The 55,575-nt window shown below is 56.7% G+C and carries 58 protein-coding genes, 1 tRNA gene and 1 pseudogene (1 of these 60 running past the window's edge); 29 read left to right on the plus strand and 31 right to left on the minus strand.

Going from position 1 to position 55,575, the window contains the following annotated elements:
* A protein-coding gene (locus PFY00_RS03865; RefSeq protein ID WP_271431185.1) for a peptidylprolyl isomerase crosses the window boundary here: on the minus strand, positions 1–793 show its 5' portion. Its footprint begins 59 nt before the window's first position; 793 of the gene's 852 nt are visible here — the first part of the coding sequence; its start codon is at positions 791–793; the stop codon falls past the left edge of the window.
* A 174-nt stretch (positions 794–967) separates the two neighbouring features.
* Between PFY00_RS03865 and secA the strand changes: the two genes are divergently transcribed.
* The 3 genes and pseudogenes from secA to PFY00_RS03880 all read left to right on the plus strand — a co-directional run bounded on the left by secA (position 968) and on the right by PFY00_RS03880 (position 6,387).
* Positions 968–3,685 (plus strand): preprotein translocase subunit SecA, encoded by a 2,718-nt coding sequence (secA, locus tag PFY00_RS03870; protein WP_271431186.1) that lies wholly within the window; start codon positions 968–970, stop codon positions 3,683–3,685.
* Positions 3,686–3,833: 148 nt separating this feature from the next.
* Positions 3,834–4,805 carry a translocase gene (locus PFY00_RS03875; RefSeq protein WP_271431187.1) on the plus strand — a complete coding sequence of 324 codons (972 nt, stop codon included), beginning with the start codon at positions 3,834–3,836 and terminating at the stop codon, positions 4,803–4,805.
* A gap of 20 nt (positions 4,806–4,825) precedes the next feature.
* Positions 4,826–6,387, plus strand: a pseudogene (locus tag PFY00_RS03880) (phosphate ABC transporter substrate-binding/OmpA family protein).
* An 11-nt stretch (positions 6,388–6,398) separates the two neighbouring features.
* Here the strand turns inward: PFY00_RS03880 and radC are convergent.
* The 3 genes from radC to dnaK all read right to left on the minus strand — a co-directional run bounded on the left by radC (position 6,399) and on the right by dnaK (position 10,475).
* A complete protein-coding gene (gene radC, locus PFY00_RS03885; RefSeq protein WP_271431188.1) occupies positions 6,399–7,169 on the minus strand; it encodes a RadC family protein in 771 nt (256 codons plus the stop codon).
* A gap of 147 nt (positions 7,170–7,316) precedes the next feature.
* A complete protein-coding gene (dnaJ, locus tag PFY00_RS03890) occupies positions 7,317–8,471 on the minus strand; it encodes a molecular chaperone DnaJ (protein WP_271431189.1) in 1,155 nt (384 codons plus the stop codon).
* 78 nt (positions 8,472–8,549) lie between these two features.
* Positions 8,550–10,475, minus strand: a complete 1,926-nt coding sequence (gene dnaK, locus PFY00_RS03895) for a molecular chaperone DnaK (RefSeq protein ID WP_271431190.1) — start codon at positions 10,473–10,475, stop codon at positions 8,550–8,552.
* A 203-nt stretch (positions 10,476–10,678) separates the two neighbouring features.
* Here dnaK and PFY00_RS03900 point away from each other — a divergent pair, with 203 nt between their 5' ends.
* Complete coding sequence (locus PFY00_RS03900; protein WP_271431456.1) at positions 10,679–11,272, plus strand: alpha-ketoglutarate-dependent dioxygenase AlkB family protein; 594 nt, start codon at positions 10,679–10,681, stop codon at positions 11,270–11,272.
* A gap of 230 nt (positions 11,273–11,502) precedes the next feature.
* Here the strand turns inward: PFY00_RS03900 and PFY00_RS03905 are convergent, their stop codons facing one another.
* Both PFY00_RS03905 and PFY00_RS03910 read right to left on the minus strand, forming a co-directional pair.
* The gene (locus tag PFY00_RS03905; RefSeq protein WP_271431191.1) at positions 11,503–12,132 is read right to left on the minus strand and encodes an SH3 domain-containing protein; all 630 of its coding nucleotides are present in this window, start codon (positions 12,130–12,132) and stop codon (positions 11,503–11,505) included.
* 107 nt (positions 12,133–12,239) lie between these two features.
* Positions 12,240–13,070, minus strand: a complete 831-nt coding sequence (locus PFY00_RS03910; RefSeq protein WP_271431192.1) for an ABC transporter permease — start codon at positions 13,068–13,070, stop codon at positions 12,240–12,242.
* Positions 13,071–13,201: 131 nt separating this feature from the next.
* Between PFY00_RS03910 and cysQ the strand changes: the two genes are divergently transcribed.
* The 8 genes from cysQ to PFY00_RS03950 all read left to right on the plus strand — a co-directional run bounded on the left by cysQ (position 13,202) and on the right by PFY00_RS03950 (position 22,644).
* Positions 13,202–13,999 (plus strand): 3'(2'),5'-bisphosphate nucleotidase CysQ, encoded by a 798-nt coding sequence (cysQ, locus tag PFY00_RS03915; RefSeq protein ID WP_271431193.1) that lies wholly within the window; start codon positions 13,202–13,204, stop codon positions 13,997–13,999.
* 3 nt (positions 14,000–14,002) lie between these two features.
* Positions 14,003–15,250, plus strand: coding sequence for a glycosyltransferase family 2 protein (locus PFY00_RS03920; protein WP_271431194.1), 1,248 nt, complete (start codon positions 14,003–14,005; stop codon positions 15,248–15,250).
* A 124-nt stretch (positions 15,251–15,374) separates the two neighbouring features.
* Positions 15,375–16,271 carry a UTP--glucose-1-phosphate uridylyltransferase GalU gene (gene galU / locus PFY00_RS03925; RefSeq protein ID WP_271431195.1) on the plus strand — a complete coding sequence of 299 codons (897 nt, stop codon included), beginning with the start codon at positions 15,375–15,377 and terminating at the stop codon, positions 16,269–16,271.
* Between the two features lie 5 nt (positions 16,272–16,276).
* Positions 16,277–17,260, plus strand: a complete 984-nt coding sequence (gene galE / locus PFY00_RS03930) for a UDP-glucose 4-epimerase GalE (protein WP_271431196.1) — start codon at positions 16,277–16,279, stop codon at positions 17,258–17,260.
* A 64-nt stretch (positions 17,261–17,324) separates the two neighbouring features.
* Positions 17,325–18,446: a glycosyltransferase family 4 protein gene (locus PFY00_RS03935; RefSeq protein ID WP_271431197.1), complete on the plus strand. Its 1,122-nt coding sequence runs from the start codon at positions 17,325–17,327 to the stop codon at positions 18,444–18,446.
* Positions 18,447–18,496: 50 nt separating this feature from the next.
* Entirely contained in the window at positions 18,497–19,507 is a 1,011-nt protein-coding gene (locus tag PFY00_RS03940; protein ID WP_271431198.1) for a glycosyltransferase family 2 protein, read from the plus strand.
* Positions 19,504–21,204, plus strand: a complete 1,701-nt coding sequence (locus PFY00_RS03945; protein WP_271431199.1) for a DUF5927 domain-containing protein — start codon at positions 19,504–19,506, stop codon at positions 21,202–21,204. Before PFY00_RS03940 ends, PFY00_RS03945 begins: the two co-directional genes overlap by 4 nt.
* Positions 21,205–21,213: 9 nt before the next feature.
* Positions 21,214–22,644 carry a sulfotransferase family 2 domain-containing protein gene (locus PFY00_RS03950; protein ID WP_271431200.1) on the plus strand — a complete coding sequence of 477 codons (1,431 nt, stop codon included), beginning with the start codon at positions 21,214–21,216 and terminating at the stop codon, positions 22,642–22,644.
* A gap of 75 nt (positions 22,645–22,719) precedes the next feature.
* On the opposite strand, the gene PFY00_RS03955 is transcribed toward PFY00_RS03950, so the two are convergent.
* The 6 genes from PFY00_RS03955 to PFY00_RS03980 form a co-directional block, all read right to left on the minus strand.
* Entirely contained in the window at positions 22,720–23,184 is a 465-nt protein-coding gene (locus tag PFY00_RS03955) for a PTS sugar transporter subunit IIA (RefSeq protein WP_271431201.1), read from the minus strand.
* Between the two features lie 49 nt (positions 23,185–23,233).
* Positions 23,234–23,797 (minus strand): ribosome hibernation-promoting factor, HPF/YfiA family, encoded by a 564-nt coding sequence (hpf, locus tag PFY00_RS03960; protein WP_271431202.1) that lies wholly within the window; start codon positions 23,795–23,797, stop codon positions 23,234–23,236.
* Between the two features lie 258 nt (positions 23,798–24,055).
* Positions 24,056–24,814: an LPS export ABC transporter ATP-binding protein gene (gene lptB / locus PFY00_RS03965; protein ID WP_271431203.1), complete on the minus strand. Its 759-nt coding sequence runs from the start codon at positions 24,812–24,814 to the stop codon at positions 24,056–24,058.
* A gap of 2 nt (positions 24,815–24,816) precedes the next feature.
* Positions 24,817–25,329: a lipopolysaccharide transport periplasmic protein LptA gene (gene lptA, locus PFY00_RS03970; protein WP_271431204.1), complete on the minus strand. Its 513-nt coding sequence runs from the start codon at positions 25,327–25,329 to the stop codon at positions 24,817–24,819.
* A 6-nt stretch (positions 25,330–25,335) separates the two neighbouring features.
* Positions 25,336–25,941 carry an LPS export ABC transporter periplasmic protein LptC gene (lptC, locus tag PFY00_RS03975; protein ID WP_271431205.1) on the minus strand — a complete coding sequence of 202 codons (606 nt, stop codon included), beginning with the start codon at positions 25,939–25,941 and terminating at the stop codon, positions 25,336–25,338.
* Between the two features lie 31 nt (positions 25,942–25,972).
* Positions 25,973–26,587 carry a ribonuclease D gene (locus PFY00_RS03980; protein ID WP_271431206.1) on the minus strand — a complete coding sequence of 205 codons (615 nt, stop codon included), beginning with the start codon at positions 26,585–26,587 and terminating at the stop codon, positions 25,973–25,975.
* Positions 26,588–27,569: 982 nt separating this feature from the next.
* Here PFY00_RS03980 and PFY00_RS03985 point away from each other — a divergent pair.
* A complete protein-coding gene (locus PFY00_RS03985; protein ID WP_271431207.1) occupies positions 27,570–28,259 on the plus strand; it encodes a sugar transferase in 690 nt (229 codons plus the stop codon).
* Positions 28,260–28,395: 136 nt separating this feature from the next.
* Entirely contained in the window at positions 28,396–28,797 is a 402-nt protein-coding gene (locus PFY00_RS03990; RefSeq protein ID WP_271431208.1) for a VOC family protein, read from the plus strand.
* An 18-nt stretch (positions 28,798–28,815) separates the two neighbouring features.
* On the opposite strand, the gene PFY00_RS03995 is transcribed toward PFY00_RS03990, so the two are convergent.
* From PFY00_RS03995 to PFY00_RS04010, 4 genes are all read right to left on the minus strand, one after another.
* A complete protein-coding gene (locus PFY00_RS03995) occupies positions 28,816–29,358 on the minus strand; it encodes an NADPH-dependent FMN reductase (RefSeq protein WP_271431209.1) in 543 nt (180 codons plus the stop codon).
* A 145-nt stretch (positions 29,359–29,503) separates the two neighbouring features.
* On the minus strand, positions 29,504–30,184 hold the full coding sequence (locus tag PFY00_RS04000) for an OmpA family protein (protein WP_271431210.1): 681 nt from the start codon (positions 30,182–30,184) through the stop codon (positions 29,504–29,506).
* A gap of 122 nt (positions 30,185–30,306) precedes the next feature.
* Entirely contained in the window at positions 30,307–31,143 is an 837-nt protein-coding gene (locus PFY00_RS04005) for a bifunctional helix-turn-helix domain-containing protein/methylated-DNA--[protein]-cysteine S-methyltransferase (protein ID WP_271431211.1), read from the minus strand.
* 45 nt (positions 31,144–31,188) lie between these two features.
* Positions 31,189–32,181, minus strand: coding sequence for a Hint domain-containing protein (locus PFY00_RS04010; protein ID WP_271431212.1), 993 nt, complete (start codon positions 32,179–32,181; stop codon positions 31,189–31,191).
* A 100-nt stretch (positions 32,182–32,281) separates the two neighbouring features.
* Here PFY00_RS04010 and nth point away from each other — a divergent pair, with 100 nt between their 5' ends.
* The gene (gene nth, locus PFY00_RS04015) at positions 32,282–32,935 is read left to right on the plus strand and encodes an endonuclease III (RefSeq protein WP_271431213.1); all 654 of its coding nucleotides are present in this window, start codon (positions 32,282–32,284) and stop codon (positions 32,933–32,935) included.
* Positions 32,932–33,921, plus strand: a complete 990-nt coding sequence (locus tag PFY00_RS04020; RefSeq protein WP_271431214.1) for an adenosine kinase — start codon at positions 32,932–32,934, stop codon at positions 33,919–33,921. Before nth ends, PFY00_RS04020 begins: the two co-directional genes overlap by 4 nt.
* Positions 33,922–33,976: 55 nt before the next feature.
* Here the strand turns inward: PFY00_RS04020 and PFY00_RS04025 are convergent, their stop codons facing one another.
* Both PFY00_RS04025 and PFY00_RS04030 read right to left on the minus strand, forming a co-directional pair.
* Positions 33,977–35,047, minus strand: coding sequence for a 5-(carboxyamino)imidazole ribonucleotide synthase (locus tag PFY00_RS04025; RefSeq protein WP_271431215.1), 1,071 nt, complete (start codon positions 35,045–35,047; stop codon positions 33,977–33,979).
* 88 nt (positions 35,048–35,135) lie between these two features.
* Complete coding sequence (locus tag PFY00_RS04030; RefSeq protein ID WP_271431216.1) at positions 35,136–35,771, minus strand: NAD(P)-dependent oxidoreductase; 636 nt, start codon at positions 35,769–35,771, stop codon at positions 35,136–35,138.
* A 116-nt stretch (positions 35,772–35,887) separates the two neighbouring features.
* Here PFY00_RS04030 and PFY00_RS04035 point away from each other — a divergent pair, with 116 nt between their 5' ends.
* The 5 genes from PFY00_RS04035 (at position 35,888) to PFY00_RS04055 (ending at position 40,824) form a co-directional block, all read left to right on the plus strand.
* Entirely contained in the window at positions 35,888–37,183 is a 1,296-nt protein-coding gene (locus PFY00_RS04035; protein WP_408648437.1) for a lipoprotein-releasing ABC transporter permease subunit, read from the plus strand.
* On the plus strand, positions 37,176–37,859 hold the full coding sequence (locus PFY00_RS04040; RefSeq protein ID WP_271431218.1) for an ABC transporter ATP-binding protein: 684 nt from the start codon (positions 37,176–37,178) through the stop codon (positions 37,857–37,859). The genes PFY00_RS04035 and PFY00_RS04040 overlap by 8 nt, the downstream gene beginning before the upstream one ends.
* 97 nt (positions 37,860–37,956) lie before the next feature.
* Entirely contained in the window at positions 37,957–39,021 is a 1,065-nt protein-coding gene (locus PFY00_RS04045; RefSeq protein WP_271431219.1) for a calcium-binding protein, read from the plus strand.
* Between the two features lie 93 nt (positions 39,022–39,114).
* On the plus strand, positions 39,115–40,095 hold the full coding sequence (locus tag PFY00_RS04050) for an Ldh family oxidoreductase (RefSeq protein WP_271431220.1): 981 nt from the start codon (positions 39,115–39,117) through the stop codon (positions 40,093–40,095).
* Positions 40,096–40,173: 78 nt separating this feature from the next.
* Positions 40,174–40,824 (plus strand): DUF3047 domain-containing protein, encoded by a 651-nt coding sequence (locus tag PFY00_RS04055; RefSeq protein ID WP_271431221.1) that lies wholly within the window; start codon positions 40,174–40,176, stop codon positions 40,822–40,824.
* 18 nt (positions 40,825–40,842) lie between these two features.
* On the opposite strand, the gene PFY00_RS04060 is transcribed toward PFY00_RS04055, so the two are convergent.
* The 3 genes from PFY00_RS04060 to PFY00_RS04070 are packed head-to-tail and all read right to left on the minus strand — an operon-like array spanning position 40,843 to position 41,853.
* Complete coding sequence (locus PFY00_RS04060; RefSeq protein WP_271431222.1) at positions 40,843–41,277, minus strand: DMT family transporter; 435 nt, start codon at positions 41,275–41,277, stop codon at positions 40,843–40,845.
* 12 nt (positions 41,278–41,289) lie between these two features.
* Entirely contained in the window at positions 41,290–41,706 is a 417-nt protein-coding gene (locus PFY00_RS04065; RefSeq protein ID WP_271431223.1) for a PaaI family thioesterase, read from the minus strand.
* A gap of 9 nt (positions 41,707–41,715) precedes the next feature.
* Positions 41,716–41,853, minus strand: a complete 138-nt coding sequence (locus tag PFY00_RS04070) for a hypothetical protein (RefSeq protein WP_271431224.1) — start codon at positions 41,851–41,853, stop codon at positions 41,716–41,718.
* Between PFY00_RS04070 and PFY00_RS04075 the strand changes: the two genes are divergently transcribed.
* Together PFY00_RS04075 and PFY00_RS04080 are read left to right on the plus strand one after the other, a co-directional pair.
* Positions 41,843–42,244, plus strand: a complete 402-nt coding sequence (locus tag PFY00_RS04075; protein WP_271431225.1) for a c-type cytochrome — start codon at positions 41,843–41,845, stop codon at positions 42,242–42,244. The genes PFY00_RS04070 and PFY00_RS04075 overlap by 11 nt on opposite strands.
* Before the next feature lie 64 nt (positions 42,245–42,308).
* The gene (locus PFY00_RS04080; RefSeq protein ID WP_271431226.1) at positions 42,309–42,728 is read left to right on the plus strand and encodes a c-type cytochrome; all 420 of its coding nucleotides are present in this window, start codon (positions 42,309–42,311) and stop codon (positions 42,726–42,728) included.
* Between the two features lie 13 nt (positions 42,729–42,741).
* On the opposite strand, the gene purE is transcribed toward PFY00_RS04080, so the two are convergent.
* Together purE and PFY00_RS04090 are read right to left on the minus strand one after the other, a co-directional pair.
* A complete protein-coding gene (purE, locus tag PFY00_RS04085; protein ID WP_271431227.1) occupies positions 42,742–43,230 on the minus strand; it encodes a 5-(carboxyamino)imidazole ribonucleotide mutase in 489 nt (162 codons plus the stop codon).
* A gap of 293 nt (positions 43,231–43,523) precedes the next feature.
* The gene (locus PFY00_RS04090) at positions 43,524–43,748 is read right to left on the minus strand and encodes a YdcH family protein (protein ID WP_271431228.1); all 225 of its coding nucleotides are present in this window, start codon (positions 43,746–43,748) and stop codon (positions 43,524–43,526) included.
* A gap of 160 nt (positions 43,749–43,908) precedes the next feature.
* Between PFY00_RS04090 and PFY00_RS04095 the strand changes: the two genes are divergently transcribed.
* Positions 43,909–44,319, plus strand: coding sequence for an Hsp20 family protein (locus PFY00_RS04095; protein ID WP_271431229.1), 411 nt, complete (start codon positions 43,909–43,911; stop codon positions 44,317–44,319).
* 4 nt (positions 44,320–44,323) lie between these two features.
* Positions 44,324–44,551, plus strand: a complete 228-nt coding sequence (locus tag PFY00_RS04100; RefSeq protein WP_271431230.1) for a DUF1150 family protein — start codon at positions 44,324–44,326, stop codon at positions 44,549–44,551.
* Between the two features lie 2 nt (positions 44,552–44,553).
* Here the strand turns inward: PFY00_RS04100 and PFY00_RS04105 are convergent, their stop codons facing one another.
* The 3 genes from PFY00_RS04105 to trxB form a co-directional block, all read right to left on the minus strand.
* Complete coding sequence (locus tag PFY00_RS04105; RefSeq protein WP_271431231.1) at positions 44,554–45,243, minus strand: hypothetical protein; 690 nt, start codon at positions 45,241–45,243, stop codon at positions 44,554–44,556.
* A 147-nt stretch (positions 45,244–45,390) separates the two neighbouring features.
* Complete coding sequence (locus tag PFY00_RS04110) at positions 45,391–47,469, minus strand: bifunctional sulfate adenylyltransferase/adenylylsulfate kinase (protein WP_271431232.1); 2,079 nt, start codon at positions 47,467–47,469, stop codon at positions 45,391–45,393.
* 305 nt (positions 47,470–47,774) lie between these two features.
* Positions 47,775–48,716 (minus strand): thioredoxin-disulfide reductase, encoded by a 942-nt coding sequence (trxB, locus tag PFY00_RS04115; protein WP_271431233.1) that lies wholly within the window; start codon positions 48,714–48,716, stop codon positions 47,775–47,777.
* Positions 48,717–48,913: 197 nt separating this feature from the next.
* Here trxB and PFY00_RS04120 point away from each other — a divergent pair, with 197 nt between their 5' ends.
* Positions 48,914–49,414, plus strand: a complete 501-nt coding sequence (locus PFY00_RS04120) for an Lrp/AsnC family transcriptional regulator (RefSeq protein ID WP_271431234.1) — start codon at positions 48,914–48,916, stop codon at positions 49,412–49,414.
* 85 nt (positions 49,415–49,499) lie between these two features.
* Here the strand turns inward: PFY00_RS04120 and PFY00_RS04125 are convergent, their stop codons facing one another.
* Complete coding sequence (locus PFY00_RS04125) at positions 49,500–50,522, minus strand: alpha/beta hydrolase (RefSeq protein ID WP_271431235.1); 1,023 nt, start codon at positions 50,520–50,522, stop codon at positions 49,500–49,502.
* A 101-nt stretch (positions 50,523–50,623) separates the two neighbouring features.
* Here PFY00_RS04125 and PFY00_RS04130 point away from each other — a divergent pair, with 101 nt between their 5' ends.
* Complete coding sequence (locus PFY00_RS04130) at positions 50,624–51,217, plus strand: TetR/AcrR family transcriptional regulator (RefSeq protein WP_271431236.1); 594 nt, start codon at positions 50,624–50,626, stop codon at positions 51,215–51,217.
* Positions 51,218–51,233: 16 nt separating this feature from the next.
* On the opposite strand, the gene PFY00_RS04135 is transcribed toward PFY00_RS04130, so the two are convergent.
* Positions 51,234–52,181 (minus strand): SDR family oxidoreductase, encoded by a 948-nt coding sequence (locus tag PFY00_RS04135; protein ID WP_271431237.1) that lies wholly within the window; start codon positions 52,179–52,181, stop codon positions 51,234–51,236.
* A 172-nt stretch (positions 52,182–52,353) separates the two neighbouring features.
* On the opposite strand from PFY00_RS04135, the gene PFY00_RS04140 reads away from it, so the two are divergent.
* Positions 52,354–53,241, plus strand: coding sequence for an AraC family transcriptional regulator (locus PFY00_RS04140; RefSeq protein ID WP_271431238.1), 888 nt, complete (start codon positions 52,354–52,356; stop codon positions 53,239–53,241).
* 103 nt (positions 53,242–53,344) lie between these two features.
* Here the strand turns inward: PFY00_RS04140 and ykgO are convergent, their stop codons facing one another.
* Both ykgO and PFY00_RS04150 read right to left on the minus strand, forming a co-directional pair.
* A complete protein-coding gene (ykgO, locus tag PFY00_RS04145) occupies positions 53,345–53,470 on the minus strand; it encodes a type B 50S ribosomal protein L36 (protein WP_007792261.1) in 126 nt (41 codons plus the stop codon).
* Between the two features lie 84 nt (positions 53,471–53,554).
* Positions 53,555–53,629: transfer RNA gene (locus PFY00_RS04150), tRNA-Val, on the minus strand.
* Between the two features lie 149 nt (positions 53,630–53,778).
* Here PFY00_RS04150 and PFY00_RS04155 point away from each other — a divergent pair.
* Positions 53,779–54,636: an N-formylglutamate amidohydrolase gene (locus tag PFY00_RS04155; protein WP_271431239.1), complete on the plus strand. Its 858-nt coding sequence runs from the start codon at positions 53,779–53,781 to the stop codon at positions 54,634–54,636.
* A gap of 129 nt (positions 54,637–54,765) precedes the next feature.
* On the opposite strand, the gene PFY00_RS04160 is transcribed toward PFY00_RS04155, so the two are convergent.
* Positions 54,766–55,557, minus strand: a complete 792-nt coding sequence (locus PFY00_RS04160; RefSeq protein WP_271431240.1) for a Hint domain-containing protein — start codon at positions 55,555–55,557, stop codon at positions 54,766–54,768.
* Positions 55,558–55,575 lie beyond the last annotated feature (18 nt).

Raw genomic sequence — 55,575 nt, forward strand, 5'->3', positions numbered from 1 at the left:
TCTTTGTGACATCGGCATTGGCTTCGAGATCCGTGATGTATGCAGTCACGGTATCGCGCTGGAGGGTGGCTTCGATTTCGCCGCGCACGGCTTCCAGCGGTGGGGCTGACTTGCTGCGTGCGTCGTTCAGTTTGATGACGTGCCAACCAAACTGCGTTTTGACCGGTTCGGAAATACCATCGACCTCAAGTGCTTCGACAGCCGTCTGGAACTCCTGAACCATCATGCCTGCCGAGAACCATCCGAGCTGTCCGCCGTTGGGGCCGGATGGCCCGGTCGATTTTGCCCGTGCGGTTTCCACGAAATCCGCGCCGCCCTTCAATTCGTCGATGATCGCCTGCGCTTCTTCTTCGGTTTCCACGAGAATGTGAGAAGCGTTGTATTCCTGGCCAGCATCGAAGTCGGCGAATTGTGCATCATACGCGGCCTGAACGGCTTCTTCGTTGATGGCTTCCTTGGCGACTTTTGCGACAACGACAGAGGCCAGAAGGGAACGGCGTTCATTTTCCAAAGCGAGCTGCACACGCTTGGTTTCGACCGCATCATCCTGCTGGCGCAACGCTTCTTGCTGGATCATCTGCTGTAGAATGCCGTCCCACAGGACATCATTTTCCAACTGTTGGTACTGCTCTGGCAAGGATGCGCGTACCAACAACATTTGACCCAATGTGATCTCTTGCCCGTTTACAGTGGCAACCACAGTGTCGACGGTCATCTCTTCTTGTGCAAATGCGGGGCCTGATAAGGTCACGGCCAATGCGGCAGCAGCCAGTGTTTTGAGATGAAATACCATAGGTTTTGTCCTTCTGGGCTTGCCGCAGAGCCCCGCGGCGTTGACACTGATGGACCTGCCCCTTACATCGCCAAAAGGCTCTGCGCGGCCGGTCGTTCCTTCCGTCATATGGGCGTTGTGCGAGGCGGGCAAGCAGATGCCGCACACGAAGGCGTCAGACAGGACAAATAGACCATGCTGGGAAAAATCGCGCGTAAGGTGTTCGGCACCCCGAATGACCGCAAGATCAAGGCGACCCGCCCGCTGGTGGAAAAGATCAATGCGCTCGAGCCAGAGTTCGAAAAGCTCGATGACGCCGGTCTGATTGCCAAGACTGAGGAATTCAAAAAACGGGTGGCCGATGGTGAGGCGCTGGATGCCTTGCTGCCCGAAGCCTTTGCCAACTGCCGCGAAGCGGCTAAGCGCGCCTTGGGTCTGCGGGCCTTTGATGTTCAGTTGATGGGCGGCGTTTTCCTGCACCAGGGCAATATTTCCGAAATGAAGACGGGTGAAGGCAAGACGCTTGTGGCGACCTTCCCGGCCTATCTGAACGCGCTGACCGGGCGCGGTGTGCATGTGGTAACGGTGAACGACTATCTGGCCAAACGTGACGCGGACTGGATGGCAAACGTATTTTCAGCCTTGGGTCTGACAACAGGCGTGGTCTACCCACGCCAGCCCGAAGAGGAAAAGCAGGCGGCCTATGCCTGTGACATCACCTACGCGACGAACAACGAACTGGGTTTCGATTATCTGCGTGATAACATGAAGTCCGAGTTGAACCAGATCTTCCAGCGGGATCATTACTTTGCGATTGTCGACGAAGTGGACTCGATCCTTGTTGATGAAGCACGGACGCCTTTGATCATCTCAGGGCCCGCGCAGGACCGTTCCGAGCTGTACCAAGGGATCGACAAGGTAATCCCCGAATTGGCAGACGATGCGTTCGCCATTGATGAAAAAACCCGCAACGTAACCTTCACCGACGAAGGCAACGAAGCGTTGGAAGCGCTGCTGCATCAGCGCGGCCTGCTGGATGAAGAGCAGACGCTCTATGATCCCGAAAGCACGACCGTGGTGCACCACGTCAATCAGGCGCTGCGGGCGCACAAACTGTTCCAGCGCGACAAGGATTACATCGTGCGCGATGGCGAAGTGGTTCTGATCGACGAATTCACCGGCCGTATGATGGCCGGGCGGCGTTTGTCCGAAGGTCTGCATCAGGCCATCGAAGCCAAGGAAGGCTGCCAGATCCAGCCCGAGAACGTCACGCTGGCATCGGTTACGTTCCAGAACTATTTCCGCCTCTACGACAAATTGGGTGGCATGACGGGCACCGCCAGCACCGAAGCTGAAGAATTTGCCGAAATCTATGGTCTGGGCGTTGTTGAAGTTCCGACCAACCGTCCGATCGCGCGGATCGACGAAGACGACAAGGTCTACCGCACGGCCCGTGAAAAATACGAAGCGATCGTCGAAGAGATTAAAAAGGCGCATGAAAAGGGCCAGCCGGTTCTCGTGGGCACCACCTCAATCGAAAAGTCCGAAATGCTGAGCCAGATGCTGTCTGCGGCTGATCTGAAGCACAACGTTCTGAACGCACGTCAGCATGAGCAGGAAGCGCAGATCGTTGCAGACGCCGGTAAGCTGGGCGCCGTTACGATTGCGACGAACATGGCCGGCCGCGGGACGGACATCAAACTGGGCGGCAACGTCGAGTTCAAAATCATGGAAGCCATCGCGGCTGCGCCCGACAGCGATCCAGAAGTAATCCGGGCCCAAATTGAAGACGAGCACGGGAAAGACGAACAGGCTGTCAAAGACGCGGGCGGTCTGTACGTGTTGGCAACCGAACGGCACGAGAGCCGCCGCATCGACAACCAGTTGCGCGGCCGTTCCGGCCGTCAGGGCGATCCCGGTCGCTCCAGCTTCTTCCTGTCGCTCGAAGACGATCTGATGCGGATTTTCGGGTCTGAGCGTTTGGAAAAGGTACTTTCCTCGCTGGGCATGAAGGAAGGCGAAGCAATCGTACACCCATGGGTGAACAAATCGCTGGAGCGCGCGCAGGCCAAAGTCGAAGGTCGCAACTTCGATATTCGTAAACAACTGTTGAAATTCGACGACGTGATGAATGACCAGCGAAAGGTCATCTTCAGTCAGCGTCGCGAAATCATGGAAGCTGAGGACCTGTCCGAGATTGCACAGGACATGCGCCATCAGGTGATTGACGATCTTGTGGACGGCTATGCGCCGCCCAAGGCCTACGCAGACCAGTGGGATACCCATGGCCTTTATGCCGCGTGCATCGAAAAGCTGGGCATCGACGAACCGATTATTGGGTGGGCTGACGAAGATGGCGTGGATCAGGACGTTCTGCGCGAGCGGTTGGAAGAAGCATCCGACAAGTTGATGGCCGAGAAGGCCGAGGCCTTTGGCCCCGAGACAATGCGTCAGGTCGAAAAGCAAATTCTGCTTCAGGCCATCGATGGTAAGTGGCGCGAGCATCTGCTGACACTTGAACACCTTCGGTCTGTCGTGGGTTTCCGGGGTTATGCCCAGCGTGATCCTCTAAACGAATACAAGAATGAAGCATTCCAGCTGTTCGAAAGTTTGCTGGATAGTCTGCGCGAAGAAGTGACGCAAAAGCTGTCGCAGGTTCGCCCGATGACCGAAGAAGAACAGCGCGCCATGATGGAACAGTTGATGGCGCAGCAGGCTCAGATGCAAAAGCAGGCCGCCGCGCCTGCGCCGCAGCCAGAAGCTGGTGCGCAGGAAGCAAGCGCGCCTTCCGAGCCATTGTTGGCCGGCTTCGATGAAAACGATCCCGACACCTGGGGCAATCCGGGCCGCAACGATCCATGCCCTTGTGGATCAGGGAACAAGTTCAAGCACTGCCATGGGCGTCTCGCTTAACTGCGAGATTGCCTCACATACACCCGCGGAATGCACTTTGAGATAACAAAATACATCTTTTGATTGCCTCAATGGTTTCTTGGGCGTGCCCCATAGCTGCCACGATTGTCAACAATACCTTCCGTCGGAAAACCGATGGGAGGCCGCAATGGCAAACCTTAGAGCTTATCTTTTGGGTGGTGCGACACTGATCTGTGCGCTGTCCGTAGGCTATGTGATGCAATACGGCTATGGCGGCCCGGATGCGAATGCAGCGGATGCCGATGCTTTGGCTGTGACAGACATCACGCTGACATCCTCAGCTGCGATTGCGCCTCGGTTGCCCACCGATCTGGTTATCGACGAAAATCTTCCAGACGCGCAGGTGGAATTGGCAGCTGCGCCTGAATTGAAACTGGAAGGGTTCGACCTGCCGGATGAAGCAGCCGGATCCGGTTTTGATTGTGAACTGACAATGCAGGCCGATCTAGCGGCTGGTGCTTTGGTTGATCTGACTTTGACCGCACCGTGTAATGCCAGCGAACGTGTCACGATCCATCATCAGGGTATGATGTTCACCGAAGTGATGCAGCCAGACGGCACACTGACCGTGACCGTGCCGGCCCTTGCCGAAACAGCCACGTTCATCGCGGCATTCGCAAGCGGCGATGGTGCAACGGCAATTGCCGAAGTGACTTCACTGGCGTTCTATGACCGCGTCGTCGTGCAGTGGAAGGGCCAGGCGGGCCTTCAGCTTCATGCCCGCGAGTTCGAAAGCGAATACTTCTCGGAGAATCATGTTTGGGCAGCGGCTGCGGGCAGCCTGTCTGACGCAGCCAAAGGCGAGGGTGGTTTTCTGACCAGACTTGGTCAAAGCGATGCACCCGATGCCTTGGTGGCCGAGGTCTACTCTTTCCCGACCGGAACAGCAGCGCGGGATGGTCAGGTGCTTTTGACCGTAGAGGCCGAGATTACCGAACTGAACTGCGACAGCTCAGTTGAGGCGCAAACTCTTGAGCTTCGGGACGATGCCAGCCTGCGCGTGCGCGATTTGACGCTTGATATGCCCGAATGCGATGGCGTTGGTGACTTTCTGGTGTTGAAAAACCTCGTCGAAGACCTGAAGATCGCCGCACGCTAGTTTCAGCATGCAGGCAAATAATGCGACATCTGCGTGCGGCGTTTTTCGCCGCACTTTTCTTTTTTGGCTTCGTCCAGACTGCCTTGGCAGAAGACGTGACCCTGCGGTCGCGGGACGGAGCTATCGAACTAACCGGAACACTGCTGGGATTTGACGGCGAATTCTATCGCATTGAAACACGCTATGGCGAGTTGACGGTTGATGGTTCTGGCGTGCTTTGCGAAGGCCCCGGTTGTCCGTCGCTGACAGACTATGTCGCCGAATTGTCAGTGTCAGGCTCTGCGACTGTAGGACGGGTCTTGATGCCTGCTCTGATCGAATCCTTTGCTTTGAAAAACGGACTTAGCACGCAGCGTGAACCGGTGGATGCCACACATTTCGTCTATGAGCTGACCAGCATTTCAACCGGCAAACTGGTTGGACGGTTTGCTTTTCGGGTCACGAACACCGACGAAGGCTTTGCGGATCTGTTGGCTGATGAAGCCGACATTGTCATGGCATCGCGCGAAATTCGACCATCCGAGGTGGCGCTGGCCCGAGAGGCCGGACTTGGAAACCTGAACCGCCCAAACCGTTCGCGAGTTCTGGGGCTGGATGCGGTTGTGCCCGTTGTTGCGCCGGCCAATCCGGTCAAGGCAATCTCTTTGGCCGATCTGTCGCGGATTCTGTCTGGTCAATTGACGAATTGGCGGGAACTGGGCGGGCCGGATGCGCCGGTCGTTGTGCATCTGCGAGAGGCCGGTTCCGGCCTGTCACAAGGTCTGGAAGATCGTCTTTTGACGCCGATCGGTGCGGTGCTTGGGGCTGAGATCAAGCGGCATCGGAGCAATGCGGAACTGGCTGCCGCGGTTTCCAGAGACCCTTTTGGCATTGGATTGGGCAGTTATTCCGAGACGGGAAACACCCGGGCTCTGGTTCTCACAGGGCCATGCGGTTTTCAGCTTCGCGCGGCGCGGCGTTCGATTAAAACCGAAGACTACCCGCTGACGGCGCCGATGTTCCTGTACATGCCGGCCCGGCGGCTTCCCGCTTTGGCGCGCGAGTTTCTTGCTTTCACGCGATCCGGGCCCGCCCAAATTGTTATCCGGCGTGCTGGCTTTGTCGATCAGGCCCCCGAAGAAGTGCCTGTCGATCTTCAAGGGGATCGATTTGCGAATGCAATTCGGGTTGCTGAAGGCACCGCTGGCTTGGAAGCTTTGAACGCCATGACACGCACGCTGGTGCCCATGCGCCGTCTGACCACATCGTTCCGATTTGAAACCGGGTCCGCACAGCTTGATGCGCAGTCACGGTCGAACGTGCAGCAATTGGCGCGCGCCCTTGAGGCAGGCACCTACGATGGGCGCCGTTTGGTCTTTGTCGGATTTTCGGACGGTCAGGGTGCTGCCAATGCCAATCTGACGATTGCGCGCAAAAGGGCCGAGGTCGTGAGAAAAGCTGTTCTGCAAACGGCTGAGACCGCGGATGGGGATCGTTTAGAAATCGGTTTAGAGGCCTTTGGTGAGGCGCGATGCCTATGGCTTGTGACGATACGGCCTGGGGTCGTCAGGTGAACCGGCGGGTCGAAGTCTGGTTGCAGTGATTGCGCTGGGTTTACAGCAGACCCTCGGACCGAAAGCTGAGCTCCCTTGATTTTCCGATCACTAGGTGATCGTGCAGTACGATGTCCATCGCTTCGGCGGCGGTGCGTATTTGAGCGGTCATGTCGATGTCCGCGGCGCTGGGGGTCGGATCCCCTGAGGGGTGATTGTGCACGAGGATCAGCGCCGACGCGTTCAGATCGAGCGCACGTTTGACAACCTCGCGCGGGTAGACCGGCACGTGATCGACCGTGCCGCGCGCTTGGGCTTCATCTGCGATGATCACGTTTTTACGATCCAGAAACAGCACCCGGAACTGTTCGATGTCCTGATGCGCCATAGCGGCCTGACAATAGTCGAGAAGGGCATCCCAACTGCTGACGATGGGCTTGTGCAAGACTTTGGCACGAGCAAGCCGATGGGCGGCGGCCTCTATGATTTTGAGCTCTGTCACCACGGCATCGCCAACGCCACTGATGTCCCGCAGGCGGATGGCGGGCGCGGAAAGCACAGTGTTGAAGTCGCCAAAGTGGTCGAGCAAGGCGCGCGCCAGCGGCTTCACATCGCGGCGCGGAATGGCACGAAACAATACAAGCTCAAGCATTTCGTAGTCGGGCAGGGCGTCGGCGCCGCCAATCATGAAGCGTTCGCGCAGGCGCGCGCGATGATCGCGAATATAACTTGGCAGCTCGGGCGCTTTGCGTGCGGCGGCGGGCTGGACGCGCGCTTCGTCCAGATCAAAGAGCGTAGCTTGGGAATCGGAGAAGTGCGGACCACGGGGCATGGCGTTAGCGTGCCGCGGAATGGTTAGCAGGCGGTTAATTCCGGTACCATGAGGGCCGGTGTGCGCCGCTCGCGCGCCAAGGCGCGCATCGCCCCGCCCGCCGTCCCGTTGGGGCGATGGCAGGTGGGGCTGGTTTTTTGGCCGGAGTCAGCCCTTCATGGAATCCCAAAAGGTTTTTACTGAAGAGAAAAAGCTTTTGGATTCGGGGTTATTGTCTTCTGACAGCTCCTCAAACTCACGCAGCAATTCCTTTTGACGCGATGTCAGGTTCACCGGTGTTTCCACGGCCAGTTCGATGAACATATCGCCGGGACCTCCGCCGCGCAGGGCAGGCATGCCTTTGCCGCGTAGGCGCATCTGGCGGCCCGATTGGCTGCCGGCAGGGATTTTCACCCGGCTGCGGCCACCGTCGATGGTTGGCACCTCGATGTCGCCGCCAAGTGCGGCCACAGCCATGGAGACCGGTACGCGGCAGTGCAGTTCGGTGCTTTCCCGTTCAAAGATCTTGTGCGGGCTGACTTCGATGAAGATGTACAGATCCCCCGGAGGACCACCGCGCATGCCGGCTTCGCCTTCACCAGCCAAACGGATTCGGGTGCCTGTTTCGACCCCTGCTGGAATATTCACCGAAAGGGCGCGTTCTTTCTGAACGCGGCCGTGGCCGCCGCAGCCATTGCATGGGTTCTTGATGATCTGGCCGAGACCTGAACAGGTCGGGCAGGTGCGTTCCACCGTAAAGAAGCCCTGTGTGGCGCGTACTTTACCCATGCCGGAGCAGGTTGGACAGGTGGTTGGCTCTGCCCCGCCCTCAGCACCGGAGCCGTTGCATTCTTCACATTGCACCGAGGTGGGCACGTTGATCGTCTTCTGCAGGCCGGAATAGCTTTCTTCCAGCGTGACACGCAGGTTGTAACGCAGATCTGCCCCGCGCGCGGCGCGTTGGCGTCCACCGCCACCCTGACGGCCCCCCATGAAGTCGCCGAACAAGTCGTCGAATACGTCGGAAAAGGCGCTGGCAAAATCACCCTGACCGCCGCCAAAGCCTGCACCGGGCCGACCGCCACCGCCCATGCCGCCTTCGAATGCGGCGTGGCCAAAGCGATCGTATGCGGCCTTTTTCTCGGCGTCCTTGAGGACCTCATAGGCCTCGTTGGCTTCCTTGAACATATTCTCGGCATCCGGATTATCGGCATTGCGATCCGGGTGCAGTTCCTTGGCTTTCTGGCGATAGGCTTTTTTGATCTCGTCTGCAGAAGCGCCCTGAGACAAGCCGAGCACTTCGTAATAGTCGCGTTTGGACATATCAGCCCTCCTTTTCGCAGAACGCAAAGGGCCGGCCCGGTGTCCGGACCGGCCCCTGATTGGTTCCGCGTATCGGCCTTAGGCCCGCTTGTTGTCGTCCAGGTCCTCGAAATCGGCGTCAACGATGGTGTCGTCTTCAGCACCGGCCGCTTCGTCTGCCGCTGCTTGCACGTCGTCGTTACCGCCTTCTTCGGCCTGTGCCTTGTAGATCGCCTCACCCAGACGCATGGCCACTTCGGTCACGTTCTGAATGCCAGACTTGATCTTCTCGGCCTCGGCGTCGTCCTTTTCGAGGTCGTCCTTGAGAGCCGCAACAGCCAGTTCGATCGCTTCGACAGTCGAAGGATCAACCTTGTCGCCGTGATCCTCGATCGATTTCTCTGTCGAATGGATCAGGCTTTCGGCCTGGTTGCGGGCCTCGACCAGCTCTTTGCGGGCCTTGTCGGCGTCGGCGTTTTCTTCGGCTTCTTTCACCATGTTTTCGATGTCTTCATCGCTTAGGCCGCCAGAGGCCTGAATGGTGATCTTCTGCTCTTTGTTGGTGCCTTTGTCCTTGGCGGAAACAGACACGATGCCGTTGGCGTCGATGTCAAAGGTCACCTCAATCTGAGGCATGCCGCGTGGCGCCGGAGGGATATCTTCGAGGTTGAACTGACCAAGCATCTTGTTGTCTGCGGCCATCTCGCGTTCACCCTGGAAGACCCGGATCGTCACAGCGTTCTGGTTGTCCTCAGCCGTCGAGAAGACCTGAGACTTCTTCGTCGGGATCGTGGTGTTACGGTCGATCAGACGCGTGAAGACGCCGCCCAGTGTCTCAATGCCCAGCGACAGAGGTGTCACGTCGAGCAGAACCACGTCCTTGACGTCGCCCTGCAGAACGCCGGCCTGAATGGCCGCACCCATGGCAACCACTTCGTCCGGGTTCACGCCCTTGTGGGGCTCTTTGCCAAAGAACTTGGTCACTTCTTCGATGACTTTGGGCATACGTGTCATCCCGCCGACCAGAACGACTTCGTCGATGTCGGAGGTGGACAGGCCTGCATCCTTGAGCGCAGCGGCGCATGGCTTCATCGAACCTTTGATCAGATCGCCAACCAGGCTTTCCAGCTTGGCGCGGGTCAGCTTCATCACCAGGTGAAGCGGCTGACCATTGGCGCCCATCGAGATGAACGGCTGGTTGATTTCCGTCTGCGAAGACGAGGACAGTTCGATCTTGGCTTTTTCTGCAGCTTCCTTGAGACGCTGAAGAGCCATCTTGTCCTGTGTCAGGTCAACTGAGTTCTCTTTTTTGAACTGGTCCGCCAGATAGTTGACGATCCGCATGTCGAAGTCTTCGCCACCCAGGAAGGTGTCACCGTTGGTGGACTTCACTTCGAACAGGCCATCGTCGATTTCCAGGATGGTTACGTCAAAGGTACCGCCGCCAAGGTCATAGACCGCGATTGTGCGGGATTCTTTCTTGTCGAGGCCATAAGCCAGCGCCGCAGCTGTCGGTTCGTTGATGATGCGCAGCACTTCGAGGCCTGCAATCTTGCCGGCGTCTTTGGTGGCCTGACGCTGAGCGTCATTGAAATATGCAGGTACTGTGATGACCGCTTGGGTCACATCTTCGCCCATGTAGGATTCTGCGGTTTCTTTCATCTTTTGCAGGATGAAGGCAGAAATCTGCGAGGGGCTGTACTTCTCGCCGCGGGCTTCGACCCACGCGTCGCCGTTGCCGCCATCGATGACGTTGAACGGCATGTTCTTGCGGTCTTTGGCCAGATCCGGGTCGTCGTTACGACGGCCGATCAGACGCTTGACGCCAAAAACGGTGTTTTCTGGGTTGGTGACAGCCTGCCGTTTGGCGGGCTGACCGACGAGGCGCTCATCGTCTGCAAAAGCAACGATAGACGGCGTTGTTCGCGCGCCTTCGGAGTTTTCGATGACGCGGGGTTGCGAGCCATCCATGATAGCAACGCAGGAGTTTGTCGTACCGAGGTCGATACCGATCACTTTGGCCATTATTCGATCCCTTCTAGTCTTAAGGCGATGTCCCGAGGCAGCGGACCCATTACGGCATCCCGCCCCGATAGCGAAGTGCCGAGCAGGAAAGCTGTCCGGCGCGTTCGGAGGGTATATAAGGAGGGGTCAGGTCCGCTGCAAGCGCCGGGAGGGATGGGTTTTTGACAAATGACGCGAAAATACCCGATTGGGGCCCCGAGACGCTGCATTTACGTGGTTTTCGTATTCATCCTGGCTGGTTTTCGGCAGAGGACCAACGCGCATTGGTTGCAGATTTGCGCCAGGTGCTCACCAAAGCGCCACTGTTTCAGCCGATAACGCCAAGAGGGCACAAAATGTCTGTCCGTATGAGCGCGGCAGGTAAATATGGCTGGATCACGGATCGGAAGGGGTATCGCTATTCAAAAGTGCATCCCCAAGGGATGCATTGGCCTGCAATTCCTGACCGCGTTATGGACGCCTGGTACGCTTTGGCCAATTGCCCGCGCGAACCGGAATGCTGTTTGATCAACTGGTACAGCGAAGATGCGCGAATGGGCCTGCATCAGGATCGGGACGAAGCAGACTTTGACTGCCCTGTGCTGTCTATCTCGCTTGGAGATGACGCGCTGTTTCGAATGGGCAATGTGGAACGGGGTGGCAAGACGGAATCTGTTTGGCTGCGATCAGGCGATGTCGTTGTCATGGGCGGCGATGCACGGCTGCGGTTTCATGGGGTGGATCGTATCCGTTTTGGATCCTCTACCTTGTTGTCCAAGGGTGGCAGGATCAATTTGACACTGCGTGTCGTGACCTGATCTGTCGCGCCATGATGCAGGCACCGGGCCCATGATCCGTGGTCTGGGTGATCTGACGCAGGGTGTTGTTTGCGAATGCAGCTGAACCCTGCTCGGATCTAGGGTGACGTTTTGAAACAATGACTGGCAGAGCTTAGTGCCCTTGCCAGTCAATTAGCCGAGACGCCCTTCCATCAGCCGCGGTCCATCCGGCGAAATGACCGTTTTGCCGTGGACGGTTTTTTAGCAGATCACGGCGCTACCAGTGAGCAGCATCCTGAGTGTGTATACGTTGTCCCATCGGCAAAAGCCGCAACTATAACGCCCTGAAAGCCTGATGTGTCGTCAATCATAGTGCTGTCGCACTGAAGCTGCCTGATCGAAGCCGTGACAGTGACATTCGGGCCGCGCGCGGCCATCCCCCAAGCCAGAAAGCTTTCAGACCCTTTGCGCAATGCAGAGGCCTGAAGCCGCATTCCTTCTTCGTAGGACTGACGATAGATTGCTTCGCCGCCTTGCTCGAAAGTGAACATCCAAGGCGCTTCGCTGCCGTTGCAGCGCATGGCGGGCCAGTCAGGAAACGAGCCATTGGGCACGGCGGCCATGTAACGCATGTAGACCCAACCCATGCCGCTTTCGCCAGTGCCAACGCGGCCCCAGCGGCCGTTTTCGGTGACTTCGATCACTTCGACATAGGTTTGATCGTAGGCCAGTTCACTGATGATTGGTGATTTGGCGGTTGGCTGCTGCCGGACGTTCAGAACGTCGTCAGAAGCAACATCGACGACATTGAACAAGGCGGGCAAAGGCGCGGCATCGAAATGCCCGCCTGCCAAGGCGGTATTGGCGGTCAAAACAATGGCAATCACAAATCTCAGCATGGCTTGGTTCCAATCAGTTGGCGGCAAGGTCGCGAATAATGGAAACAGGCTATGGTCCTCAGGCTAAGCTGGCAACTACGGGATACCCTGCTTTGCCAAGCAGGGGTTCAGCGGCGCGCGCCCCAGGATGCAGAGGCATGTTTGCGGGTATAGAATTCGCCCATCAGACCAATCATGATCAGCACCAAAGACAGATAAAGCGCGTATTCCCAATCGGAATTGCGCGGGTTGTAGTTCACGAAGGCATATCCGCGCGATTGGTCGATGGCGTGAAAGAGCGGGTTCCAATCAAACATGACCAGCATGTAACTGGGCAGAGTATTGGCCACGAACATCTTGCCCGAGGCGATCATGTTCGCCCTTTGGTACACGGTCGAAATGATGCTGACCTGGGTCGGGAACCAAGGCTTTACAGCCAGAAAGACCATTCCAATCGCTGCGCCGGAAAACCATGCCAAAATCACCATGGCGATGCAGCCAATGGGATCATTGATTTCCTGCATTACGAATGGATTGAAGGCCACGTCGTAGACGAACAGGATCGCGAACAACGACAGGAATTGAATGTAGAGTGTGCTCAGCATTGCGGCGGCGATCGAAATGGCCGTGTTCATAGGGGCGTGCTGCATCATCGGACTGGCGGGCCCTTCGGAGCTGACAACGGCCGACAGGGTTTTGGTGTGCGTCATGTACAGGAAGACGCCCGTCATGATGTAGATCATGAAATCCCCGCGGATCGCGACGCCGCGCAGCCCGAGGATCAGGAACATAAAGTAGAACGCCAGCACGAAGATAATCGTCTGAAGCATGTTCATAAAGATCGCCATAAAGGCATTGCCATGCGTCTTGCGAACGGCGCGTACGGAATTGTGGTAGATCAACTCTCCTATGTAGAGCGCTGATCCGAGCCGACCGCGCGGCTTGGTCACATGAAACATACTGCCTGCTCCGATATTCTTCGGTTTCGTGCTTTTGCGGCTTGCTTGCCGTTTGTTGTCTTTGGCACCATAAGGCTGGCAGGTTTTCAAATCAATGAATCCGCGCATTGAGCCGTGGAAAGGAGCCTTGGGTGAATTATTCCGATCTTATTCCTGTAATCCGTCGTCTTGCCATCGAAGCCGGTGACAAGATCATGGAGATTTACAACTCTGATGATTTCGACGTGAAAGTGAAGTCAGACGCGAGCCCCGTCACCGAAGCGGACGAAGCGGCCGACGCACTGATTTCTGCCGGTTTGCGCGCGGCCTTTCCGGATGTGGCTCTTGTCACAGAAGAACAGGCGGACAGCCACGAAATCAGCGCTGAGCGTTTCTTGATTGTTGATCCGCTGGATGGAACCAAGGAATTCATCAATCGCCGCGGTGATTTTACGGTAAACATCGCACTGGTCGAAGATGGGGTGCCAACCCGCGGTGTGGTCTACGCCCCGGCAAAGCAGCGTATGTTCTATACGGACAGCGTTGGACACTCTGTAGAAGAGACCGGGCCTTTCGATGCTGCGGAGGCGGGTGAAACCCAACCGATCCGCGTCAGCGAACCGAACAATGACGCGTTGATGATTGTAGCGTCCAAATCCCACCGCGATCAGGCGACCGATGACTACATCGGCAAATACAACGTCAAGGATAGCAAGAGCGCGGGATCGTCCCTAAAGTTTTGCCTGGTCGCAACCGGCGAGGCGGATTTGTATCCGCGTGTTGGCAGAACCATGGAATGGGACACCGCTGCCGGTCATGCCGTTCTGGCCGGTGCAGGTGGACACGTCGTACGTTTTGATGATCACACACCGCTTGTTTATGGCAAAGCCGGTTTCGCAAATCCGTTCTTTATTGCCTACGCGCCGGGTGTGGATCTGAAAGAGGCCTGAGCCATGACACTACCCGTCAGCGTCGTCGTGGTCAGCCGAGGCAGACCGCAGGCGCTGACGCGCTGTTTGGCAGGACTTGCCCAGCTAAACTACGATGCCGTTGAGGTCGTCGTGGTGGCGTGCCCAGACGGTATTGCAGCGGTGCAATCCTCTCCTTTTGCAGAGCAGGTCAAGCAACTCCCGTTTGACAAACCCAATATTTCCGAAGCCCGCAATCTGGGTATTGGTTCCGCTGCCGGTGAAATTGTTGCCTTCATAGACGATGATGCTGTGCCGGAACCGCTGTGGCTGACACACCTTGTGGCGCCGTTCCAGACGGCCGAAGTTGCTGCGACCGGCGGATATGTGATTGGGCGAAACGGCATATCCTATCAGTGGACGGCCAGAACCGTCGACGGAACTGGCGAAGCCAAACCTTTGCCTCTTGAGGGTATGGACCCTGTTCTGCTGAGCCCACCGGAAGGGCGGGCAATCAAGACCGAAGGCACCAATATGGCCGTCCGGCGCGATCTCTTGGCTGAGATGGGCGGATTTGATCCTGCTTACGCGTTTTTTCTGGATGAAACGGACCTGAACATGCGTTTGGCTCTGGCCGGGCAAACGGTGGCGCTGGTTCCTCTCGCACAGGTGCACCACGGTTATCAGGCAAGCGCGCGGCGCTCATCCGATCGAACACCGACGGATCTGAGGCAGATTGGTGCTTCCAAGATGGTGTTTCTGCGCAAGTACACGGACGAGAAACTTCAAAAGAGAGCCTGGAAGCGGTTTCGCAACGAACAACGGCTGCGATTGCTGAGTTTCATGCAGCGCGGACCTTTGGGCGCAGACGACGTTCTACGCCTTTTGCGGGGGCTCAATCGAGGGAAAGCCGAGGGCGCAGCACGTGAATTGCAGGGTCTTGCTCCCTTGCCGCGCGCTTCTGAGGGTTTTCGTAGCTTTCAGGCAAAGCCGGGTGCGAAACATGTCTGTCTAAAAGGGCGCATCTGGCAGGCCAAGTCTTTGCGTAAGCAAGCGGCCGAGCTGGTCGCCAGCGGATCTGTCGCGACTCTATTCCTGTTCGGCCCGTCACCTCGGAAGCATTGGGTGCGATTCACCGAAGACGGATACTGGGAACAGAACGGCGGTCTGTGGGGACAGAGCGAAAGAAGCGGCGCGAAATTCCAATTTTGGAGAATTTCGACACGTTTCCTATCCGAATGTGTCCGCATTTCACCCGTTAGGGGCCATGATTCAAACGAATTCCATCGCTAGTTTAATCCTTGTCAGGCCAACCTGTTGCAAGATGGCCTAACGTAGCGCCGACACTGATCGGCATAGTCTAGTGAAAACGCATAGTTCGTGCGATATGTTTGGAAAACATAAAAGGAGCAGGGTCATGGGTAAGAAGGTAACAAAAGCAATTTTTCCGGTTGCGGGTATGGGAACACGGTTCCTGCCGGCCACGAAATCTGTTCCGAAGGAAATCATGACGTTGGTGGACCGCCCGTTGGTTCAATACGCCATCGATGAGGCCCGCGCTGCGGGCATCAAGGAATTCATCTTTGTAACCTCGCGCGGCAAAGGCGCGCTGGAGGACTACTTTGATCACGCCCCGCAGCTTGAGCAGGAGCTCAAGAAAAAGGGCAAGGAAGAGCTGCTTGAAACGCTCAAGAATACCAACATGGACTCGGGCGAGATTGCCTATATCCGACAGCACCGGGCCTTGGGTCTTGGTCACGCGGTCTGGTGTGCCCGTCGCCTGATCCACAACGAACCATTTGCGGTCATGCTGCCTGACGATGTTATCGCAGCTGAAAAGCCGTGCTTGCAGCAGATGGTCGAAGCTTATGAAGAAACCGGTGGTTCGATGGTTGCGGCGATGGAAGTGCCCGCAAACAAAGCCTCGAGCTATGGTATTCTGGATGTCGACAACGACATGGGTTCGATGGTCTCTGTCAAAGGCATGGTTGAAAAGCCTGCCGAAGGAACAGCACCATCCAATCTGGCCGTTATCGGACGTTACATTCTGTCGCCAAATATCTTCCGTCATCTGAACCAGATCAAGTCGGGCGCTGGCGGAGAAATCCAGCTGACAGATGCGATCGCGCGCGAAATTGGCGGCGAAGGCGACGGTGTCTATGGATACCGCTTCCGTGGCCAGCGTTTCGACTGTGGATCGAAGGCCGGGTTCCTTCAGGCGACAGTTGCCTTTGGTCTGGCGCGTGACGACCTGCGTGATGACCTCGAAGGATACCTGAACGAAATCGTCGCCTCCCGAAAAGCGGCCGAGTAATCCCTATGAAGAACGTGCTTGTGACAGGCGGGGCGGGCTATATCGGCAGCCACGCCTGTAAGGCGTTGCGCGCAGCCGGATATACACCCGTCACCTATGACAACCTCAGCACAGGTTGGCAGGATGCGGTGAAGTTTGGCCCGTTTGAGCAGGGTGACCTGACAGATCGCGCGCGTTTGGATGAAGTCTTTGCCAAATGGCAGCCCGTCGCCGTCATGCATTTTGCAGCCCTGAGCCAAGTGGGCGAAGCGATGGCCAAGCCGGGTCTTTATTGGCGCAACAACGTCGAAGGTTCTTTGACGCTGATCGAAGCGGCGGCGGACGCCGGATGCCTTGATTTCGTTTTCTCTTCGACCTGCGCCACATATGGCGAACACGACAACGTCGTGTTGGACGAAGGCACACCACAAGAGCCCTTGAACGCCTATGGCGCATCCAAGCGAGCGGTTGAAAATATCCTGCGCGACTTTGAAGCGGCATACGGTCTGCGTCATGTGATCTTCCGTTATTTCAACGTAGCCGGCTGCGATCCCGAAGCTGAAGTCGGGGAATACCACCGACCCGAAACCCACCTGATTCCGGTTATGCTTGAGGCAATCGATGGCAAGCGCCCGGCGTTGACCATTCATGGGGATGACTACGACACCCCGGATGGCACCTGCATTCGGGACTACGTGCATGTTTGCGATCTGGTTGACGCCCATCTTCTTGGGCTGGCGTGGTTGAAGGATGGTAAGCCAAGCACCGTGTTCAATCTGGGCACAGGCAAAGGGTTTTCTGTCAGAGAAGTTGTCGAAGCGTCCCGTACAGTGACCAATCGCGAGGTACCGCACTCCATCGGCCCGCGAAGGGCCGGCGATGCGACCAAGCTGGTGTCCGGATCGACGCGCGCTGAAAAAGAGTTGGGTTGGGTACCGGGGCGGTCTTCGATGGCCATGATGATCGAAGATGCGTGGCGTTGGCATTTGAATGGGCACTACGAAAAATAGTCATTCACCCCCGGCCGCGCGCCTGCTGGATCTGACGCGCCTGACGCGTCGGGCAGGGCGGCCTATGACCGGCGTTGACCGGGTTGAATTTGCCTATCTCAGACGACTGGTTGCTGAACCGGAAATGCTCTTTGGCTTGGTACGAAGTGCTTTCGGTTACATTCTGCTTGATAGACAGGGCTGCGAGCATTTCCTGAATGCATTCCCGGATGCTTCCTTTGGCCCCGCTGATCGTCTGTCTGGTATCAAACGCGGTATGCACGATGCACGGGCCAGGGCGGAAAGTCATCTGAGACGTCATTGCCTTGATCGATGTCTGCCGCTTCGGCTGGGCAGGATGCTTCGCAAACACGTGCCTTCTGGGACTTGCTACCTGAACACCGGTCACAGCAACCTGACAGACAGGGTGCTGAGCGCAGTGAAAAGCGTGCAGGACGCCCGGGTTGCCGTCTTTGTGCATGACACGATCCCGTTGGACTACCCGCAGTATCAACGCCCGGGGAATGATGATCAGTTTCGGATGTTTCTGCAGCGCGCTGGGCGATCCGCTGACCTTTTGATCTGCAACTCGGATCAAACAGAGGCAGACGTTTTGCGGCATCTTGCACCTCTTTCTCCGCAAACTGCCGTTGCCCATCTCGGAGTGGATATGCCGGACGCCGGCTCGCCGCCTGAGGGCCCCTGGACAGGGCAGCCCTTTTTCGTGTGTCTGGGCACAATTGAGCCGCGCAAGAACCACGAGCTGCTGTTGGATATTTGGCCTGAAATCGAAGACGCTCATTTGCTGATCTGCGGAAGCCGTGGCTGGAACAACGACGCGGTCTTTGCTCGGCTGGATCAAAAGCCATCTCGTGTTCATGAATTGAACGGGCTGACAGATGGTCAGATCGTTGGCTTGATGCAGCAGAGCGTTGCTGCGTTGTTTCCTAGTCTGGCTGAAGGTTACGGTCTGCCTCCGGCAGAAGCGGCGGCACTGGGTGTTCCGGTGATCTGCAATGACTTGCCCATCTACCGTGAAATTCTGGGAAATATTCCCGTTTATGCCAGCGCAGATGATCTTTACCTTTGGACCGCAAAGATAAAAGTGCTTAAACAGGAACAAACATTGGCCAAAATCCGGCTTCGCAAAGGTGCGGCTGTCCCGACATGGGAAGCGCATTTCAAGACGGTATTAAGGCTGGTTTGATACGAGGCGGGCGTACGAGAGTCGTGTAAGCGGCCATCTAGGGGGCGCAATTGGGCGTATGGCAGGCATATAGGTTGCGATTGCAACGGCGACGCTGGCGCATCCGTGCGTTCCGCAAACGCCGTGAACTGAACCCTGTTGCCAATCGAACTGCGGACATCCGTAAAACCGACATCCTGTTGATGTGCACCCAGCGCAACGAAGGTGTGCGGCTGCCTTGGTTCCTTGACTACTACCGGAACATGGGCGTGAACCATTTCCTGTTCGTCGACAACGACAGCAACGATGGGTCGCTGGATTACCTTGCAAGTCAGCCAGACGTTTCCATCTGGACCACGCAGTCCAGCTACAAACGTTCACGCTTTGGCGTCGATTGGATGAACTGGCTGCTTATGCGATACGGCCATGGGCATTGGTGCCTGACTGTCGACCCGGATGAACTGTTCCTCTATCCTTTCTGTGACACGCGACCGTTACGCGCTTTGACAGATTGGCTGGATGCCTCGTCGATCAAAAGTTTCTCTGCCATGCTTCTGGATATGTATCCGAAGGGGCGCATTGATCATCAGACCTATGAGATCGGGAAAAACCCTCTCGATACGATTTCATGGTTTGATTCTGGAAATTACACGATCCGCAAAAACCCCCAATTCGGAAACCTCTGGATTCAGGGTGGCCCGAGGGCCCGCATGTTCTTTGCCGACAAGCCAGATCTAGCCCCTGCGCTAAATAAAATTCCATTGGTCAAATGGGACCGGCGATACGCCTACGTAAGTTCAACACACAATCTGCTGCCACGCGGTTTGAACCTCGTCTACGACGAGTGGGGTGGTGAGAAGGCCAGCGGCATCTTGCTGCACACAAAATTCCTGAATGTTTTTCCTGAAAAAGCTGCAGAGGAATTGGAACGCAAACAGCATTACGGCGCGAGCCGGGAATATCTGGCCTATGCCGACGGGATCAAGGACAACCCGGAACTCTGGTGCAAGTGGTCGGAGAAGTACATCAATTGGCGGCAGCTTGAGATCTTGGGACTGATGTCAAAAGGGAACTGGGCATGAGCGTCGGGATCGTCATGCTGGTTCACACCGCGCTGCATCGGGCGCAGCAAGTGGCCCGGCATTGGGCAACAGCCGGATGCCCTGTGGTGATCCACGTGGACAAGATGGTCTCAAAGCAGGCCTACGACACCTTTGTTGCGGACCTTGCGGATTTGCCCGGCGTTCTTTTCTCCAAGCGCCATCGCTGTGAATGGGGCACGTGGGGTCTGGTCGCGGCCAGCCAGGATGCATCGGAAATGATGCTCGATCGGTTTGAAGAAGTACGCCACGTCTATTTGGCCTCAGGGTCCTGTTTGCCTTTGCGGCCGGTGGAAGAACTGGTTGAATATCTGGCTGAACGTCCCCGCACGGATTTCATCGAAAGCGCAACCACAGCAGATGTGCCGTGGACCGTTGGTGGTCTCGACCATGAACGCTTCACACTCTACTTTCCGTTTTCGTGGCGCAAAAACCGGTACTTGTTCGACAAATTCGTCGAGATTCAGCGCAACATGCGCTTGAAACGCCGGATCCCCAAGGGGATCGTGCCGCACATGGGCAGCCAATGGTGGTGCCTGACGCGTCAAACGCTTTCGGCGGTCCTGCAGGATCCGGAGCGTGCAAAATATGACGCCTATTTCAAGCGCGTGTGGATTCCCGATGAATCCTATTTTCAAACGCTATCAAGACTGTATTCAACCAATATCGAAAGCCGTTCTCTGACGCTGTCCAAGTTCGACTTTCAGGGTAAACCGCACATTTTCTACGATGACCATCTGCAGCTGCTGCGTCGGTCTGATTGTTTTGTCGCCCGCAAGATTTGGCCAAACGCGGATCGGTTGTATCACGCGTTCCTGACCGATTCCGAAGCGGCCTTGTCACGGCAAGAACCCAACCCGGGCAAGATTGACCGCATCTTTGCCAAGGCGGTCGATCGAAGAACACGCGGCCGGTCGGGTCTTTATATGCAGAGCCGTTTCCCCAATTTGGGCTGGGAAAACGGTGTTACAGCCGGCAAGTATTCGGTGTTTCAAGGGTTTTCAGAGCTTTTCCAAGATTTTGAGAGCTGGCTGTCCCGGGCCACGGGCGCACAAGTTCACGGACACCTGTTTGCACCGGAACGGGCGGAATTTGCTGGCGGCCAAGCCGTCATCAACGGCGCGCTGAGTGACAATGCCAAACTGCGTGACGGAAACCCAAAAGGGTTTTTGACCAATTTGCTGTGGAACACGCGCGGGGAACGACAGTGTTTTCAATACGGGCCGCGTGACAATCCAAAGATCAACCCGCACATGGCCATTGATCCAAACGCCCAGATCAGTGTGATATCCGGCGCCTGGGCCGTCGCGTTGTTCAAGTCGAACGCGAATTTTGCGGATATTCGTGCACAGGCTGCATTGCTGCAGAAAATCGAAAACAAGATGCTGGATGAGTTGCGCAGTCCGGACGTCAAGGCGCGGGTGCGGATCTGGACAATGGCCGAGTTCATCGAAGCGCCTATGGAACCTTTGCAGGTGATCATCGACGAAATTGGCCAGAAGAGTACACGCCGTTTGGCAGAAGCCCCGCGACTGGAAGACCTGACCGGCTTTGGTAGGTTCCTCCAGAACCTCAAGAACCAGGGTATGCACCCTTATCTCATGGGTGATTTTCCGGTCGACCCAATCCCAAGAAGCGCGCAGGGCGCGCAACGCAAACCCTACCTGGTCAAGAAATAGGGCCTTTCAATGCCGCAGGAATTTGATTGTTTTGTCGTCTTTGCCGAAATGCGGACCGGGTCCAATTTTCTTGAGGCGAACCTGAATGCATTCGATGGGATCACTTGTCACGGTGAGGCGTTTAACCCGCATTTTATCGGGTATCCCAATTCCGAGGATATTCTTGGAATAACGCAAGACGAACGTGACCGCGATCCTTCGCGGCTTTTGGGGCAAATCCGCAAGGCGACTCCAGGCGGGATTGGTGGGTTTCGGTTCTTTCATGATCATGATCCAAGGGTCTTGGACGCGCTGCTTGCTGATCATCGCATCGGCAAAATTGTCCTGACGCGGAACCCTGTTGATAGTTACATCAGCTGGAAAATCGCGCAGGCCACGGGGCAGTGGAAACTGACCAATGTCAAACGTCGCAAGGAAAGCCAGGCTCAGTTCGATGCGGCTGAGTTTGAAGAGCATTTGACCGCGTTGCAGGCCTTTCAGGTCAAACTGCTGAATAGCCTTCAGACCACCGGCCAAACTGCATTTTACGTCGCCTACGAAGATCTGCAGGACGTCGATGTCATGAATGGTTTGGCACGCTGGCTGGGTGTTTCTTCGCAGCTCGACAGCCTGAACACAGCATTGAAACGACAGAACCCGGAACCGATATCGGAAAAAGTTTCGAATTTTGGTGACATGGAAAAGGCGCTGACACGTCTTGATCGGTTTAACCTGTCACGCACACCGAATTTTGAACCGCGGCGGGGGCCGGTTGTCCCGGGTTATCTGGCGGCTGCAAAGACACCTTTGCTGTATATGCCGATCCGGTCGGGCCCTGAACAGGCAGTCCGGCGCTGGATGTGCGCGCTGGACGGCGTGGATGGCAAGGCGCTGGTCAGTGATTTCAGCCAGAACACACTACGCGCATGGAAACGCGAACGGCCGGGTCATCGCAGTTTCACTGTCGTGCGGCACCCCTTGGCTCGGGCGCATGAGGCGTTTTGCTCAAAGATCCTGACCACGCAAAAGGGCAGTTTTCTGGGCATCCGCAAGACCCTGCGACGGGCCCACAATTTCCCTATTCCCGAGGGCGAGCCCGGTCCCGACTATGACGTTAACGCGCATCGCGCGGCCTTTACCGCCTTTTTGGCGTTCTGCAAGGCGAACCTACAGGGACAGACTGCTGTGCGGGTCGATGGGCATTGGGCAACGCAGGCGCAGTGCTTGCAGGGTATGTCCGAGTTTACTTTGCCGGATATGATCATTCGAGAAGACGAGATGGCATCCTATTTGCCCGCCTTGGCCATGCAGGTCGGACATGATGGGCCACCAGATCCCGAAGCTGTGCCAAACAAGGCTCCGTTCTCGCTTGCCGAAATCTATGACGATCAGATCGAGGCGTTGGGTCGCGAAGCCTATCTGCGTGACTATCTGATGTTTGGTTTTGACGACTGGGCGTGACCCGGACACATCCAACGAAAAACCGCGCCAGAATTATTGCCAGCGCGGTTCAAAAGGGTTTGGACGGTTGGTCGATCAGGCCGCCTGAACGTCTTCCGTTTCCGTGATGATGGTATAGAGCGTTCCCGCATCAGCATTGGCACGCAGCTTTGTGCACAGACCTGTGTTGCGAAGCGTTCGGGATACCAGCGCCAATGCCTTGAGGTGTTCAACGCCAGCATTTTCCGGCGCAAACAAAGCAAAGATCAGATCAACAGGCTGGCGATCAACGGCTTCGAAATCGATTGGTTTCTCGATTTGAATAAAGACGCCGAGCACCTCTTCCAAACCGGCAATCCGCGCATGGGGCAAGGCAACGCCATGTCCAACACCGGTTGGGCCGAGCGATTCCCGCTCCATCAATGCTTCGACCAATGGAGCGGCGGACAGCCCATGGGCTGCCTCGGCCAGATCTGCGATGTCATGCATCAAGCGCTTCTTGCTTGATACCGCGCCAAGAACCTTGACGGCCTCAGGCTTCAAAAGATCACTGAACTTCATCTGTTGCATGTCCTACAGGCGTGCGACCCGCGAGCCGCATGCGCAGCCCTTAAGGATCGATCCAGCCAATGTTCCCATCGTCACGTCGATATACGACGTTCACGCCATCCTTCTTTTCATTCCGGAAGACGAGAACCGGGGCACCCGCCAGTTCCATCTGCATCACAGCCTCACCTACGGTCAGAGATGGGATTTGTGTTTCCATCTCGGCGACGATGATCGGCTGAAGTGATTCCGGTTCGGGGCTGTCAGCCCCTTCATCTGAGGCGAGGATATAAGAGGAGGCCCCGAAAAGTTCAACCGGTTCCGTTCGGTCCTTGTGGTGATCTTTCAGCCTTCGTTTGTAGCGTCGGAGCTGTTTGTCCATTTTTTCAGCGCAACCGTCGAAGGCCGCGTAAATTTCATGCGCATGGGCTTTGGCTGCTGCGGTTAGGCCGCTGGACAGGTGAACATTCACCTCGCAAACAAATTCGTGCCCGCTCTTGGAAAAGACGACAGTGGCGTCGGTTGGTCGCTGAGAATACTTTTGCAAGACCGCCCCAAGTTCGTCCTGAACGTGCGTCTGCAGTGCGTCGCCGATGTCGATTTGCTTTCCCGAGATCTGATAGCGCATGAAATGGTCCTTTTTTCTATAACCGGGCAACACAGAAATCACGCCAGGGCGTGTGTTGTATCGCTTATGGTCAGGGGTAACGCAGCGCGGGTGCAGGTTGTTCTGATCCGCCCCTTAAAGAAGAGGTAGCATCTGGCAAAACTGCATCGATGCGCATTGTCATACCCTATTTGAGGCGACAAAAGGGGGGGCTGTCAATCGAAAGGCGCAGAAAATTTTGCAATACCCGGTTTGGAAAAAGCGACGTTGACGCGTCAGTTACCCAAACCGAAAGTTGTCACCCAGATAAACGCGGCGCACGTTTTCGTTTTGCACAACTTCTTCTGGCGTGCCTGACATCAGCACGCGCCCATCGTGCAGAATGTAGGCGCGATCCACGATTTCGAGAGTCTCACGGACGTTGTGATCAGTGATCAAAACGCCGATTCCGCGTTTTTTGAGATCTGACACCAAGTGACGAATGTCGCCGACACTGATTGGGTCAACACCCGCAAACGGTTCGTCCAAAAGCAGGTACTTTGGATCAGCCGCGAGGCAGCGCGCAATTTCGACGCGGCGGCGTTCCCCGCCGGACAGGGCCAGCGCCGGCGCGCGGCGTAGGTGTTCGATCGAGAACTCGCCCAGCAGTTCTTCGAGCCGTTCGCGGCGGCGATGGCTGTCTTTTTCGGCGATATCAAGCACAGCAGCGATGTTGTCTTCGACGGTCAGGCCGCGAAAGATCGACATTTCCTGCGGCAGATATCCGATTCCGAGTCGTGCCCGTCGATACATGGGCAGATAGGTTGCGTCGCGCCCGTCGATCAGAACCTGCCCACCTTCCGGGTTCAAAAGGCCAGCGATTGCATAAAAAGACGTGGTCTTGCCGGATCCGTTCGGTCCGAGCAGCGCAACCACCTCACCGCGTTCCAAGCTCATCGAAACGTCGCGGATCACCACGCGTTTGCGATAGCTTTTGCGCAGGTGAATGACCTGAAGGCCACTGGACCCTTCGGTCACGGTGAGTTGCGGACGTGCCATAACTAGTTACCGGTCTGCTCTTCGTCCTGCTGCTGCAGCACTGTTTTTACGCGGCCCGACATTTGCGCCGAACCTGTCTCCAGATTCACAGTCATTCGCTCGGCCGTCAATGCGTTGGGCCCCTGCGTAAGCAAGACATTGCCGGACATCACAACGGTACCGGCCTCGATGTTATAGTCAGCGCGTTCGGCCTCGGCCGCTTCTTCGCCGCTGACCAGTACAACACCGCCTGTCGCCTCGAGCCGTTCGATACGCCCGGCCTGCTCGGAATAGACAACCAGAACCCGGGGTGCAGCCAGACGCATATCGCCCTGCGCGATAACGACATTCCCCTGATAGAGCGCCGTGCCGTTGGATTGGTTTACAGACAGCGAATCCGCAGTGACTTCAACCGGGGCGCTGGTGTCTTGCTGCATGGAACCAAAGGAAACCTGCGCGCCCTGAGCGGCGGTTTCAGATGGGGCTGTCGCTGCGGCAACGGCCAGAATGGTTGACAACAGAAGGGCACGGATCATTGCGGGTCACTCTTTTGGTTTTGGCTCGTATATCAGTTTCACACCGTCAGTGAAAAGCAATAGCACATCCCCCTCGGTCTCTGCGGGGGAAATTTGCAGTCCACCAGCATCTAGCGTGCCGAATGGTGCAGTGCCCTTGACCGGGCCGGTGGTGCGCGCCCGGGTTTCGTTGAACTCTGAAATCAGTCCGTCGGTCACGACAACATAGCCGGTTGAGCTTTCGATGCGCACGCCGCCTTCCAAAAGGGCTTCTTGCTGGCCATCGCGCAGCGTCGCCTCTGGTGCATTCAATTGAATGGTCGCGCCATTGCTTTGGGTTAGCGTCGCTTCGAGACTGTTGGCATGGATTTTTCCATCCAGACCGGGCCGCGCACTTTCGGCCGTCATGATCAGCATCTCGCCGCGCCTTGTTGTTCCAGCAAAATACGGCGCGCTTACTTTTTGTTGTACCGTTTCACCGCTGGCCAACGCCTCGGCAAACGGGGTGTCCATCATCGGATCGCCGCTGCGCGACAACAGGAACAATGTCGAAAGCAGGGCCAGCGCAGCCAAAGGCAAAATTATCTTGAGCCATGCGACGACGCGCGAATAAAGACCCTCGGCGCGCGCCATAGGCTAAACCGATCCTGCTGTGGTCAGGGTGTCAGGCATGGGCAAAGATATCGATATCCGGCCAGCCCGCCAGATCGAGTTTGGCGCGTGTCGGCAGGAAGTCGAAACAGGCTTGCGCAAGTTCAGTACGGTCTTCGCGCGCCAGCATTCTGTTCAACTCGTCGCGCAGACGGTGCAGGTGAAGAACGTCCGAGGCCGCGTAGTCCTGCTGGGCCGTGGTCAGCTCTTCAGCACCCCAGTCGCTGGATTGCTGCTGTTTGGAAATGTCTACGCTCAGCAGTTCCTGTGTCAGCGCCTTTAGCCCGTGACGGTCGGTGTAGGTCCGGACAAGACGGCTCGCGATCTTGGTGCAGTACACTGGCGCAGCAAGCGCGCCGAAGGTGTTGTACATGGCAGCGATATCAAAACGTCCGTAGTGAAACAGTTTCAGCACATCCGGATTTTCGAGCAAACGGGCAAGATTTGGCGCCGCAGTTTGACCTTTGGCGATCTGAACCAGATGGGCATTGCCGTCACCACCAGACAGCTGCACCACACACAGCCGGTCGCGATGCGGGTGCAGGCCCATGGTTTCACAATCGATAGCCACAACAGGGCCAAGGTCCAGGTCATCCGGAAGATCGCCTTGGTACAGGTGGTTGGTCATTCGGTGCTGTCCTTTGATTGGCTGGCAGTAGTGCTGGACATATCGGTGTGCGGAAAGTCTTTCAACATCGGCAAAGTGTCACGATTGCCTCATTTAAGCTGGCTGATTCTGAGAATTGGGCGGAAATGGGCCGAAATATGGCAAACCTCTGGCAAAAGCCCGTCCCGATTCGGGCAGGCACTTTCACGCGAAAACTGCCTTTGAAACATTTCGTGAGCAAAGCGAGTCTGCCTAAAATTGTTCTCTTTCGAAAGGAGCGTTGCGCGATTGACGCGAATTAGAGTCAGCCGTAGAGCTTTGTCGATTGTTGGAAAAGCCAACTCATATCCAATTGTTTTTGGCGGATACTCCGAAGCGGGATTGTTTCTAAACCATTGGGTAAATTTGGCGATTTTGGGTCCATTACAGTAGTACAATAGAATAGAAATGAGTACGGCAATGATTATCAATAGGATTGTTCTCGATTTAGAAACAATTTTTGGTTGTGCAGTGCGATATTGTTTCTCGGTCCCTTTTGCTGATTTTTGTAAGAATCCTGCTAATTTTCATAGGTACCTGGGCCAATCATGGAGCCTGCGGGGAAAACGCAACGTCAACAATCACAAATTTTTCAAAACTTCTGATCGGCCCATATAAACCTACGCAAATAGGCTGTTTTCAACTTTAAAGTGTGCCTTGCGGACTTTGTTGACTGCATCGGCCCTGAGAGGGCATAACCAAGCCGTCGAGCGAAAGAACACAATCTGGTCTTAATTCGCAAAACACGGCACTGGGGGTTAGTGCTGCCACTTGGGAGTAATTGGTAAGTCTGCACCGGTCCGCAGGGACCCCAACATCGACGAAAGTCAAATCTTCTCATCTCAGAGCTATTCGTTGTCTTGCGCCTTTCGCGTGGGATGCCGCTTGCCGAGAGCTTGGTTGGTCTGAGCCGTGTGCAGTCTTGTTGAACCTCCTGTCATCGAATGTCTCGAAGGAGAGCATCTTGACTGTTCATTTTCGCCAGCCGCTGCCGACGGCTGAAATTGAAAAACTGATCGATAGTGCGCTTGTTCCCCAGACGCGTGGATCGATCTATCGCAATCACGCCAAACGCGCCTTTGACGTTACCTTGGTTCTTTTGGCGGCAATCCCTGTCCTTCTGATCCTTCTGCCGCTGTGCATTCTCGTTGCACGTGATGGCCAGTCGCCGATCTACCTGCAAAAGCGGGTTGGACAAAACGGGCGCGTTTTCAACATGTGGAAACTGCGCTCAATGGTGCCAAACGCTGATGAGATGCTTGAAGCTTATCTGGCATCCAATCCCGAAGCCCGCGCAGAATGGGACCATCACCAGAAACTGCGCCGTGATCCGCGTATAACCACAATCGGTCGCATCATCCGCAAGACGTCTTTGGATGAGTTGCCGCAGCTTTGGAACGTACTGCGTGGTGATATGTCGATCGTTGGCCCACGGCCAATGATGCTGTGTCAGCGCGACATGTACCCAGGCTCGGCCTACTATGCTTTGCGTCCCGGTATCACCGGTTTCTGGCAAACCTCGGTTCGCAATGAATCGAGCTTTTCCGAGCGCGCCAGCTTTGACGCTGACTATCTGCGCAAGGTTTCGTTCATCACCGACATCGCCGTGATGTTCCGGACCGTCAAAGTCGTGATGAACGCCACAGGCGTCTAAATCTCAGGCGATGAAAATTGCTCAATAAGAGGCGCGGTCAGTACCGCGCCTTTTTGTTTGCCTTGCTCTTGGTGTGCGGGTTGATTGACGCTGTTGCCCCACTTTGCCATCGTTAGAAAAACGAAAAGGATGCACTGTGCAGCCAGCCGTCGGTTCTCTTGATCATATTGTTCTGACAGTTGCGGATATCGCCGCGACCTGTGATTTTTATCAAAGGATCATGGGGATGGTTGTAGAACCATTCACGCCGGCGGATGGGAGCCTGCGTTATGCGCTGAAGTTTGGCGTTCAGAAGATCAATCTTCACAAAGCAGGTGCGGAGTTTGAACCGAAGGCGGACAAACCCACGAAAGGGTCGGCTGATCTGTGCTTTTTGTCAGAAACCCCTTTGGATGCTTGGCTTGAACACTTGGATGCGAACGGTGTGCCGGTTGAAGACGGACCAGTGCGCCGAAGCGGGGCCAATGGTCCGATCCTGTCGGTCTACATTCGTGATCCGGATCGCAACCTGATCGAGATTTCCAACAAGGTGGAATAGCACGGACAAAATCCGCTGCTATCCACCCGCAGCGCGGCGCAGTTCGGCCATCAACTCGTCAAGAACCTTCGCGCTGCGTTCGTTGGTCAAATTTCCCTGTTCGTCCCACTGGCTGCCTGTGGCCGCGATCATCAGTTCTGGCCCGGTCAACAAAAGCGGGCGAAACGGGGTGAGACAAAGCCGCGCCATGTTTTGCGCGCGTTCGCCCCCGGCACGCCCCGCCGCAGCGGACATCAGGGCCACAGGCTTGTCACGCCATGGATTTGATCCAGTGCGGCTGAGCCAGTCCAACGCGTTTTTCAGAACGCCTGAGATCCCCTTGTTGTATTCCGGCGTGACAACAATCACAGCGTCCGAAGCCAATATTGCATCGGCCAGTTCCTGTACTTCGGCAGGAATGCCAGACCCGTTCTGGATGTCTTCATCAAACAGCGGAAATCGAAGATTTGCTTCAGTAAAACTGGCCTCCCCAAAACGCCGCACAGCTTCGTGCATCAACAACCGATTGGTCGAAGCCGATCGTAAGGATCCGCAAAGTCCGACGAGTTTCAGGGTGGACATTGGGTGCCTCCGTACGTGTTACAATGATTGTGACATAGCTACGGTCTTACACGCGCTTGGCAAGAGGGTGCGTGTCGCAATGGCAGGCAAAAGAAAAGCGCCGGGACTTTGCCCCGGCGCTGAACGTCGCGAACCGCTTAGGGTGTTACGCGTTTGGAAGGATCACGATCTCAACCCGGCGGTTTTGCGCTTTGCCTTCCGGCGTCAGGTTTGTCGCGATGGGCTGGTCTTCGCCGCGCCCAATGACGGACAGGCGCGAAGACGGCACGCCTTCGTTGCGCAGAACATCTGCGACAGAGGCCGCCCGGCGTTGCGACAGGTCGAGGTTGAAGGCAGCGTCACCATCGCTGTCGGTATGGCCGATCACCTGCGCCGTCGTATCAGGGTAAGCAAGAAGGCTTGCACCCACATCGCGCAGATCAGAGACCAGCGTAGGCCGCAGTTCTGCACTGCCTGTTGCGAACAGGATATCCTGCGGCATAGTCACGATCAGGCGGTCGCCCGTGTTGCGGATGGTGGCGTCTGATCCAAGCTGCTGGCGCAGTTCGGCCTCTTGCTTGTCCAATTGGTTGCCAATGGCGGCACCGGCGGCTGCCCCGACCAATGCGCCCGCGACAGTCGCGCGGTTGCGTTCGCCGCGATCATCACCACCAGCCAACCGGCCGGTGATCGCGCCAAGACCTGCGCCGATCAGCGCGCCTTGTTTTGCCTGGCGATTTGGATCGCTGTCATCAAAGATTGGACCGGTGGTGCAGGCGGAAAGCCCGACCAATGCGACCACGGAAAATAGGAATGGGGATTTTGCCCGCATCGTTGTGAACCTCATAGGTTGTTGCCCCTTTTTGATGGGGTTTTACTGCTTGATATGCAAAAACATGAGGCTTTCCGCGTGCAATGTCACGGGGAAATCGGCAGTTTGGCGCCCAACCCGATCACGAATGCGCGGGATTATGCCTCTTTGCGAGCTGCTTCCCAGGCCAGGATCGCGCGCTTGACGGGCAAACCCCAGTGATAACCGCCCAGTCCGCCAGATTTGCGCAATGCTCTGTGGCAGGGAATAAGATAGCTGATCGGATTGCGCCCGACGGCTGTTCCAACCGCGCGAACGGCACGCGGATGACCAATGGATTGGGCGATTTCGGAATAGGTCGTGACCTGTCCGGACGGTATCTGCATCAGGGCTTCCCAAACTTTGATCTGAAACGGCGCGCCGATCATGTGCAAAGACACCTCGCCCGAATGCAGCCCGAAGGCCGCGTCTACCCAGGGCTTCAACGGAGCTGCGTCTTCGACATAGGTGGCGTTGGGCCAGCGACTGCACAAATCCCGCATGGCTTCCTCTGGGCCGCTTTCAGACGAAAAGGCAATCCCGCACAGACCCTTTTCTGTTCCCATGACTAGCGCTGGACCGAAAGGGCTATCGAACCAGCCCCAGCGGATACAAAGCCCGCGGCCACCTTTTGCAAATTCTCCGGGGCTCATGGCTTCCCAGCGCATGAAAAGATCATGTAGGCGGCCGCCTCCGGAAAGCCCGGTTTCATGAGCGGTTTCCAAGGTGGTGAACCGGTCTCGCAAGAGTGCCTTGGCGTGACCCAGTGTCAGGTATTGCTGATATCGTTTCGGGCTGACCCCGGCCCATCTGGTGAAAAGGCGCTGAAAGTGTGCCGGACTCATACCGATTTCAGCGGCCAGATCATCAAGGCTCGCGGCTGGGCCAAGTTCATCGACGGCGTCAATGGCGCGTCGCATGACGTTGAAATGGTAGCCTTGGGATTGCTCGGTCATTGCGGGTCTCCTGTGGTGATCCCAGACCTAGCCGCTCGCCTCGCGTCAGGCGACCCGTTTCTTGCGCAACAACGAGCGATGCAGTTCGGCAAGTGCGCGCGCCTCGCGCAGTGTTAGGCAGGGGCGGATTGCGCTGCGTGGCTGATGCAAGCGTCGCCGTTTCGGGATCAGGCATTTGGGGGTATTGAGCGCGGTCTCAGACCAGATCCCGGCGGAACCGACAAGCTGATGGGACGCGGTGCTGATGTGCACGAACGAAATCGGACGCCGCACAACTTTAATTCCGGGCCACCCGACTAGGGCGCAGGCGGGCACCAGCACCTCAGGCTCTGCGAACATCAGTTGAGCCGCGGCAGAAGGCAGCAATATGCGATGCAACCACGACACTGTTATGTCGCGCCGCGGCAGCCCAAAACCCAGCGCGCCCTTTGCAATACGAATGCCGCGTTGGTTGCCGGTTCCATTGCCATCAAAGCGATAGAGGCCCTGCACGCGATGGACCGCGCCATCGCGCCCCATCAACAACGAGCGATCCGAAAGGGCGCCAGCGGGCACTGCCCCTTGTGTGGTGTTGATGGGGCAGTGCGTGTCAAAGCACAGCACCGATGAATAACTATTGTAGGCCAGTTTTCCGCTGTCGGGCATATCGGTGTAGCTACTCGTTGGATAGGCTTCACCCGGTTCCATATCGAAGGTAGAAAAATAGCCGACAAGAATGCCGTCGATCTCTATCTCATCTACGTATTCGGTACTGCCGCCCGCAGTCGCGGTGTAGTACCCTTCGATATATACCTGAGCGGGGCCAACCACTGTGCCGTCAGGATAGGTGACGGTCGCAACCTGATTGGTGTCATTGCCAATTTCATCGCTGACCGGCGCAGTGCCATTGTCGCCGTCAAAGAAATCGTCATCGTCGGTTATTTCAACCTTGATGCGGTCTGTCTTGTAGTCGAAGTCCGCATCAAGCCACAGGCTGCCTGATCCACTGTCGAAGACCAGGGAGTCGGTGCTGTATCCATAGATTACGTAGGTTGCCATTTGCGCGCCGTTTTATTTGCGCAAAGTCATAGCCACTGAGGGTAAACACGAGGTTCACAGCCGTCTTGCCCCGAACTTTCAAAACAGGCACAAGATGCCCATGAGCAAACCCGCAAAGCAGCTAGACTACCATACGATCCGAGAGATCTTTTCACGTTTTCGGGCCGCTGAGGCGGAACCCAAAGGCGAATTGAACCATGTGAACGCCTACACATTGGTGGTTGCTGTGGCACTCAGTGCGCAGGCCACGGATGCCGGCGTGAACAAGGCCACTGAAAAGCTGTTCCAGATCGCTGACACACCGGAAAAGATGCTGGCGCTTGGCGAAGAGGGTGTCATAGAGCACATCAAGACGATTGGCCTGTTTCGGAATAAAGCCAAAAATGTCATCAAGCTGAGCCGCATTCTGGTGGACGACTACGGTGGCGAGGTGCCGTGCAGCCGCGCCGCACTGGAAAGCCTGCCGGGTGTGGGCCGCAAGACGGCGAATGTGGTTCTCAACATGTGGTGGGGTCATCCGTCGCAGGCCGTTGACACCCATATTTTCAGGGTTGGCAACCGCTCTGGGATTTGTCCCGGCAAGGACGTTGTCGCGGTTGAACGGGCGATCGAGGATCACATCCCCGTCGATTTTCAGCACCATGCCCATCACTGGCTCATCCTGCACGGTCGCTATATCTGCGTGGCGCGCAAACCAAAGTGTAAGGCCTGTCTGATCGCGGACCTGTGCCAATTCAAGGAAAAGACGGAATGAAGAAATATCAGGTGATCGGCATCGGCAACGCAGTTGTTGATGTGATTAGTCGTGCCGACGACAGCTTTCTCGAGCACATGGGCATTGAAAAAGGGATCATGCAACTGGTTGAGCGTGACCGCGCCGAGGTGCTCTACGGCGCCATGGAAGGCCGCGTGCAAACGCCGGGTGGATCGGTTGCCAACACGATTGCGGGCGTTGGTGGTTTGGGTTTGCGCTCTGCCTTTATCGGCCGCGTGCATGATGATGCCTTGGGCCGCTTCTATGCCGAAGCGATGGAAAAAGACGGCATTGATTTCGTCAACGCTCCGGTTCCGGGCGGCGATCTGCCAACGTCACGCAGCATGATTTTTGTTTCGCCAGATGGCGAACGGTCGATGAACACTTACCTTGGTATTTCTGCGGATCTCGGACCCGAAGATGTGAGCGCCGAAGTGGCAGGTGAGGCCGAGATCGTCTTTTTGGAAGGTTATCTGTTCGATAAACCAAAGGGAAAAGAAGCGTTCCTGCGTGCTGCGCGCACCTGTCGGGCTGCAGGCGGCAAGGCCGGGATCGCGATTTCGGATCCCTTCTGCGTTGAACGGCACCGGGACGACTTTCTGACCCTGATCGAAAACGAACTGGACTACGTGATCGGCAACGAAGCCGAGATTTGTTCGTTGTATCAGAACAACGATCTGGATGCGGATCTTGCTGCTGTGTCGGCGATCTGCCCCTTGGTCGTTTGCACCCGTTCCGGTGATGGCGTGACCATCATCGCGGACGGCGTTCGAACAGGCGTGCCGGTCGATAAGGTTGTACCGGTTGATGCCACCGGAGCCGGTGATCAGTTTGCCGCCGGGTTCCTATATGGTCTGGCGACCGGGGCCGACATGGCAACCGCAGGCAAAATGGGTTGCGTGGCAGCGGCTGAAGTTATCAGTCACATCGGCCCGCGGCCCGAAGCCAACATGCAGCAATTGTTCAAACGCGAAGGACTGGTTTGACAGGATCCTTGGTCAGCGCGTGTCAAACTTGGCGCTGCGCTGACCGAAACGGATGTCAGCTTTTCTTGATCCGGTTCACATGACCCATTTTGCGTCCCGCTTTGGCTTCGGCCTTGCCATAAAGGTGCAGGGCGCAATCGCCTGACGACGCCAGTTCCGAAACGCGCTCCAGATCGCTCCCGATCAGATTTTCCATCACCACATCCGCATGACGCGCGCCATCGCCAAGCGGCCAGCCGACCACGGCGCGGATGTGCTGTTCGAATTGATCCACAACACAGCCGTTCTGGGTCCAATGACCCGAGTTGTGAACGCGCGGCGCGATTTCGTTTACGACCAGACCTTGGGCTGTCACGAACAGTTCGACGCCCATGACGCCGACATAATCCAGTGCATTCAGAATTTTGGCCGCGATCAACACTGCATCGCTGCGAAGGCGCGCGGGTACGTTGGCCGGGACTGTCGTTGTTCTGAGGATTCCGCCTTCGTGGACGTTTTCACCTGGGTCGAATGCAGAGACCTGACCATCCTGCGACCGGGCAGCAATAACGGAAATTTCGGCACTGAAGTTCACGAAGCCTTCGAGGATCGCGGGCGCCCCTTGCATGTCGGCCAGCGCGGTTTCGGCATCAGGGGCTTGCATGATCCGGGCCTGACCTTTGCCGTCATAGCCAAAACGCCGGGTTTTCAGAATGCCGGGCACACCGATCTGGTCGATCGCTTTGCTAAGCTCATCAGCAGTTTCGACCGCTGCAAAGGGCGCAACCTGAAGGCCCAGCTCGGACAGATAGGTTTTTTCAATCATTCGATCCTGAGACACGCGCAGCGCTTCCCGCCCCGGATAGATGGGCCGCATGGATTCGAGCAGGTCCAAGGCCGAGGTCGGTATGTTCTCGAACTCATACGTGATGACATCCACGGCGTCGGCAAAGGCTCTGAGCGCTGTTTCGTCGTCATAGGACGCTGTCGTGACGGCATCCGCGACATGGCCCGCAGGTGGATTGGCGCCTGGTTCAAAGATGTGGCTGCGATAGCCAAGACGCGCAGCGGCAACCGAAAGCATACGGCCAAGCTGACCGCCGCCAAGAATACCAATCACGGCACCAGAGGGGAGAGGATTTGTCATCACAGGGTTCCTTCGCTCAGTGGCGCCTGTTTGCGGTCTGGGGCGTCGCGGATCAAGATCAAAAGCGATGCATCAGGGCCGCGCCGGCTCAGCGGGCCAGTACAGCTGCCGTCCCTATGGTTTCGTCATCGCGCAGGGCCTTGAGCACATAGTCCGCAACATCCGCGCGGCTGATCATGCCCATACGCCAGTCTTTGGGATCGGTCAGCACGCGGTATTTTCCGGATGCTTTGTTGTTCGTCAGAACTGTTGGCCGAACGAGTGTCCAGCGCAGAGCAGATTCCTTGATGATCTGCTCTTGCTTGGTTTTGTCGCGATAAGGCTGTGAAAAGACGATCTTGTGTCCGACCCTTTCAACGCTCGACAGGGATTGGGCGCTATCGCCCGCACCAATTCCGGTGATGCAGATCAGGCGCGACGGTCCATCGCGTTCCATCAAGGGCACCAATGCAGCGGTCGCATCCGAAAAGAGCGTCACCTTTTTCCAGAGCATTGCGACGGTTTCCCGAATGCCAAGCGCCATGACAACCGCGTCGACGCCTTGCAAAGCTTTCTCCAGATCGGCTGCGCGGGTCGCATCACCCGCGAAGGGCTCAAGCCCTTGGGCCGGGTCCATCGTGTCGGCAGTCCGCGACATCGCGCGAACGCTATGGCCCGCCTCCAGAGCGGCCAGTGTAACGGCCTTACCGATTCCGCGGCTGGCACCAATAACCAGAATATGCATCCCAAACTCCTACTTTCGCGCTGAAAACCGCCTTTGGTTCAACCATAACTTGACCCGCGCTGGGCAAAAGGCCAGTTATCGCCATGAGCAGATCCCGTGGATGATCCAAGAGGCCAATGATGCCCAAAGCCACCTCTCCCGCGCCTTTCGCGCCTTACGAATGGATGATCGCCTGGCGATATCTGGGTGCCCGTCGTTCCGAGGGCGGCGTGTCCGTGATGACGTGGATCAGTTTGATCGGGATTGCGCTTGCCGTGTTCGCACTGATCGCCACCTTGTCTGTCCGCGCCGGTTTCAGGGCTGAATTCGTCGATACGATCCTCGGCGCAAACGCGCATGTGACCGTTTATCATATGCAGCGCACCGACGAAGCGGGCCGCCAGACAAGAACATTGCCTGATTATACGGCAATGGCGGATCGTGTACGCACAGTCGAAGGCGTCGAGCGCGTTGCGCCATTGGTCAAGGGTCAGGTCATGGCCAATGCCAATGAACGCAATGCCGGTGTCGAGGTCTTTGGCATTGCGAAAGATGATCTCGCCGGTATCCGCCGCGTGGCTGATCCTGATACCGCGCGCGGCAGTCTGGAAATGTTCGAACAAGGCATCGCATTGGGTTCGGGTGTCGCGCAGCTGCTGGGGGTAGGCTTGGGCGACAGCGTCAAGCTGATCTCGCCGAACGGGGTGAAGACGGCCTTTGGGGTCAGTCCGAGGGTCAAAGCCTATGAAGTGACCTACATCTTTACGGCGGGCCGATACGATATCGACAGAACACGGATCTATATGCCGTTCGAAGAAGCCCAGCTTTATTTCAATCGAGAAGGCGTCGCTGACGAACTCGAAGTCATCATCACAGAACCCGAAGCGGTTCAGAAGTTTGAAACTGCGATCGCGCAGGCGGCGGGGGCTGGCGCATTGATCTGGACATGGCGCGATGCGTCTGGCGGGTTTCTGCGTGCGCTGGATATCGAAGACAACGTCATGTTCGTGATCTTGTCAGTGCTGGTATTGATCGCTGCGATGAACATCGTGTCGGGCTTGATCATGCTGGTCAAAAACAAGGGGCGCGATATCGGGATATTGAGAACCATGGGATTGACCGAAGGCGCCGTCTTGCGGGTCTTCTTCATATGCGGCGCGTTCACCGGCATTATTGGTACAGCGGCTGGCGTGATCCTGGGCTGTCTGTTCGCAGTCTATATCGACCCGATTTTTGCGATGGTGAACTACTTCTCGGGGGGTGGTGTCTGGGATCCATCGATACGCGGGATCTATGCGCTGCCTGCCAAATTGCAGCTGGCCGACGTCATCTCGGCTGTTGCGCTGTCGTTGGGTCTTTCGTTTGTCGTAACGATCTTTCCCGCGCGACGTGCGGCACGCATGAACCCGGTGGAGGCGCTTCGCTATGAGTGATCCAGTGCTGCGTCTGGCAGGAATCGAAAAAGCCTACAATCCCGGCAAACCGAACGAAGTGCATGTGCTGCGCGGCGTGGATCTGACGGTTGCCCGTGGCGAAGTCGTGGCTCTGGTTGCGCCGTCCGGCGCGGGCAAGTCGACACTTTTGCATATTGCCGGACTGCTTGATGCACCCGACAAAGGAAGCGTCGAAATCGGTGGTGAAGCAATGCAGGGGCGATCAGATCGTCGCCGTACAGCAACGCGGCGGTCTAAGGTCGGTTTTGTCTATCAGTTCCATCATTTGCTACCGGAATTCTCGGCGCTCGAGAACGTGATGCTGCCGCAACTGGCCAACGGCATTTCCAGGCGCGCTGCCAAAACACGCGCGCAAGAGCTTTTGACCAGCGTTGGCATCGCGGAGCGTGCAGACCATCGCCCGGCAGCCTTGTCAGGAGGCGAACAGCAGCGTGTCGCGTTTTGTCGGGCCATGGCCAATGCGCCCCGCCTTCTGCTCGCGGATGAACCAACAGGAAATCTTGATCCCAAAACATCGGATCGTGTCTTTGACGCGCTGATGGCCTTGGTTCGGGAAACCGGATTATCGGCTCTGATCGCGACCCATAACCTTGAGCTTGCCGCCCGAATGGACCGCCAATTGAAAATGGATCAGGGCCAATTGTCCGAGCTTTAGGCGATTGGTTTTGTCGATTGACACCATTTCCTCGATTTTGCCTCAAATTCTCCTCGATTGATGAATAGCCGTTGCCCAAAGTTTAATGAGGTGACCTATGGGTATGGAACTGATCATTCTGTTGATTGGCGCAATGCCATTTCTGGCAATTGCTGCGGCTCCGTCCGAAACAGATGAAGGTTTGGATGAACTCCGCGAAAACGCAGAAGATGCGTTGGAAGATGTCCTTGGCCCCGTCGATGGTGAAAGCGGAGAGGCTGTTGGCGCGGGTATTCTAGATGCAGTCTTTGGTCCTGCGTCTTTGGATGATGAAGGCGATGATACGTCAGGCACCGGTGATGACACGACCGGCACGGGCGATGACACCACAGGCACAGGTGACGACACGACTGGCACGGGCGACGACACCGCCGGTACAGGCGACGACACAACCGGCACAGGCGATGATACCACTGGCACCGGCGACGATACCACGGGTAGCGATTCCGACACCATCTCAGGGTCGGTGGATGCCGATACGCTGACGGGCACTGATGGCAACGAAACTATCGACGGGTTCGCTGGTGCGGATGCGATTTCGGGCGGCGCGGGTGATGATCAGTTGTTTGGCGGTCTGGATAATGACACACTCAGTGGTGATCTGGGTATGGACACTCTCGAAGGCGGCGCAGGCGTTGACAGCTTGAACGGCGGTGAGGGGGATGATGTCTTGCTTGGTGGTACTGAAGGCGATGCGCTTCAGGGTGCCTTTGGCGATGACACTCTGGAAGGCGGCGCAGGCGCCGACCTTTTGCAGGGCAGCGCAGGCAATGACGTTTTATTTGGTGGAACAAACACACCAGGCGATACGGATTCTGATACGCTGGATGGCGGTACAGGAGAAGACACCCTCTACCTTGATGCCGGGGACGTCGGCACTGGCGGTATGGATGCGGACAGCTTCTTTATTGATGGCAACGCCACGATCACGGATTTCAACGTAGCAGAAGACATGCTGATGGTCCGTTATCCGGGCGGCGATGCGCCGACAGTCACCTCGCAAGTCGTGGGTGCCAACGGTGTCGAACTGACACTGTCAGAAGGTACAGTCGTGACCTTGACCGGATTGACGGCTGAAGTCCCTGCCGAGCGCATTGTCTTTGTAGATACGACAGCAACCTGACGCTTTCAGACTTGAGACTACAGGGCCCGGGCAATACGCTCGGGCCTTGCGCGTTTCAGCGTCCCAATCACAATGCCTCGATCAGGAGCGTCCATGCCAATCCTTTCCGTATCCGAAATTGAACGCTTGTCCGTTGCTGCGTTGGAGCGCCATGGCGCCGAGCCCGCGATCGCAGCCGAGATGGCGCGCGCCGTCGCTTGGGCCGAGGCGCGAGGCAACAGGATTTGCGGGCTCTATTACCTCGAGAGTTACTGCCTTCAGTTGGAGTCTGGTCGGGTGAACGGAACAGCCCGCCCCGTCGTTAACCGAGCGCGGGCTTCTGAAATCCGTGTGGATGCAGATGCAGGTTTTGCACAAACCGCCTTTGCGCAGGCCCTTCCTGCGGGCTTGGAAGCGGCGCGCGAAACTGGGATGGCAAGCGTGGCACTGTATAATGCCCACACATGTACAGCACTGGGTTATTTCACCGAAGCCGCAGCCAAAGCTGGAATGCTGGCTTTTGGCCTGACCAATGCGTCCCCCATTGTAGCCCCGCCCGGCGGCAAAACCCGTGTCATCGGAACCAACCCGATTTCTTTTGCGGTGCCAGACGGACAGGGCGGCGTGGCAATGCTGTTCGATCAATCCACGACAACCGTTGCACTGGGCAAGATAACCATGGCCAAGGCGGCAGGCGAAACCATTCCGGAGGGATGGGCAATCGATGCTGATGGCAACGCCACCACCGACCCCGAAGCGGCGCTGGGCGGGTCGCTGACCTCGTCCGGTGGCTACAAGGGCTGGGGTCTTGGTCTCATGGCTGAGATCCTTGCATCCTGCTTGGGCGGTGGTCGTCTGAGCCGCGATATCAAGCCGCTCAAAGCACCGGAAGGAGAGCCGCATCAGATCGGGCAGTATTTCATCCTGATCGATCCCAGCGAAAGCAGCGGCTTTCATGAACGGTTGTCTCAACTCGCGGCTTTTGTGGGTGAGGACGAAGGGTGCCGCATGCCCGGTCGCGGTCGTCAACCAGAAGACAGTGTTGAGGTGCCACAGGCCGTACAGGATCAACTGCTGGCGCTGGCCGGGCAGTAACGGCCGTTCACGCAAACGTTTGTGCCGAGGAAAAACAGACAGGCTACTTCTTTGTTACGATTCAAAGGAGTGCCTGTAATGTCTTTTCGTTTGTCCACGGCTGTTGCCCTATGCTTCTCTCTTGCCGCCACTGCCGTTTCTGCAGGATCGGTCGCGTTTGACAGGAATTGGAAAAAGCAGGGGTTCTCGCTGTTTTCCGGGAACAGCTATGGCTATGGCGGCAATACACTTAGCGTGGACTCGGATGGCGCTGTGTCTCTGACGTACCGCGCATTGCCACAAAGCTTTTGGCCCAAGCACAAGGCGCAGTGGTCGTGGTCCGTGTCAGAAGGTGTGCCGGCCACCGACCTGACCCGCAAGGGTGGCGACGACCGCAATCTTGCGATGTATTTCGTGTTCTTGCCCGAGGCTGAGGCACAGCGCGTTCAGGGCGGCAATATCCGGCAGTTGTTGCGCAGTGATAATGCACGGGTTCTGGTCTACGTCTGGGGCGGCGCCCACAAACGAGGGGCGGTCTTGCCCAGCCCTTATCTGGGCGCGCGGGGCAAGACGGTTGTCTTGCGGCCTTCAGGGAACGGCAATGCAAACGAAAACGTCGATCTTGCCAAGGATTTCAAACGCGCCTTTGGTGGTCAGGCCCCGGCATTGGTTGGTTTGGCTGTTTCGGGTGATAGCGATGACACCAATAGCAGGATCATGGCCTCAATCAGTGGTCTTCGACTGAACTAGACGTGTCAGCCTGACGGATCACGCGCGCTGCGTGATCCAGACACCAACTGCCATGACAGCAATGCCCGTTGCCCGGGTCAGGCTGAGTGGACTGATGCGTGCCCCGAACAGGCCGAAATGATCGATGGCAGCGGCGCTGATCAATTGGCCAAGAAGGACGAAGAAAACGGCATTCCCCACTCCGAACCGTGGGGCAATGATCGTCACCGAGAGCACATAAAACGCAACCAGCAGTCCGCCCAGATACAGATGTTTGGGTGCTGTCCCCAACTTGGTCATGCCCTGCGCCCCGGTGCCGACCCAGACCAGCGCGCTGGCTGTCAACGCGACACAAAACAAGATCATGGCCGCTGCCATGGGCGATCCAAGCTTGATCCCAAGGGCAGCATTGAGCGCGGCCAGCAGGGGAATCCCGATGCCGGCCAGCAACATGATGACAGCGTAATGAGCCATGAGTCTTCCCGATCAGTTGCTTGAGGGAGGCACGAAGAAGGTAGCGCTGGCGGCAGCCACTTCTTTGCCCGAAGGGTCGCTGAATAGTCTTGCCTCAGCAAACATGAGAGCGCGGCCGGCGCGGATCACACGCGCTTCGCAGCGAACCAGATCACCTCGCGCGGCGGTCAGGAAGCGGGTTTCCAGATTGGTTGTGGCAACGGGCTGGAATGCATCGAGATGCCCAATACAAGCAAAGACCATCGAGGTGTCGGCCAACGTAGCGAGCGCTTGGCCACAGACGATGTTGCCAACACGCGCGATGTCTGGGGTGATCGGAATTTCCAAAGTGGCGCCAGATTGATCCAGCGCAGAAATGCGTGGTTTGAGTGCCAGCACCCAAGGTGCGAAATTGTCGTGCAGCAGAGTTTGTGCGTCTTCGACCCGCATCCTGTTCCCTCAGATCCATTGCAGTGTGCCCAGCATGACGCGCGTGGCCTTGGCTGTCACCTGCATATGATACAAATCAAGGCGTGCATCGCTTTGCGCGTCACACTGGTCCTGCGAAATACGAACAGGAGCAGAAATGAAGTACATGGTGATCGGGTATCTCGTGCTAGCGTCCGGCTGTGCAGAACAGAGTTTGCAGGACAGCCAAACCGACAACGGAAGAGCTTTGTTCGCGCAACATTGCGCCGCTTGCCATGGAACGGGTGGGCGCGGAGACGGCGCGTTGGCGCCGCAATTGCCAGTCGCTCCGGCTGATCTGACCCTTTTGTCGCGCTCCGCGGGTGGTCAATTCCCGCGCGACAGTGTCATGACGCAGATTTATGGCTACCCCGGCCGCTTTCACCGTGGTTTGATGCCAGAGTTCGGCCCGGTTTTGGAAGGCCCCATGATCGACTACGAAAGGGCTGATGGCACAACCGTGCAAACACCAAAGGCGCTGGTTGCGATCGCGCGGCACCTTGAGAACATCCAGCGCTAGTGAATAGGGCTTGCGCGTCAGCGCAGCGCTTGTCACCAAGATGCGAAGCAGAAGGAGCAGACCAATGCACGGATATATCGTTGCGGCCGCTGGCGCCGCAGGAATGCTGGCCTTGGCCGGATGCATGGAAGCAGAGATGCCTGTTGCACAGGATGGTCAGGGCTTGTTCATGGAGAATTGCGCTGTCTGTCATGGTGCAAATGGAAAAGGGGATGGGGAATTGGCGCGCGGTATGGCCAAAGCCCCAGCCGATCTGACACTGATCGCCTTGCGGAACGGCGACAGCTTTCCAAGAGCGAAGGTGATGTCGACCATCGACGGCTATGCAAAATCAGATATGTCCGGCCCCGGCATGCCTGAGTTCGGTGATTTGCTCAGCGGCGATCTCGTTCCATTCGACTCCGGTGATGGTTTGCAAACGCCGACGCCGCGCAAACTGGTGGCGTTGCTCGAATACATCGAGAGCATTCAACAAGAACGATAAAAGCGGCTGTTGATCAGCCTCGATCGGGTTCTTCAGCGATAGAGGCTGACAAGGCCGTGCGCCAAGCGTCCAGACGGGCTGCGAGTTCTGCATCCTGAAGGGCCAGAATGCCCGCTGCCATCAAGCCGGCATTCTTGGCGCCGGCCGCACCGATCGCCATCGTTGCAACAGGAAAACCGCGCGGCATTTGCAATATGGAATAGAGGCTATCGACGCCGGACAGTGCTTTGGTTTGAACGGGAACACCGATTACAGGAACGCGGGTCTTTGAGGCCATCATACCCGGCAGATGGGCCGCGCCCCCTGCGCCTGCGATGATCACCTGCAATCCCCGATCAACAGCGGTTTTTCCGTATTCCCAAAGCCGGTCCGGGGTCCGATGGGCCGATACGATCTTTGCTTCGTACGGAACGCCCAATTCATCAAGCACATCGGCGGCCTCTTGCATTGTCGGCCAATCCGACTGGCTACCCATGATGATGCCTACTGAAACCTGCTGCATGTCGCGCTCCTGCCAAAACGAGCGGCTACATAACCCTATCTTACCGGGTGGAGCAATCTTGCCCGGCAGTTATTTTGAGCGAGCCGACGTGATTGTATCGCCCCGGCCACCTTTTCAGCCTTTTGCTTGCAAGATGTCCGAGTTGATCGGTTGGCCGCCAGTCATTTGAAGAAAATTTTGCGAAAGGCGTCCAGTGGCCGCTCAGGCACGGCTAGGTCTATTTTGCCGCCTCTGCATGATCATCCGGGCTGAGTACAATGAATCAGCACCAACCACAGAACTTGAAGCGGCTTTCAGGCGATGATGTCTGGCGTCAGGCGGTCTTCGATCACGGCGATGATGTCTTTCAGGCGCAACTTTTTCTTTTTCAGGCGCTGCAACGTGATCTGATCGGCCCGTCCGGTTTCCTGCAGGGCCCGAATTGCATCGTCCAGATCACGATGCTCGCTGCGGAACACCTCGAGCTCCACGCGCAAAACCTCTTCCGTCTTCATTGAGATATCGGTTGGCGCGTTCATCCGGAGCCCTTTGTCGTTGAGTGGCGGACTCTCAACATACAGATTCTTTTGCTTTTTCGCAAAGCTCTTGCACGCATCGCAGAGAATTCCCATATTTTAACTATCCGGGTCGCCTTTTCGGGGCCGCGGATGTGACGGTCGCTTAGATTAGGACGTGTCGATGACAAAAATGACCTTGGGGTCTTACCCACATATGCTTGGGTTTGAACAGTTGGAGCGCCTGCTGGAACGCACGGCGAAATCCTCGGAAGGCTACCCTCCTTTCAATATCGAACAAACTTCGGATCATTCCTATCGCATCACCTTGGCTGTCGCCGGTTTTGCTGAGAGCGATCTGTCGATCACTGTCGAAGACAGGCAGTTGGTAATTCGTGGACGTCAGCGTGATGACGGTGGGGACCGGGTGTTCCTGCATCGCGGTATCGCGTCTCGTCAGTTCCAGCGCAGCTTTGTTCTGGCGGATGGTGTCGAAGTTGGAGATGCGCTGATCGAGAACGGTTTGCTGCACGTTGATCTCACAATCAGCAGACCGGAAACCGTCGTTCAAACCATTCGGATCAAGAAAGGGTAATGCCATGAATACTGAATATGACATGCACGCCACCGAAGAGGCGCGGATCGTATATGTCCGCCCCGTGGATGCCGGCGATCTACCCGAAGACGTCCGCGCCCAGATTGGCGGGCTGAAAACGCTCTATGCTGTTCACGATGCGGACGGCCAGCGGTTGGCCCTCGTAAAGGATCGTGCCATGGCCTTTTCGCTCGCGCGGCAGAATGATTTTGCGCCGGTGACCGTGCACTGATTTCAAGACTTGTCCTTGGTTGGCCAGATCCCGTATCGGGCATGAACAAAGCTTGCGCAGGCTTCATTCAGGCTTGCGCGGCTGTGCCCGCCAAAACGTTCGTCTTGCAATCCTTTGGGCGCGTCCAGCGGTGTCACGCATTGGCGTGCCGCGGGGCAGGGAAGCAGCGAAATACCGCGTCGAGCGAGCTGTGCAGAAATCCAGATGTCATCCACGGGCCACGCCGGTTCGGGAATGTGAAAGATGTCTTCGTCGAAATGGTCAGCACAGGTCAGAATGCCGGAAAAGCCCTGCGCCACATCGGTGTTCGGGGGCAGCGCGCCGCTCCTTTTTAGCCGGGTAACCGACCAGCCTTGACCCGTCACAGCGTTGCCGTGTTGGCCGGACCCAAGCAATGCGTCAAGCCAGCCCGCGCCGTAGACGCAATCATCATCGCAAACAGCGATCTGCGCCTTTGGAAAGGCCCGCAACGCAGGCAGCAGTTTGGTGGCTGGTCCGTGATCAATGTCGCTGTGCAGTACTGTTATGCCGCTGGGTAAATCCGGCAGCTCAAAGCTGCCGGCAAATCGGTCGTACCGGTGTGGTACGGTAAGGCAGACAATATCGGCACCCTGAGACAGCAGGCTGAGCAAAACTGGCTTCAATCCGCCAAATCGTGGTGGAATGGAGGTCAGGGAAATGACTGTTTGCATAGGGTGAACCGTGGGCCGTCTGCATATGGATTGGTTGTCGCATTGGGCCGAAACGCGACCACATACGCAACCGTTTCCAAACGTATGGCCGCATGAAAAAAGGCCGGGGAAACCCCGGCCTTTCCGATTCAGTGCAAGTGCGCGGGATTACTCCGCTGCAATCAGGCCCATGCTTTCGAGCTTGAGGATCACCTGATGGGCGCAGTTGTCCACGTCCACGTTCTCGGTTTCCACGCTCAGCTCAGGGTTCTGTGGCACATCGTATGGATCGGAGATGCCTGTGAACTCCTTGATCTTGCCTTCGCGTGCCAGCTTGTAGAGACCCTTGCGGTCCCGGCGTTCGCATTCCTCGATCGAGGTCGCGACGTGCACTTCGACGAAAGCACCGTACTGTTCGATGTCTTCGCGCACCGCACGGCGTGTGGTTGCATATGGCGCGATCGGGGCACAGATCGCGATACCACCGTTTTTGGTGATCTCGGATGCAACATAGCCGATACGGCGAATGTTCAGATCGCGGTGCTCTTTGCTAAAGCCCAGCTCCGAGCTGAGGTTCTTTCGCACGATGTCGCCATCCAGAAGCGTAACAGGACGCCCACCCATTTCCATCAGCTTGACCATCAGCGCGTTTGCGATGGTGGACTTGCCGGAACCCGAGAAGCCAGTGAAGAACACGGTGAAGCCTTGCTGGCTGCGCGGCGGCTTGGTGCGGCGCAGTTCCTTGACGACTTCAGGGAACGAGAACCACTCAGGGATTTCGAGGCCTTCGGCCAGACGACGACGCAGCTCGGTGCCCGAGATGTTCAGGATCGTGACATTGTCCTTGTCCTTGATCTCGTCTGCCGGTTCGTATTGGGCGCGTTCCTGCACATAGACCATGTGCTTGAAGTCAACCATTTCACAGCCGATTTCGGACTGATGGGCGCGGTACAGATCCTGCGCGTCATAAGGACCGTAGAAATCCTCACCAGCCGAGTTCTTGCCGGGACCGGCGTGGTCGCGGCCAACGATAAAGTGGGTGCAGCCGTGGTTGGCGCGGATCAACCCGTGCCAGACGGCCTCACGTGGACCGGCCATACGCATAGCGAGGTTCAGCAGAGACATTGTTGTGGTCGAGGCCGGGTACTTGTCCAGAACGGCTTCGTAGCAACGAACGCGGGTGAAGTGATCGACGTCGCCCGGCTTGGTCATGCCAACGATCGGGTGAATCAGCAGGTTTGCCTGTGCTTCCTTTGCGGCGCGGAAGGTCAGTTCCTGGTGCGCGCGGTGCAATGGGTTGCGTGTCTGGAAGGCAACCACTTTGCGCCAGCCCAGTTTACGGAAATAGGAACGCAGTTCGTTCGGTGTGTCCCGACGGGCGCGGAAATCATAGTGAACTGGCTGCTGGATGCCTGTGACCGGTCCGCCCAGATAGACGCTTCCGGCGTGGTTGTGCAGGTAGTTTACCGCTGGGTGCGCATCGTCGTCGGCGCCAAAGACTTTCTCGGCCTCGCGCGCTTTGTTTGGTACCCATTTGTCGGTGACAGTCATGGTCGCCAGAATGACGCCTTCCTGATCGCGCAGGGCAATATCCTGACCCAGTTCAACAGAGTCAGCAAATTTGTCGTTCACGTCCAATGTGATTGGCATCGGCCAGAGTGTGCCATCGGCCAGACGCATGTCTTCGACAACGCCGTTGTAGTCTTCTTCGGACAGGAAGCCCTTGAGCGGGTTGAAGCCGCCGTTCATCAGCAGTTCCAGATCACAGATCTGACGGGGTGTCAGGTCATGCGATGTCAGGTCAGCTGCCTCGACCTTGAGTTTTTGGGCGCTCTCATAAGAGACGTAGAGCTCTGGGATGGGGGCAAGATTGTTTTGCACGAGTTCAGTCCTATGCTTGATGGGGACAAATTTGCTGGATGTTCCGGTGAGTTCAGCGTGAAGCGCGTCGTACTCGGCAAATTTCCGAGCCAGAAACGCGTCCACGAGTTTGGCTTTTTCACGTGCCCCAGCCAGTGTCAGCGCATAGGCAAAGCGCTGTCTTTTGTCTGGTCCGGCACGTTGTGTTTTGCTGACGAGGCCTGCCTCTGTTGCTGCGCGCAGGTAGGCATTCAACCGGCCAAGAGATATTCCCAAGGCTTCGGCTGTCGCACGCTGCGATGCTTCCGGCGCAACGTCCAGTTGGCGCAGAAGCAAGAAGAGGTCATCCTCTTCCGGCAGATTGGCGATTGCATGTTGCGCGTTCATCAGGCGACTCAAAGTGTGTTCAGCGCTGAACACATCACATATTGTGCGCGTGCAGAAAACCCCCAGCCATTGCGAATGGGCGTCTTGTTGCCGAAAAGCCGCGTTGCGATTTGTGCAAGGCTTTGTCTGACCAGACGGCAAAGGTCGACCAGATCGTAGCTTGGGGCGCCGTCCGGGTGGCGGGTTGATCAGACGACAGTGATGCCCATGGCTAATGCCCAGTGGTCAAAGTCGGCAGTGATTTCCCGTCCACCGTAGCGCATGCTGAATGTGTTAGCTGAAAGCCCTTGGGTCGGGGGCTTCCGCTATTCCTGTTCGGCCAGCCAGCGTTCAGCCTCCAGCGCCGCCATGCAGCCCATGCCTGCCGAAGTGACTGCCTGACGATACTTGTGGTCGGTCAGGTCACCCGCGGCAAAGACGCCCGGGATCGAGGTTTCGGTGCTGTCGGGCTTGGTCACGACATAGCCGCCCATATGGGTTTCCAGCACGTCCTTGACCAGCTCATTGGCTGGTGCGTGGCCAATCGCGACAAAGACACCGGCACAGGGGATTTCGCTGATCTCGTCGGTTTGCACGTTGCGTACTTTTACGCCGGTCACGCCTTTTGGCATTTCGTCTCCCACCACTTCTTCGAGTTGGTGGAACCACAGCGGTTCGATCTTGGGGTTCTTGAACAGACGATCTTGGAGGATTTTTTCGGCGCGCAGCTCATCGCGGCGGTGGATCAGGGTCACCTTGGAGGCGAAGTTGGTCAGGAACAGCGCTTCTTCGACGGCGGTGTTGCCGCCGCCAATCACGACGATTTCCTTGCCTCGATAGAAAAAGCCGTCGCAGGTCGCACAGGCAGAAACACCAAAGCCTTTGAACGCTTCTTCCGAAGGCAGCCCCAGCCATTTGGCACGGGCACCCGTTGCAAGAATGATGGCATCGGCGGTGTATGTAGTTCCGCTGTCGGAGTGGGCCACAAAGGGACGTTGATCGAAATCGACCTTGCTGATGATGTCGCCGATGATTTCACAGCCCATGGCGCGGGCGTGGGCTTCCATCCGGACCATCAGGTCGGGGCCTTGGACCTCGGTGTCGCCGGGCCAGTTCTCAACTTCGGTTGTCGTGGTCAACTGACCGCCCGGTTCCAGCCCCTGAACCAGAATCGGATCCAGCATCGCGCGCGAAGCATAAACTCCGGCGGTGTACCCAGCAGGGCCAGAACCGATGATGAGAACCTTAGTGTGGCGGGTGTCGGACATGCGATGTCTCCTGACCTTTGGCGTCATGTTTGGGAAACCGATATAAACCCGCTGGCCCGCAGTCGAAAGGGGTGAAAGCAACAGATGACGCAGTTGCGATCAGATGGACCTCCTGACAAGATTCTTGCGCTGTGTTGAAATATTATTGCGCACTCAGGATGCGTGGTGTAATTAACCGGCATCGATAGGGGGGTGCCATGGGAGCGCACAGGCTTGATCCGATAGATCGCAAGATCTTGGCAGAACTGCAGGCAGATGGACGCATGACCAACGTTGAGTTGGCCAAGCGCGTTGGCATTTCGGCTCCACCATGTTTGCGCCGTGTGCGGGCCCTCGAAGAGCAAGGTTTCATCAAAGGGTATCACGCTGATGTCGAGGCCCGCGAACTGGGTTTCGAGGTGCAGGTGTTTGCTATGGTCGGACTTCAGAGTCAGGCTGAATCCGATCTCAAAGCCTTTGAAGAACGCTGTGAAGGTTGGCCATTGGTTCGCGAATGCCACATGCTCAACGGCGAGGTGGATTTCATTTTGAAATGTGTCGCGCCTGATCTGAGCACCTTCCAGTCGTTTTTGACCGGCCAGCTAACATCGGCGCCAAACGTGGCGAGTGTGAAGACCTCGCTGGTTATCCGCGGCGCCAAGGACGAGCCCGGTGTTCCTTTTGACATTCTGGAAGAGCGTCTGAGCCGATCCGCATAATCGCGGGGTGAAAGGCGTCAGTTTCGTTTCCTCGAAAAACAATGGATCGACCCCGCCGCTTGGGACGGGATCGATCTTGGCTGCGTCAGCTTGTGTGTTTGGCCAGGAATTCCAGCAGCGCTTCAGGATGCTTGTTGAAAAACTGGTATCCGTCAAAGCGCTGGCCCGTGCCAAATGGCGTCTCTTGCTCTGGTCCGATCCAAACAATGTCATGTGGCGTAGGGGTTGCGTTCATGATCTCTTGGATATCGTTTTGTCCAGTCGCGTCGTTGAACGTGTAGACGTCTTTTTCGACCTGCGCATACAGCACCGGCACGGTCAGGCTTGGGATGTAGTCCAACGCTTCAGCAAATCCGAACCCGTATTTTTCGCGTTGTGCATCCAGAACCCGATCCACCAGATCAAATCCGGTTTTTGCGCGAATGAACCGATCGGTCATGTTGTATGACAATGTCGGCTGGTTCGCGATTAGTCCCTTGATCTGCGGGTTGGCAAACAACTCTGGCTCGTTCTTCCATGCAAGGAAGGTTGCGTTGGCCCCCATGCACTGGCTGAGAAACACAATCTCGTCGTCGGCAAAATCCGGGTGAGCCAGCACATACCGAAGGGATGCAGCCACGTCCTGCCATTCGGTGACGCCTGCGCCTACGGGTGCCTCGGTGCCAACCGCAGCTGAACCAATGCCGCCGTCGCTGTCCCCCTGTCCGCGGTGGTCGTACATAACGATGTTGTATCCGGCGTTATGCAGGTGTTTGACCATAGGCAGGAATTCAGCCGCGACGCCGTCGAGGCCGCTTTCGGAACCATAGCGCGTTGTTGTGAGAGGGTGGTTCACGACTACCGTCTTGTCAGAAGGTGAGGGGCTGGCGATTTCCCATGCGCTCAGGCGCACGTTGTCCGCAGTCATGATATCCACATCTTTGAAGACCATGCCGTAGTCACCGGGATCCTTGGGGTTTTCCAAACGTGCCGGTGCAACCCGCATTTTTACAATTTGGCTGACCAGCAGATTGTTCCGCATATCAAAGGGATTGGCGAACCAGACAAAGGCGCCGGCCGCAACAGCCAAAGCGATTATCGATAACACCCAAACAACTAGCTTTTTCATTTTTGCGCTCCGGTAATGTTTCCAGTGGAAATATTAAATATTCCTGGGCTTGCGTGTGGTCAAGCAGAAATTTACAGTGGAAACATTGAGGAGAAGAATCCGTGGAAGCAGAGCGCAGTTATCATCATGGCAACCTCCGAGAGGCTTTCCTCGACGCGGCGCGCCGTCTCTTGGAGCGGGACGGCCTGACCGGGCTGTCATTGCGCAAATGCGCCGAGGTTGTCGGTGTCAGCCATACGGCTCCAAAGAACCATTTTGGCAATATGGCGGGTCTGCTGACGGCGATTGTCACACAGGGCTATTCAGAGCTGGCTCAAATGATGACTGCTGATTTGCCCGCTGATGCCGATCGCGATCGACGGCGCAAAACAGCGCTCTTGGGCTACATCGCTTTTGCCGAGCAAAACCCGTCGCTCTACGAGCTGATGTTTTCGCGTGACCGCTTTGTGAATGATGATCCCGACCTTATGCGTCAGGTCGGGGCCTGTTTCGTGGTTCTGGCTGACATTTCAACCGGCCTGGGTTGGCACCAAGGTACGGTCGATGAAATGAATGGTAAGGGGCAGGTAGCGCTTTGGAGTCTTGTGCACGGCTACGCACAACTGGTTACGGCAGGGCGGTTCAAAAAAGACAACATGAAGGGGCTGTCCATCCTCGACATCTTGCCGGCCCTTGGGGTCGATCAAAACGACTGATTGACGAGGCGAAGCTTCAAAACGCCCATTCGAAACCGGTTTCCTTTTGGGAAATGACCCACAGCTTTTCCATGACTGACTTGTCATAGGCATGGGGCTCTAGCGTCCCTTTGCCCACAGGTCCAACCCATTCCATACGGCCCGTGGGGCCATAGAGCGCCCGCTGTTCCAGTCCGTTTTCCGTGGCACACATGACTTCGGGGTAGGAACCTTTTTCCGCGGATTGCACCATGGGCGACAACGACATCAAATAAAACGCCACGCGTGTCATGAGGCCACCGCTGGTGCTGATGAGCGATGTGGCGGATGAACCGGGGTGGCAAACGTAGACTTCAACCGACTTTTGATTTGCGTTGATTTTGTCCTGAAGCTCATAGGCGAACATCATTTGCGCCAGCTTGCTTTGGCTGTAGGCGGGGTTGGCGCTGTAATTCTTGTCCCAGTTCATGTCATCGAACTGGATAGTCCTGAGCCCCATTTTGTATCCCAGACTTGCCACTACGACGATCCGACCACGTGATTCCTCAAGGCGATCAAACAGCATCCCACACAGAACAAAATGGCCGTAGTGGTTGGTGCCTAGCTGGCTTTCGAACCCGTCCTTGGTGAATTTCTGTTCTGGCACCTGCGCGATTGCGGCGTTGCAAATCAGGGCATCGATGTGCGGAACCGTTTCCAGCACCTTTGCGGCGGCCTCGCGCACACTGCTCAAGTCAGCAAGGTCCATCTTGATGAAGTTGACCTGTGCGGAAGGGCCGAACTCTTGCTTGAGCGATTTGATGGCGACAACCGACTTTTCAGCGCTTCTGTTCAGCATGATTACTTTTGCCCCCTTGGACAGAAAGATGCGGCTTGCCTGAAACCCTGCACCGGCATTGGCGCCAGTGATCAAATATGTCTTTCCAGAAAGAGAGCCGAGACGATCAGGTGTCCAGCCGGTGGGCCCAAACTGTGTATCCTTCATTTCAATGTTCCTTTCATAGCAATGCATCGATTTGTGCAGTGATTGTTTGTGCTGGAATGGAAATAAGTCTCAAAGAAAGTGGAAAATAGGCGAGATCGTCGTGAATACTTGCCTGATTGTCTCATGTGGGTTGAGTATGCGTGTTGCCCCCTTTTAATGTGTCGCCATGAGCATGCAGCAGATCAAAAACATTATCGCATCCCGGATCTCCGAAGATGGATTGATAGAAACCGGCGTGAAGGGCGTGCAGGTTTTCCGCGCCACCCAGTCGATCCCTTGTGTTCCGGCGGTCTACGAACCTTGTGTTGTCGCAATCGTCAGCGGTTCCAAAGAGGCCATTCTGGATGGGGAACGCTTTGTCTATGACAACAGGCACTACCTGTGCTGCCCAATGTCCATGCCGGTCAAAGCGGGCACCCCTACGGCTTCGGCTGAAAACCCTTTGTATGGGGTATTTGTGTCGCTTGATGCGCGCATAATGTCTGAGCTCTCGATCGAAATGGAAAATGCTGTTGGCAGCATGGTTCAGGATCGCAGTGTGTCCAATGTGCAGGGTATCAAACTGGCGGCCTGGGATGCAGAGTTTACGGACGCATTGCTGAGACTGTTGAAGTTGGGGCAAAGCGAAATGGACAGCGCCGTGTTGGGGGCCTTGCGTCTGCGTGAATTGCACTACGCCATCCTGAAGGGCGAGGCAGGTTCATTCGCGCGGCAGGCTTTTGGCGCCGGAAATGCCATCGCGAGATCCATAGCGCATGTCTCTGGCAATCTGGGTGCAGCAATCTCGATCGACGAAATGGCCGCGCGGGCCGGAATGAGCCGGGCCGTCTTTCATCGAAAATTCAAGCAAGTCACGACAATGTCGCCAATTCAGTTCGTAAAAACGATGCGCCTGAACAATGCGGCCATGAAAATCGCCGCAGGGATGACGGTGAACGAGGCAGCAACGGATGTGGGGTATATCAGCCCGTCTCAGTTCAGCCGAGAGTTCAAGCGTCTCTATGGCCAGTCACCAAGGCAATGGAGCGAAGGGCACAGGGTTCCAATGGCCGTGGCCTAAGGCCCGCCGGATGGGCGCAATTGTCAGGGCAAAACAAAAGGCCACCCGCCTGGGGTGGCCTTTTGATGATCCGATGATCCGAAACGCCGCAGGGCGTCTGGTATCAGCCCTGGCGTGCTTTGAAACGACGCTGGGTCTTGTTGATCACGTAGACGCGGCCCTTGCGGCGCACAACGCGGCAATCGCGGTGGCGCTTCTTGAGCGAGCGGAGCGAGTTTGCAACCTTCATGGTGCCTCTCCTTCATCTCACGGCGCGCGAGCGCCTTTGCGTTGCGTTTTGCCAAAGGCGCAAGGCCTGAGGCGGTGAATTCCATGGTGGGCGATACTGGGATCGAACCAGTGACCCCTTCGATGTCAACGAAGTGCTCTACCGCTGAGCTAATCGCCCGTATGGCCGATGCGGTTGTCATACGCCCCAAGAAAAGGGGCGCGGAAAACCGCGCCGGTGAGCGGTCTATAAAAGGAGTCGAAACCGGGATCAAGGGCTTTTGGAAAAGGATAAAATCGGTCTATGTTCTATGCAACAAGGACTGGTGAATGCCAAAGGTTTCATATCATCTTCACGAGCCAGAGGATCTGACCTCTTGCGTGGTGTTTGCCTCGCCCCATTCGGGGCGGGATTACCCTTGGACATTCATGCGCAAGACGGTTCTGGACGAACGATCCATTCGCACCTCTGAGGATGCTTTTGTAGACCGCTTGTTCGACTGCGCCCCCCAGTTTGGCGCGCCGCTACTGCGTGCCAGCGCGCCGCGTGCCTATGTCGATCTGAACAGAGCGATGGATGAACTTGACCCCGCACTGATCGAAGGCGTGCGCCGCAGTGGGCATAATCCGCGCGTGGCCAGTGGGCTTGGCGTCGTTCCTCGCGTTGTGGCGGGCGGAAAGGCGATTTACCGAGGCAAGCTGCCGCGCGTGGAAGCAGACCAGCGGCTTGCACAGATTTGGGTTCCGTATCACGCCAAATTGCAGGAATTGCTGAATCGATCCCGCGAATCTTTTGGTGAGGCCGTTCTGATCGACTGCCATTCCATGCCGCGCGAAGCGTTGGAAACGGGGGGTGGATCAGCTCCTAGACCACAGATCGTTATCGGCGATAGGTTTGGCGCTTCGGCCTCCGGGCTTTTGGTGGATCGCGTCGAGGCGGCTTTTGCCTCAGCTGGTTTCATCGTGGCGCGGAATACACCGTTTGCCGGGGCTTACACGACGCAGCAATACGGTAGGCCGTCACGCAATCAGCACGCCATCCAGATCGAAATCGATCGTTCGATCTATATGGATGAGGCCGCGATCAAGCCCAACAAGGATTTTCACGCGGTACGCAAGCTTTTGCGCGGGGTTATTCTGGAAATTGCGGCGATGGGCGCGCGCGATCAAAGATTGGCCGCCGAATAGGTCCATACCCATCTCATGCAAATAAAAACCCCGCAAAGCAGGCTCACGACTGCTAAGCGGGGCGTTACCATGTACACAAAAATTGGTCTGGAGAGGACCAACGAAAACATGTGTCTTGGATAATATGCGCTATGTATCGATCAAGCTGTCGATCACCTCGCGTGTTGTACGGGTCATGCTGACCTGACCGAAATCCTCCAGCCCTTCGATGTTAGGGAAGAGCGATAGGAACAGGGCGCGCATGTTGTTGCCGACCAATTGGCTGGCGGATTTCCCGGGATGGTAGGTTTCCATCTCGATGCCGCCAATGTTCAGCGTCGTGTGTTGGCGAACCATCAGATGGTAGAGCTGAACGGTACCGCCGGGCGTGACCTGAACAAACCGGTCGCCATCGGCGTAGTCGGTAATTGGTGCCAGAACGGCCTCTTGGCCCAGAAGACGGGTCAGTTTTGAATGCCGAACCGTGTGCCGCGCGGCGGGGCCAACCATGAGATCCATCGCCGGCTTGCCCAGGCCACAGGCATCGGTGGTGATGCGGGTCAGGTGGGTCAGCGTGGTGCCGTCATCGCTGCGACCGGGGATATAGGTGGTAGAACCGATCCAAGTCACGGGCTCTGAACCCTGCGCGGTCTCGATGTAGTCGCCGGGCAATAGGTCTTCGATGGCGACGGGGCCGCGAACGGTGGGAATCAATGTGCCCCGCGCAAATGCAGCGGCGCATTCCTCGAACAACTGGGTTGCTGGCGCGACGTGCGATTTACTGACAATTGAGAGGTTCGGCATGAGCGCCGCGATCTCATACTTGCGCATCAGGGATACTTTGCCCGGCGCTCCGCCGTCATTCATAGGCGATTCCGGTCTCGGAACCCGAAGCGAAAGCGTATGATCGGCTCTGTCAAAGCCTGGCTGAAGGCTGGCCATGTGAACACCCTTTGGGTT

It is taken from the genome of Thalassococcus lentus, assembly GCF_028023555.1.
GTDB lineage: Bacteria > Pseudomonadota > Alphaproteobacteria > Rhodobacterales > Rhodobacteraceae > Thalassococcus_A > Thalassococcus_A lentus.

Excerpts from the sequence above, each read along its gene's own strand:
- PFY00_RS03905 (WP_271431191.1), bottom strand. The coding sequence starts at position 12,132 with ATGCTGAGATTTGTGATTGCCATTGTTTTGACCGCCAATACCGCCTTG.
- PFY00_RS04025 (WP_271431215.1), bottom strand. The coding sequence starts at position 35,047 with ATGACAAATCCTCTCCCCTCTGGTGCCGTGATTGGTATTCTTGGCGGC.
- PFY00_RS03875 (WP_271431187.1), top strand. The coding sequence starts at position 3,834 with ATGGCAAACCTTAGAGCTTATCTTTTGGGTGGTGCGACACTGATCTGT.
- PFY00_RS04035 (WP_408648437.1), top strand. The coding sequence starts at position 35,888 with ATGATGCCCAAAGCCACCTCTCCCGCGCCTTTCGCGCCTTACGAATGG.
- PFY00_RS03910 (WP_271431192.1), bottom strand. The coding sequence starts at position 13,070 with ATGTTTCATGTGACCAAGCCGCGCGGTCGGCTCGGATCAGCGCTCTAC.
- PFY00_RS04005 (WP_271431211.1), bottom strand. The coding sequence starts at position 31,143 with ATGACCGAGCAATCCCAAGGCTACCATTTCAACGTCATGCGACGCGCC.
- PFY00_RS04055 (WP_271431221.1), top strand. The coding sequence starts at position 40,174 with ATGTCTTTTCGTTTGTCCACGGCTGTTGCCCTATGCTTCTCTCTTGCC.
- galU (WP_271431195.1), top strand. The coding sequence starts at position 15,375 with ATGGGTAAGAAGGTAACAAAAGCAATTTTTCCGGTTGCGGGTATGGGA.
- dnaK (WP_271431190.1), bottom strand. The coding sequence starts at position 10,475 with ATGGCCAAAGTGATCGGTATCGACCTCGGTACGACAAACTCCTGCGTT.
- PFY00_RS04160 (WP_271431240.1), bottom strand. The coding sequence starts at position 55,557 with ATGGCCAGCCTTCAGCCAGGCTTTGACAGAGCCGATCATACGCTTTCG.
- hpf (WP_271431202.1), bottom strand. The coding sequence starts at position 23,797 with ATGCGCTATCAGATCTCGGGAAAGCAAATCGACATCGGCGACGCACTG.
- PFY00_RS03950 (WP_271431200.1), top strand. The coding sequence starts at position 21,214 with ATGCCGCAGGAATTTGATTGTTTTGTCGTCTTTGCCGAAATGCGGACC.
- PFY00_RS04140 (WP_271431238.1), top strand. The coding sequence starts at position 52,354 with ATGCAGCAGATCAAAAACATTATCGCATCCCGGATCTCCGAAGATGGA.
- PFY00_RS04125 (WP_271431235.1), bottom strand. The coding sequence starts at position 50,522 with ATGAAAAAGCTAGTTGTTTGGGTGTTATCGATAATCGCTTTGGCTGTT.
- PFY00_RS04155 (WP_271431239.1), top strand. The coding sequence starts at position 53,779 with ATGCCAAAGGTTTCATATCATCTTCACGAGCCAGAGGATCTGACCTCT.
- PFY00_RS04120 (WP_271431234.1), top strand. The coding sequence starts at position 48,914 with ATGGGAGCGCACAGGCTTGATCCGATAGATCGCAAGATCTTGGCAGAA.
- lptA (WP_271431204.1), bottom strand. The coding sequence starts at position 25,329 with ATGATCCGTGCCCTTCTGTTGTCAACCATTCTGGCCGTTGCCGCAGCG.
- trxB (WP_271431233.1), bottom strand. The coding sequence starts at position 48,716 with ATGTCCGACACCCGCCACACTAAGGTTCTCATCATCGGTTCTGGCCCT.
- PFY00_RS03920 (WP_271431194.1), top strand. The coding sequence starts at position 14,003 with ATGACACTACCCGTCAGCGTCGTCGTGGTCAGCCGAGGCAGACCGCAG.
- lptC (WP_271431205.1), bottom strand. The coding sequence starts at position 25,941 with ATGGCGCGCGCCGAGGGTCTTTATTCGCGCGTCGTCGCATGGCTCAAG.
- PFY00_RS03935 (WP_271431197.1), top strand. The coding sequence starts at position 17,325 with ATGACCGGCGTTGACCGGGTTGAATTTGCCTATCTCAGACGACTGGTT.
- ykgO (WP_007792261.1), bottom strand. The coding sequence starts at position 53,470 with ATGAAGGTTGCAAACTCGCTCCGCTCGCTCAAGAAGCGCCACCGCGAT.
- PFY00_RS04080 (WP_271431226.1), top strand. The coding sequence starts at position 42,309 with ATGCACGGATATATCGTTGCGGCCGCTGGCGCCGCAGGAATGCTGGCC.
- PFY00_RS04030 (WP_271431216.1), bottom strand. The coding sequence starts at position 35,771 with ATGCATATTCTGGTTATTGGTGCCAGCCGCGGAATCGGTAAGGCCGTT.
- galE (WP_271431196.1), top strand. The coding sequence starts at position 16,277 with ATGAAGAACGTGCTTGTGACAGGCGGGGCGGGCTATATCGGCAGCCAC.
- PFY00_RS04060 (WP_271431222.1), bottom strand. The coding sequence starts at position 41,277 with ATGGCTCATTACGCTGTCATCATGTTGCTGGCCGGCATCGGGATTCCC.
- PFY00_RS04095 (WP_271431229.1), top strand. The coding sequence starts at position 43,909 with ATGACAAAAATGACCTTGGGGTCTTACCCACATATGCTTGGGTTTGAA.
- PFY00_RS04000 (WP_271431210.1), bottom strand. The coding sequence starts at position 30,184 with ATGAGGTTCACAACGATGCGGGCAAAATCCCCATTCCTATTTTCCGTG.
- PFY00_RS04075 (WP_271431225.1), top strand. The coding sequence starts at position 41,843 with ATGAAGTACATGGTGATCGGGTATCTCGTGCTAGCGTCCGGCTGTGCA.
- PFY00_RS03980 (WP_271431206.1), bottom strand. The coding sequence starts at position 26,587 with ATGACCAACCACCTGTACCAAGGCGATCTTCCGGATGACCTGGACCTT.
- purE (WP_271431227.1), bottom strand. The coding sequence starts at position 43,230 with ATGCAGCAGGTTTCAGTAGGCATCATCATGGGTAGCCAGTCGGATTGG.
- secA (WP_271431186.1), top strand. The coding sequence starts at position 968 with ATGCTGGGAAAAATCGCGCGTAAGGTGTTCGGCACCCCGAATGACCGC.
- PFY00_RS04090 (WP_271431228.1), bottom strand. The coding sequence starts at position 43,748 with ATGAACGCGCCAACCGATATCTCAATGAAGACGGAAGAGGTTTTGCGC.
- PFY00_RS03995 (WP_271431209.1), bottom strand. The coding sequence starts at position 29,358 with ATGTCCACCCTGAAACTCGTCGGACTTTGCGGATCCTTACGATCGGCT.
- PFY00_RS04100 (WP_271431230.1), top strand. The coding sequence starts at position 44,324 with ATGAATACTGAATATGACATGCACGCCACCGAAGAGGCGCGGATCGTA.
- PFY00_RS04050 (WP_271431220.1), top strand. The coding sequence starts at position 39,115 with ATGCCAATCCTTTCCGTATCCGAAATTGAACGCTTGTCCGTTGCTGCG.
- PFY00_RS04040 (WP_271431218.1), top strand. The coding sequence starts at position 37,176 with ATGAGTGATCCAGTGCTGCGTCTGGCAGGAATCGAAAAAGCCTACAAT.
- PFY00_RS03955 (WP_271431201.1), bottom strand. The coding sequence starts at position 23,184 with ATGAAGTTCAGTGATCTTTTGAAGCCTGAGGCCGTCAAGGTTCTTGGC.
- PFY00_RS04065 (WP_271431223.1), bottom strand. The coding sequence starts at position 41,706 with ATGCGGGTCGAAGACGCACAAACTCTGCTGCACGACAATTTCGCACCT.
- PFY00_RS04045 (WP_271431219.1), top strand. The coding sequence starts at position 37,957 with ATGGGTATGGAACTGATCATTCTGTTGATTGGCGCAATGCCATTTCTG.
- PFY00_RS04105 (WP_271431231.1), bottom strand. The coding sequence starts at position 45,243 with ATGCAAACAGTCATTTCCCTGACCTCCATTCCACCACGATTTGGCGGA.
- nth (WP_271431213.1), top strand. The coding sequence starts at position 32,282 with ATGAGCAAACCCGCAAAGCAGCTAGACTACCATACGATCCGAGAGATC.
- radC (WP_271431188.1), bottom strand. The coding sequence starts at position 7,169 with ATGCCCCGTGGTCCGCACTTCTCCGATTCCCAAGCTACGCTCTTTGAT.
- PFY00_RS04020 (WP_271431214.1), top strand. The coding sequence starts at position 32,932 with ATGAAGAAATATCAGGTGATCGGCATCGGCAACGCAGTTGTTGATGTG.
- PFY00_RS04010 (WP_271431212.1), bottom strand. The coding sequence starts at position 32,181 with ATGGCAACCTACGTAATCTATGGATACAGCACCGACTCCCTGGTCTTC.
- lptB (WP_271431203.1), bottom strand. The coding sequence starts at position 24,814 with ATGGCACGTCCGCAACTCACCGTGACCGAAGGGTCCAGTGGCCTTCAG.
- PFY00_RS04070 (WP_271431224.1), bottom strand. The coding sequence starts at position 41,853 with ATGTACTTCATTTCTGCTCCTGTTCGTATTTCGCAGGACCAGTGTGAC.
- dnaJ (WP_271431189.1), bottom strand. The coding sequence starts at position 8,471 with ATGTCCAAACGCGACTATTACGAAGTGCTCGGCTTGTCTCAGGGCGCT.
- PFY00_RS04110 (WP_271431232.1), bottom strand. The coding sequence starts at position 47,469 with ATGAACGCGCAACATGCAATCGCCAATCTGCCGGAAGAGGATGACCTC.
- PFY00_RS03945 (WP_271431199.1), top strand. The coding sequence starts at position 19,504 with ATGAGCGTCGGGATCGTCATGCTGGTTCACACCGCGCTGCATCGGGCG.
- PFY00_RS04135 (WP_271431237.1), bottom strand. The coding sequence starts at position 52,181 with ATGAAGGATACACAGTTTGGGCCCACCGGCTGGACACCTGATCGTCTC.